The sequence below is a fragment of the Campylobacter sp. 107 genome (genome assembly GCF_002383835.1).
Lineage (GTDB): Bacteria > Campylobacterota > Campylobacteria > Campylobacterales > Campylobacteraceae > Campylobacter_D > Campylobacter_D jejuni.
In genome coordinates this window covers 57,672-114,935 of sequence record NZ_NXBA01000027.1, presented here as the reverse complement: position 1 = coordinate 114,935, position 57,264 = coordinate 57,672, and the positions used below count along the sequence as shown (strand labels likewise).

Annotated in this window: 61 protein-coding genes and 1 pseudogene (2 of these 62 running past the window's edge); 36 read left to right on the top strand and 26 right to left on the bottom strand. The window is 30.5% G+C overall.

Translation table 11 applies throughout. The features are described 5' to 3' along the window. Window positions 1-1,249: the 3' portion of an adenosylmethionine--8-amino-7-oxononanoate transaminase gene (locus BGS40_RS04970; protein WP_002873471.1), read on the top strand. 35 nt of this gene lie to the left of the window's left edge; the window shows 1,249 of its 1,284 coding nt (coding positions 36-1,284); its start codon lies off the left edge, out of view; its stop codon occupies window positions 1,247-1,249. Here BGS40_RS04970 and BGS40_RS04965 read toward each other — a convergent pair. From BGS40_RS04965 to BGS40_RS04955, 3 genes are read right to left on the bottom strand one after another with little or no spacing between them, the layout of a single operon-like run. Then, entirely contained in the window at window positions 1,236-1,841 is a 606-nt protein-coding gene (locus BGS40_RS04965) for a dethiobiotin synthase (protein WP_002816248.1), read from the bottom strand. The two genes, BGS40_RS04970 and BGS40_RS04965, sit on opposite strands and share 14 nt — an antisense overlap. Before the next feature lie 9 nt (window positions 1,842-1,850). After that, window positions 1,851-2,165, bottom strand: coding sequence for a DMT family transporter (locus BGS40_RS04960; RefSeq protein ID WP_096738455.1), 315 nt, complete (start codon window positions 2,163-2,165; stop codon window positions 1,851-1,853). Continuing rightward, window positions 2,165-2,494 (bottom strand): DMT family transporter, encoded by a 330-nt coding sequence (locus BGS40_RS04955; protein ID WP_087692087.1) that lies wholly within the window; start codon window positions 2,492-2,494, stop codon window positions 2,165-2,167. Before BGS40_RS04955 ends, BGS40_RS04960 begins: the two co-directional genes overlap by 1 nt. A gap of 133 nt (window positions 2,495-2,627) precedes the next feature. Between BGS40_RS04955 and BGS40_RS04950 the strand changes: the two genes are divergently transcribed. From BGS40_RS04950 to BGS40_RS04870, 17 genes are all read left to right on the top strand, one after another. Continuing rightward, window positions 2,628-3,164, top strand: a complete 537-nt coding sequence (locus tag BGS40_RS04950) for a 50S ribosomal protein L25/general stress protein Ctc (RefSeq protein WP_002791314.1) — start codon at window positions 2,628-2,630, stop codon at window positions 3,162-3,164. Continuing rightward, the gene (gene pth / locus BGS40_RS04945) at window positions 3,161-3,706 is read left to right on the top strand and encodes an aminoacyl-tRNA hydrolase (protein WP_002857525.1); all 546 of its coding nucleotides are present in this window, start codon (window positions 3,161-3,163) and stop codon (window positions 3,704-3,706) included. The genes BGS40_RS04950 and pth overlap by 4 nt, the downstream gene beginning before the upstream one ends. A 1-nt stretch (window position 3,707) precedes the next feature. Next, a complete protein-coding gene (locus BGS40_RS04940) occupies window positions 3,708-4,766 on the top strand; it encodes an LptF/LptG family permease (protein ID WP_087695668.1) in 1,059 nt (352 codons plus the stop codon). Window positions 4,767-4,809: 43 nt separating this feature from the next. Further along, on the top strand, window positions 4,810-6,018 hold the full coding sequence (gene lysA, locus BGS40_RS04935) for a diaminopimelate decarboxylase (RefSeq protein ID WP_002872416.1): 1,209 nt from the start codon (window positions 4,810-4,812) through the stop codon (window positions 6,016-6,018). Between the two features lies 1 nt (window position 6,019). Continuing rightward, window positions 6,020-6,787 (top strand): HAD-IIA family hydrolase, encoded by a 768-nt coding sequence (locus tag BGS40_RS04930; protein ID WP_002872417.1) that lies wholly within the window; start codon window positions 6,020-6,022, stop codon window positions 6,785-6,787. Next, window positions 6,775-7,848 carry a prephenate dehydratase gene (pheA, locus tag BGS40_RS04925; protein WP_002858741.1) on the top strand — a complete coding sequence of 358 codons (1,074 nt, stop codon included), beginning with the start codon at window positions 6,775-6,777 and terminating at the stop codon, window positions 7,846-7,848. Before BGS40_RS04930 ends, pheA begins: the two co-directional genes overlap by 13 nt. Beyond that, a complete protein-coding gene (hisC, locus tag BGS40_RS04920) occupies window positions 7,838-8,932 on the top strand; it encodes a histidinol-phosphate transaminase (protein WP_052797856.1) in 1,095 nt (364 codons plus the stop codon). The genes pheA and hisC overlap by 11 nt, the downstream gene beginning before the upstream one ends. A 51-nt stretch (window positions 8,933-8,983) precedes the next feature. Then, the gene (gene fliF, locus BGS40_RS04915; protein ID WP_002859425.1) at window positions 8,984-10,666 is read left to right on the top strand and encodes a flagellar basal-body MS-ring/collar protein FliF; all 1,683 of its coding nucleotides are present in this window, start codon (window positions 8,984-8,986) and stop codon (window positions 10,664-10,666) included. Next, the gene (gene fliG, locus BGS40_RS04910) at window positions 10,666-11,694 is read left to right on the top strand and encodes a flagellar motor switch protein FliG (protein ID WP_002854670.1); all 1,029 of its coding nucleotides are present in this window, start codon (window positions 10,666-10,668) and stop codon (window positions 11,692-11,694) included. The genes fliF and fliG overlap by 1 nt, the downstream gene beginning before the upstream one ends. Before the next feature lie 7 nt (window positions 11,695-11,701). After that, window positions 11,702-12,532, top strand: coding sequence for a flagellar assembly protein FliH (gene fliH, locus BGS40_RS04905; protein ID WP_002858748.1), 831 nt, complete (start codon window positions 11,702-11,704; stop codon window positions 12,530-12,532). Next, complete coding sequence (gene dxs / locus BGS40_RS04900; protein WP_096738454.1) at window positions 12,525-14,372, top strand: 1-deoxy-D-xylulose-5-phosphate synthase; 1,848 nt, start codon at window positions 12,525-12,527, stop codon at window positions 14,370-14,372. Before fliH ends, dxs begins: the two co-directional genes overlap by 8 nt. Before the next feature lie 85 nt (window positions 14,373-14,457). Next, window positions 14,458-14,868 carry a peroxide-responsive transcriptional repressor PerR gene (gene perR / locus BGS40_RS04895; protein WP_002876900.1) on the top strand — a complete coding sequence of 137 codons (411 nt, stop codon included), beginning with the start codon at window positions 14,458-14,460 and terminating at the stop codon, window positions 14,866-14,868. A gap of 45 nt (window positions 14,869-14,913) precedes the next feature. Next, window positions 14,914-16,110, top strand: a complete 1,197-nt coding sequence (locus BGS40_RS04890) for a hypothetical protein (RefSeq protein WP_096738453.1) — start codon at window positions 14,914-14,916, stop codon at window positions 16,108-16,110. A gap of 2 nt (window positions 16,111-16,112) precedes the next feature. Continuing rightward, window positions 16,113-16,820 carry a bifunctional demethylmenaquinone methyltransferase/2-methoxy-6-polyprenyl-1,4-benzoquinol methylase UbiE gene (ubiE, locus tag BGS40_RS04885; protein ID WP_002859428.1) on the top strand — a complete coding sequence of 236 codons (708 nt, stop codon included), beginning with the start codon at window positions 16,113-16,115 and terminating at the stop codon, window positions 16,818-16,820. Continuing rightward, window positions 16,817-17,980 (top strand): exodeoxyribonuclease VII large subunit, encoded by a 1,164-nt coding sequence (xseA, locus tag BGS40_RS04880; protein WP_057096003.1) that lies wholly within the window; start codon window positions 16,817-16,819, stop codon window positions 17,978-17,980. The genes ubiE and xseA overlap by 4 nt, the downstream gene beginning before the upstream one ends. Before the next feature lie 9 nt (window positions 17,981-17,989). Further along, complete coding sequence (serC, locus tag BGS40_RS04875; RefSeq protein WP_052782119.1) at window positions 17,990-19,066, top strand: phosphoserine transaminase; 1,077 nt, start codon at window positions 17,990-17,992, stop codon at window positions 19,064-19,066. After that, window positions 19,063-19,413, top strand: a complete 351-nt coding sequence (locus BGS40_RS04870) for a RidA family protein (protein ID WP_002872424.1) — start codon at window positions 19,063-19,065, stop codon at window positions 19,411-19,413. Before serC ends, BGS40_RS04870 begins: the two co-directional genes overlap by 4 nt. On the opposite strand, the gene BGS40_RS04865 is transcribed toward BGS40_RS04870, so the two are convergent. The 6 genes from BGS40_RS04865 to BGS40_RS04840 form a co-directional block, all read right to left on the bottom strand. Then, the gene (locus tag BGS40_RS04865; RefSeq protein WP_087695665.1) at window positions 19,410-20,384 is read right to left on the bottom strand and encodes a beta-ketoacyl-ACP synthase III; all 975 of its coding nucleotides are present in this window, start codon (window positions 20,382-20,384) and stop codon (window positions 19,410-19,412) included. The genes BGS40_RS04870 and BGS40_RS04865 overlap by 4 nt on opposite strands. Beyond that, a complete protein-coding gene (gene plsX / locus BGS40_RS04860) occupies window positions 20,377-21,363 on the bottom strand; it encodes a phosphate acyltransferase PlsX (protein ID WP_052782121.1) in 987 nt (328 codons plus the stop codon). The genes BGS40_RS04865 and plsX overlap by 8 nt, the downstream gene beginning before the upstream one ends. 5 nt (window positions 21,364-21,368) lie before the next feature. After that, window positions 21,369-21,515: a 50S ribosomal protein L32 gene (gene rpmF, locus BGS40_RS04855; protein ID WP_002858674.1), complete on the bottom strand. Its 147-nt coding sequence runs from the start codon at window positions 21,513-21,515 to the stop codon at window positions 21,369-21,371. A gap of 27 nt (window positions 21,516-21,542) precedes the next feature. Beyond that, window positions 21,543-21,893, bottom strand: a complete 351-nt coding sequence (locus tag BGS40_RS04850; RefSeq protein WP_052782122.1) for a hypothetical protein — start codon at window positions 21,891-21,893, stop codon at window positions 21,543-21,545. Next, window positions 21,894-22,307 (bottom strand): nucleoside-diphosphate kinase, encoded by a 414-nt coding sequence (ndk, locus tag BGS40_RS04845; RefSeq protein WP_002936946.1) that lies wholly within the window; start codon window positions 22,305-22,307, stop codon window positions 21,894-21,896. Window positions 22,308-22,419: 112 nt separating this feature from the next. Continuing rightward, entirely contained in the window at window positions 22,420-22,704 is a 285-nt protein-coding gene (locus tag BGS40_RS04840; RefSeq protein ID WP_002854354.1) for a DUF362 domain-containing protein, read from the bottom strand. A gap of 206 nt (window positions 22,705-22,910) precedes the next feature. Between BGS40_RS04840 and BGS40_RS04835 the strand changes: the two genes are divergently transcribed. Continuing rightward, window positions 22,911-23,507, top strand: coding sequence for a peroxiredoxin (locus BGS40_RS04835; protein ID WP_002854219.1), 597 nt, complete (start codon window positions 22,911-22,913; stop codon window positions 23,505-23,507). A gap of 118 nt (window positions 23,508-23,625) precedes the next feature. Next, window positions 23,626-24,714 (top strand): flagellar biosynthesis protein FlhB, encoded by a 1,089-nt coding sequence (flhB, locus tag BGS40_RS04830; protein WP_002857279.1) that lies wholly within the window; start codon window positions 23,626-23,628, stop codon window positions 24,712-24,714. A 5-nt stretch (window positions 24,715-24,719) separates the two neighbouring features. On the opposite strand, the gene motB is transcribed toward flhB, so the two are convergent. From motB to polA, 3 genes are read right to left on the bottom strand one after another with little or no spacing between them, the layout of a single operon-like run. Continuing rightward, window positions 24,720-25,463, bottom strand: coding sequence for a flagellar motor protein MotB (motB, locus tag BGS40_RS04825; RefSeq protein WP_002861111.1), 744 nt, complete (start codon window positions 25,461-25,463; stop codon window positions 24,720-24,722). Window positions 25,464-25,465: 2 nt separating this feature from the next. After that, complete coding sequence (gene motA, locus BGS40_RS04820; protein ID WP_002858693.1) at window positions 25,466-26,242, bottom strand: flagellar motor stator protein MotA; 777 nt, start codon at window positions 26,240-26,242, stop codon at window positions 25,466-25,468. Between the two features lie 15 nt (window positions 26,243-26,257). After that, entirely contained in the window at window positions 26,258-28,897 is a 2,640-nt protein-coding gene (gene polA, locus BGS40_RS04815; RefSeq protein ID WP_002868167.1) for a DNA polymerase I, read from the bottom strand. Between the two features lie 163 nt (window positions 28,898-29,060). Here polA and BGS40_RS04810 point away from each other — a divergent pair. Continuing rightward, a pseudogene (locus BGS40_RS04810) lies at window positions 29,061-30,419 on the top strand (MFS transporter). Further along, window positions 30,416-31,423 carry a nucleoside hydrolase gene (locus BGS40_RS04805; RefSeq protein WP_096738452.1) on the top strand — a complete coding sequence of 336 codons (1,008 nt, stop codon included), beginning with the start codon at window positions 30,416-30,418 and terminating at the stop codon, window positions 31,421-31,423. Before BGS40_RS04810 ends, BGS40_RS04805 begins: the two are co-directional and overlap by 4 nt. On the opposite strand, the gene BGS40_RS04800 is transcribed toward BGS40_RS04805, so the two are convergent. From BGS40_RS04800 to BGS40_RS04775, 6 genes are all read right to left on the bottom strand, one after another. Continuing rightward, a complete protein-coding gene (locus tag BGS40_RS04800) occupies window positions 31,379-31,822 on the bottom strand; it encodes a YqaA family protein (RefSeq protein ID WP_096738451.1) in 444 nt (147 codons plus the stop codon). The genes BGS40_RS04805 and BGS40_RS04800 overlap by 45 nt on opposite strands. Then, window positions 31,822-32,418 (bottom strand): hypothetical protein, encoded by a 597-nt coding sequence (locus BGS40_RS04795; protein ID WP_002860300.1) that lies wholly within the window; start codon window positions 32,416-32,418, stop codon window positions 31,822-31,824. The genes BGS40_RS04800 and BGS40_RS04795 overlap by 1 nt, the downstream gene beginning before the upstream one ends. After that, entirely contained in the window at window positions 32,399-33,112 is a 714-nt protein-coding gene (locus tag BGS40_RS04790; protein ID WP_096738450.1) for a hypothetical protein, read from the bottom strand. Before BGS40_RS04790 ends, BGS40_RS04795 begins: the two co-directional genes overlap by 20 nt. Window positions 33,113-33,131: 19 nt before the next feature. Then, complete coding sequence (locus tag BGS40_RS04785; RefSeq protein WP_002870756.1) at window positions 33,132-33,683, bottom strand: hypothetical protein; 552 nt, start codon at window positions 33,681-33,683, stop codon at window positions 33,132-33,134. A gap of 1 nt (window position 33,684) precedes the next feature. Beyond that, window positions 33,685-36,507 (bottom strand): excinuclease ABC subunit UvrA, encoded by a 2,823-nt coding sequence (gene uvrA / locus BGS40_RS04780; RefSeq protein WP_096738449.1) that lies wholly within the window; start codon window positions 36,505-36,507, stop codon window positions 33,685-33,687. Window positions 36,508-36,579: 72 nt separating this feature from the next. Continuing rightward, window positions 36,580-37,365 carry a sulfite exporter TauE/SafE family protein gene (locus tag BGS40_RS04775; RefSeq protein ID WP_002854334.1) on the bottom strand — a complete coding sequence of 262 codons (786 nt, stop codon included), beginning with the start codon at window positions 37,363-37,365 and terminating at the stop codon, window positions 36,580-36,582. Window positions 37,366-37,487: 122 nt separating this feature from the next. Here BGS40_RS04775 and BGS40_RS04770 point away from each other — a divergent pair, with 122 nt between their 5' ends. The 9 genes from BGS40_RS04770 to BGS40_RS04730 all read left to right on the top strand — a co-directional run bounded on the left by BGS40_RS04770 (window position 37,488) and on the right by BGS40_RS04730 (window position 44,736). Then, window positions 37,488-37,577: a hypothetical protein gene (locus BGS40_RS04770; protein ID WP_042635777.1), complete on the top strand. Its 90-nt coding sequence runs from the start codon at window positions 37,488-37,490 to the stop codon at window positions 37,575-37,577. Between the two features lie 202 nt (window positions 37,578-37,779). Further along, entirely contained in the window at window positions 37,780-39,030 is a 1,251-nt protein-coding gene (locus BGS40_RS04765) for an anthranilate synthase component I family protein (RefSeq protein ID WP_052782128.1), read from the top strand. Next, the gene (trpD, locus tag BGS40_RS04760) at window positions 39,027-40,628 is read left to right on the top strand and encodes an anthranilate phosphoribosyltransferase (protein ID WP_087695890.1); all 1,602 of its coding nucleotides are present in this window, start codon (window positions 39,027-39,029) and stop codon (window positions 40,626-40,628) included. Before BGS40_RS04765 ends, trpD begins: the two co-directional genes overlap by 4 nt. Then, window positions 40,615-41,214, top strand: coding sequence for a phosphoribosylanthranilate isomerase (locus BGS40_RS04755; RefSeq protein ID WP_002858740.1), 600 nt, complete (start codon window positions 40,615-40,617; stop codon window positions 41,212-41,214). Before trpD ends, BGS40_RS04755 begins: the two co-directional genes overlap by 14 nt. Continuing rightward, window positions 41,211-42,389 carry a tryptophan synthase subunit beta gene (trpB, locus tag BGS40_RS04750; protein ID WP_002892839.1) on the top strand — a complete coding sequence of 393 codons (1,179 nt, stop codon included), beginning with the start codon at window positions 41,211-41,213 and terminating at the stop codon, window positions 42,387-42,389. The genes BGS40_RS04755 and trpB overlap by 4 nt, the downstream gene beginning before the upstream one ends. Next, entirely contained in the window at window positions 42,382-43,131 is a 750-nt protein-coding gene (trpA, locus tag BGS40_RS04745) for a tryptophan synthase subunit alpha (RefSeq protein WP_096738448.1), read from the top strand. The genes trpB and trpA overlap by 8 nt, the downstream gene beginning before the upstream one ends. Before the next feature lie 70 nt (window positions 43,132-43,201). Then, the gene (locus BGS40_RS04740) at window positions 43,202-43,624 is read left to right on the top strand and encodes a chemotaxis protein CheX (RefSeq protein ID WP_002892835.1); all 423 of its coding nucleotides are present in this window, start codon (window positions 43,202-43,204) and stop codon (window positions 43,622-43,624) included. Beyond that, on the top strand, window positions 43,624-43,932 hold the full coding sequence (gene fliN, locus BGS40_RS04735) for a flagellar motor switch protein FliN (protein WP_002824739.1): 309 nt from the start codon (window positions 43,624-43,626) through the stop codon (window positions 43,930-43,932). The genes BGS40_RS04740 and fliN overlap by 1 nt, the downstream gene beginning before the upstream one ends. Beyond that, entirely contained in the window at window positions 43,933-44,736 is an 804-nt protein-coding gene (locus BGS40_RS04730; protein WP_087695887.1) for a hypothetical protein, read from the top strand. Here BGS40_RS04730 and BGS40_RS04725 read toward each other — a convergent pair. From BGS40_RS04725 to plsY, 5 genes are all read right to left on the bottom strand, one after another. Next, window positions 44,733-46,193 carry a Ppx/GppA phosphatase family protein gene (locus BGS40_RS04725; protein WP_052793945.1) on the bottom strand — a complete coding sequence of 487 codons (1,461 nt, stop codon included), beginning with the start codon at window positions 46,191-46,193 and terminating at the stop codon, window positions 44,733-44,735. The two genes, BGS40_RS04730 and BGS40_RS04725, sit on opposite strands and share 4 nt — an antisense overlap. Further along, window positions 46,193-46,438, bottom strand: coding sequence for a YfhL family 4Fe-4S dicluster ferredoxin (locus tag BGS40_RS04720; protein ID WP_002854647.1), 246 nt, complete (start codon window positions 46,436-46,438; stop codon window positions 46,193-46,195). The genes BGS40_RS04725 and BGS40_RS04720 overlap by 1 nt, the downstream gene beginning before the upstream one ends. Window positions 46,439-46,550: 112 nt before the next feature. After that, on the bottom strand, window positions 46,551-47,222 hold the full coding sequence (gene hsrA / locus BGS40_RS04715; protein ID WP_002872433.1) for a homeostatic response regulator transcription factor HsrA: 672 nt from the start codon (window positions 47,220-47,222) through the stop codon (window positions 46,551-46,553). Between the two features lie 79 nt (window positions 47,223-47,301). Beyond that, window positions 47,302-47,619, bottom strand: a complete 318-nt coding sequence (locus tag BGS40_RS04710) for a dihydroneopterin aldolase (protein WP_052782136.1) — start codon at window positions 47,617-47,619, stop codon at window positions 47,302-47,304. Next, window positions 47,604-48,212, bottom strand: coding sequence for a glycerol-3-phosphate 1-O-acyltransferase PlsY (gene plsY / locus BGS40_RS04705; RefSeq protein WP_052782137.1), 609 nt, complete (start codon window positions 48,210-48,212; stop codon window positions 47,604-47,606). Before plsY ends, BGS40_RS04710 begins: the two co-directional genes overlap by 16 nt. Before the next feature lie 200 nt (window positions 48,213-48,412). On the opposite strand from plsY, the gene BGS40_RS04700 reads away from it, so the two are divergent. From BGS40_RS04700 to hemJ, 4 genes are all read left to right on the top strand, one after another. Continuing rightward, complete coding sequence (locus tag BGS40_RS04700; RefSeq protein ID WP_096738447.1) at window positions 48,413-49,438, top strand: cytochrome-c peroxidase; 1,026 nt, start codon at window positions 48,413-48,415, stop codon at window positions 49,436-49,438. Window positions 49,439-49,531: 93 nt separating this feature from the next. Next, window positions 49,532-50,869 carry a phosphoglucosamine mutase gene (gene glmM / locus BGS40_RS04695; RefSeq protein WP_044261050.1) on the top strand — a complete coding sequence of 446 codons (1,338 nt, stop codon included), beginning with the start codon at window positions 49,532-49,534 and terminating at the stop codon, window positions 50,867-50,869. Beyond that, window positions 50,862-51,332, top strand: a complete 471-nt coding sequence (gene lspA, locus BGS40_RS04690; protein WP_002858678.1) for a signal peptidase II — start codon at window positions 50,862-50,864, stop codon at window positions 51,330-51,332. The genes glmM and lspA overlap by 8 nt, the downstream gene beginning before the upstream one ends. Then, window positions 51,316-51,768: a protoporphyrinogen oxidase HemJ gene (hemJ, locus tag BGS40_RS04685; protein ID WP_044261049.1), complete on the top strand. Its 453-nt coding sequence runs from the start codon at window positions 51,316-51,318 to the stop codon at window positions 51,766-51,768. Before lspA ends, hemJ begins: the two co-directional genes overlap by 17 nt. Here hemJ and BGS40_RS04680 read toward each other — a convergent pair. After that, window positions 51,765-53,111: a coproporphyrinogen III oxidase family protein gene (locus BGS40_RS04680; RefSeq protein WP_087692100.1), complete on the bottom strand. Its 1,347-nt coding sequence runs from the start codon at window positions 53,109-53,111 to the stop codon at window positions 51,765-51,767. The genes hemJ and BGS40_RS04680 overlap by 4 nt on opposite strands. Window positions 53,112-53,238: 127 nt before the next feature. Here BGS40_RS04680 and cmeU point away from each other — a divergent pair, with 127 nt between their 5' ends. After that, complete coding sequence (gene cmeU / locus BGS40_RS04675; protein WP_044261046.1) at window positions 53,239-53,490, top strand: CmeU family protein; 252 nt, start codon at window positions 53,239-53,241, stop codon at window positions 53,488-53,490. A gap of 22 nt (window positions 53,491-53,512) precedes the next feature. On the opposite strand, the gene cmeC is transcribed toward cmeU, so the two are convergent. After that, on the bottom strand, window positions 53,513-54,991 hold the full coding sequence (gene cmeC / locus BGS40_RS04670; protein ID WP_087692102.1) for a multidrug efflux transporter outer membrane subunit CmeC: 1,479 nt from the start codon (window positions 54,989-54,991) through the stop codon (window positions 53,513-53,515). After that, window positions 54,984-57,264 carry the 3' portion of a multidrug efflux RND transporter permease subunit CmeB gene (gene cmeB / locus BGS40_RS04665; protein WP_096738446.1) on the bottom strand. The gene runs 842 nt beyond the window's last position, so the window shows 2,281 of its 3,123 coding nt (coding positions 843-3,123); its start codon lies off the right edge, out of view; it ends in the stop codon at window positions 54,984-54,986. The genes cmeC and cmeB overlap by 8 nt, the downstream gene beginning before the upstream one ends.

The window sequence follows — 57,264 nt, the reverse complement described above, 5'->3', positions numbered from 1 at the left end:
ACATATTTGGCACCCTTGCACACAAATGAAAGATCACGAAACCCTACCTTTAATTCCTATAAAAAAAGCAAAAGGTGTATGGCTTTATGATTTTGATGATAAAGCTTATATGGATTGTGTGAGTTCTTGGTGGGTCAATCTTTTTGGTCATTGTAATGAAAAAATCACAAATGCCATTAAAAAACAAGTTGATAAGCTAGAGCATGTGATCTTAGCAGGCTTTACACATGAGCCCATCATCAAGCTTTCTGCAAGACTTTGCGAAAAAGTAGGCAGGAATTTTAATAAATGTTTTTATGCAGATAATGGCTCAAGTGCTATTGAAGTAGCACTTAAGATGAGTTTTCATTATCATTTAAATAAGGGAGTGAAAAAAAGTAAATTTTTATCTTTAAGCAATTCTTATCATGGTGAAACCTTAGGAGCCTTAAGTGTGGGCGATGTAGCGCTTTATAAAGATACTTATAAAGCCTTGCTTTTAGAGTGTTTAAGCACGCCTGTGCCACAAGGCAAAGACTACACTAAAGAGCTTGAAATTTTAAAAGATATTTTAGAAAAAAATGCAAGTGAAATTTGTGCTTTTATACTTGAACCCTTGGTGCAATGTGCAGGAAATATGCATATGTATGAAGCAGGGTTTATTGATGAGGCCATAAAGCTTTGCCATAAATTTGGAGTGCAAGTGATTTTTGATGAAATTGCAGTGGGCTTTGGACGCACAGGAACTTTGTTTGCCTTACATCAATGCAAACAAAGCCCCGATTTTATCTGCCTTTCAAAAGGGATAACGGGTGGATTTATGCCACTTTCTGTAGTGCTTACAAGAGATGAAATTTATAATGCTTTTTATGATACTTATGAAAGCCAAAAGGCTTTTTTACATTCTCATAGCTATACGGGAAATACCTTAGCTTGCGCGGCAGCAAATGCGGTTTTAGATATCTTTGAGGATGAAAATATTTTAGTAAAAAATCAAATTTTAAGCGAGTTTATCAAAAAAGAATTTTCAAGACTTGAAAAATTTGACTTTTTGGGTAATTTTAGAACTTGCGGGATGATCAGTGCTTTTGATATTTTAAGCACCAAGTATAAACGCGTAGGACTTTTTGTATTTCAAAAAGCCTTAGAAAAAGGTTTGCTTTTAAGACCTTTAGCAAATACGATTTATTTTATGCCCCCTTACATCATCACAAAAGAACAAATCGTTTATGTGCTAGAGAGTTTAGAGCAGATTTTTAAGGAATTTTAAGTTGTAAAATTTCTTGCATTTGCTCTTTAAAATCTTTATTTAAAATGCTATTTTCATCAAAAAAATCAAGATTGATTATAGGAATTTTTGCATAATTTTTTATAAAATCATCTTGTAAGATATCTTTTTTACCCATCATTACAAGGGCTAAAAGATTGATATTTCTTTGCTTTAAAGCTTCAATGCTAAGCAAGATATGATTAATACTTCCAAGATAGTATTTTGCTACCAAAATCGTAGGGTGTTTGAAAATATTCACAAAATCAATCATAGTGTAATTTTCATCCATAGGAGAAAAAAGCCCACCCGCAAGCTCAATAAGTAGGTTTTTGCTTTTTGGTAAAATGATATCTAAGGCTTTATAATCAAGCTTTTCTTTGATTTTTCCAAGATGAGGAGAAGCTGGAGTTTGCAAAAAAATACCTTCTTTAAAAATCTTTGTTTTTGGGCTAAATTTTGCAATAAACTCGCTATCTGTTGGAGTTCCTGCTTGAATGAGTTTAAAATAATCATAGTTAAAATTCGCACAAAAAGCTGCGCTAAAATGTGTTTTTCCTACATCAGTATGTATTCCACTTACATAAATTTGCACAAAAAATCCTCAAGAAAGAAATTTTAAACCCGCTGTACAAGTAATAATCACAGCGATTAAAAAAAGTTTCAAAAAACTTTTACTTTCTTTATAAAAAAGTACACCTACTATAACCCCACCTGCGGTTCCAGCTCCTGTCCATATAGAATAAGCCACGCTCATAGCGATATTTTGCATACTAAGACTTAAAAAGCTAAATGATAAAGCAAAACAAGCAGCTAAAGCTAAAAGATAAAATTTGTTTTTAGTAATGACGAGTTGTTTCATCACTATCACGCCTATGATTTCAAAAATAGTGGCTAAAAATAAAAAGATCCATTCCATTATTTAGCTTCCTTGCTGATTAATTTAAGCCCGATAATGCTTAAAAGTAAAATAGCAATTAAAACAATTTTAGTCACCGAAACTTCGATATCAAAAAGAAATATTTCATTTAAAACCACTCCGACAGTCCCAATACCTACAAAAACACTATAAGCAATGCTTACTTCAAGCTTTTCGCACGCTTTTAAAAAAAGAGTAAAAGAGATACAAACTCCAATAATAGTTAGTATATATTGCCAAAGTTCTGTAGAATACTTAAGTCCGCCTACCCAAAAACATTCTATAAGCCCACCAAAAATAACCATAAACCACGCGATATTGGTATTCATTATGCTCCTCCTTAATATTTTTTGCGCGGCAATTATAGCCAAAACAAAGTAAATAAAAAACTATCATAAATTTACTTTTCCATAAGCCAAAATTAGATATAATCAAAGCTCATTTTTTAAGAAAGGATAAAAGATGTTAGAAGGCATCGTTAGAGAGAGTATCGGTAGAAAAGCTGCTAAAGCTTTAAAAAGAGATGGTTATCTAATCGCAAACATCTATGGAAAAGGATTAGAAAACATTAATGCCGCTTTTAAAGTAAATGAGTTTATTAAGGAAGTTCGTAAAAAAACTACTTTAATTTTTGATGTAAAAGTAGGTTCTCAAACTTTAAGCGTTGTAGTTGTAGATTATCAAAAAGATCCTGTAACTGCAGAACTTAAACATGTGGATTTAAAAGTTGCACAAAAAGGTGTGATTTCTAAATACATGGTTCCAGTTAAAATCACAGGAACAGCTATAGGTCTTAAAAATAAAGGTGTTTTAATCCAATCAAAAAGAAGATTAAAAGTAAAATGTGCAGCTGAAAATTTACCAAATTTCTTCGAACTTGATGTAAGTAAACTTGATGTGGGTGATGCTTTACTTGTTCGTGATATTGTAGTTCCTGCGGGAGTAACTATGATTGATGCTGATAGAGTAGCGGTTGTAGGTGTAGAAAAAGCTAGATGATTTTAGTCGTAGGGCTTGGCAATATAGGCGTAGAGTATGAAAATACCCGTCATAATGTCGGTTTTATGCTAATTGACTTACTTTTAAAAGAAAGCAATTTTACAAATCTTACAAACTCTAAATTTAAAGGAGAGCTTTTTAAAATAGGTTCTTCTTTACTTCTTCTTAAACCTAGTACTTATATGAATAATTCAGGACTTAGCGTAAAAGCAGTGAATGATTTTTATAAATGCGAAAGAATGATAGTTATCCATGATGATATAGATATAAATTTAGGAGCCTTGCGCTTTAAAAAAGGCGGTTCAAGTGGTGGACATAATGGGCTTAAAAGCATAGATACTTTATGTGGAAATGACTATGAAAGAGTGCGTATAGGAGTGGGAAAGGGTGAAAATGTGATTTCCCATGTTTTAGGTAAATTTAAATCCGAAGAAGAAATAACTTTAAGCAAAGTTTTAGAGCATACAAAAAAAGCTTTGCTTGAGCTTATTGAAAATGATGATTTGTCTGCTATATCATCCAAATACAGCCTAAAGGCTTAAGATGTGGATATTTTTTCGTTTTATTTCAGGGATTTATTTAAAAAATTTTTTTATTATATTTTTTTCTTTACTTGGTTTTTATTGCGGTATTGATTTGCTCTTAAATTTTAAAGATCTACCAAAAGCTGCAAATCTTGATTTGCTTTATGTTATGTTTTTATCTTTTTCGGCAGTGCCTTATGTATTACCCATTTCTTTGATTTTTGCTTTGGTAGTTTCTTTGATTTCTATGATCAGAGCAAATGAATTTGTAAGTCTTTATGCGTTAGGACTGAGTAGAAATTATGTTATTTTATTTCCTTTTTTATGGGCTTTATTTTTTTGTTGTATTTATATAGGATTGAATTTTACTTCTTTTGCTTATGCAAATGATTATAAGAGAAATATTTTAAAAAATGGCACTATTATGAATCAAAGTGGAGAAGTGTTTTTGAAATTTAACAATAATTTTGTTTATATTTCAAAGATAAACAATGGACAAAATAGTGCTCAAAATATAAAAATTTTTAATATTAATGATTTAAATTTAAACTCTTTTGTAAGTGCTAAAAATGCCCATTTTGAAGGTGAAAGCTGGATTTTGCGAGATGGTAATATTACATTATTACCTAAAAATTATGAACTTGCTAATGATGGTTTAAAGATACAAGACTTCTCCGAGCTTAAATCACTTGAGGGTTTTAAACCAAAGATTATAGAAGGGGTTGCTAGTAATAGTGATTATTCAATATCTGATGCACTTGAAAGTTTTGAGCTTTTTAAGGCGCAAAATGTCAATACAGATACTCTTAAAATCAATCTTTATAAATTTGTTTTTACTCCTTTTTTTGCACCATTTTTAATGCTTATTATGTATTATTTTTTTCCTGTAATAGCAAGATTTTTTAATCTTGCTATTGTAACTTTTGTAGCTTTTGTAGTGACTTTGATGATTTGGGGAGTCTTGTTTTTGCTTACTAGATTAAGTGAAAATAGTGTGATTGCAAGTGAAATTGGCATTGTAGTGCCTATTATAATTTTGGGTTGTTTAAGTGCTTATATGTATTATAAGCATCGATAAATTAAGTTTTGTGTAGTAAAATTATAAAAATTAAAGGTTAAATATGGATTATAAACAATTAAAACAAGAATTTAATACCCCTTTTTATATTTACAATTTTGATTTCATAAAAGAGCGTTTTTTAAATCTCAAAGAGGCTTTTAAGGCTAGAAAATCTCAAATTTTTTACGCTGTAAAAGCCAATTCAAATTTAAGTTTGTTGCAAATGCTTGCAAATTTAGATAGTGGATTTGATTGTGTGAGTATAGGCGAGGTAAAGCGTGCCTTAAAAGCAGGAGCAAAAGCTTATAAGATTATTTTTAGTGGAGTAGGAAAAACCAAAGAAGAGTTAAGACAAGCTTTAGAATATGATATTTTATATATTAACCTTGAAAGCGAAGCTGAAATGATGCTTTTAGAAAGTGTGGCTAAAGAACTTAATCTAAAGGCAAGAATTAGTATTCGTGTTAATCCAAATGTTGATGCAAAAACTCATCCTTATATTTCTACAGGATTAAATGAAAATAAATTTGGTGTCGAAATTGATATAGCAAGAAAAATGTATCTTTATGCAAAAAATTCATCTTTTTTAGAGCCCGTTGGAGTGCATTTTCATATAGGTTCGCAACTTTTAGATATTTCTCCCATTCATGAAGCAGCAGGCATCGTTGCAAAACTTGTAAGAGAGTTAAAAGCCTTGCAAATCGATCTTAAATTTTTTGATATAGGCGGTGGTTTGGGTGTGGCTTATGAAAAAGATGAGTGTGAATCTGATCTTTATGATTATGCGCAAGGTATATTAGCACAACTTCATGGGCTTGATTTAACTATAGGAATGGAGCCTGGAAGGTATCTAGTTGCTAAAAGTGGAGAATTTGTTTGTTCAGTGCTTTATGAAAAACAAAATAAAACCAAGCGTTTTGTTGTAGTAGATGGAGCGATGAATGATCTTATACGCCCAAGTTTATACGAGGCTTATCATGAAATAATCTTACCTTATAATCAAGGCGAAGAGAGTTTATGTGATGTTGTAGGTGGAATTTGTGAGAGTGGGGACTTTTTTGCTAAAGCAAGGTCTTTGCCTAGCACTCAAAGTGGTGATATAATGGTTATTAAAAATACTGGAGCTTATGGTTTTAGCATGAGTAGTAATTACAATACTCGTAATAAAGTTTGCGAATTAGCCCTTGAAGAAGGACAGGTAAGATTGATCCGTCAAAGAGAAAATTTTGAAGATCAAATCGCTTTAGAAGAGAAATTTTTAAAGGCTTAAAATGTTTTTTTTAGATGTTCAAGGGACTTTAATTTCTGATCATGATAAATCTTTAATCCATGGTGCTAAAGAACTGATCGATTTTTTAAATGCAAAAAATCTTCCTTATCTTATCATCACTAACAATACAAAAAAACTTGATTTTTTAGAAAAATTACAGCAAAAAGGATTGGCCATAAAAGAAAATGCTTATATTGATCCTTTCAGCGTTTTAAAACACCTTTTAAGACCTTGTAAAGTTGCGGCTTTTGGTGCAGATGAGTTTGTAAAAAGTCTTGAAAATCTTGGTTTTGAGCTCGATTTTGTAAATCCTAGTGCTGTGCTTGTGGCTAGTTATGATGATTTTAAATTTAAAGATTTTGCCACTATGATAGAATTGGCTAGAAGAGAAGTTAGATTTATAGCTATGCACGAAACTAGTATTTATAAAAAAGATGGTAGGCCTTATCCTGGTGTAGGTAGCATTATGGCTATGCTTAAAAATGCTATTGATTTTGAATACGAGATTGTGGGTAAGCCTAGCATTGCTTTTTATAAAGAAGCTTTAAATTTAATAAGAAGACAAAATTCAAAAATCGATTTTGAAGATATTAAAATCATTAGTGATGATTTTAGGGGTGACTTGCTTAAGGCAAAAGAACTTGGCATGAAAACCTTGCTAGTTTTAAGCGGCAAGATAAGCGACACAAAAGGGCTTGATACGGATTTGCTTGATGGAGTTTATCCTAGTGTTTTTGAGTTTTTAAAGGATCTAAAATGCCAAATTTAGAAGAATTTAGAAATAAAATCGATGCGGTTGATGATAAAATTTTAGATCTTTTAAATGAAAGAATGACTTATGTTAAAAGTATAGGTGAGCTTAAGCAAAGTAGTGGGGGAAGTATTTATCGTCCTGAGCGTGAAAGAGCCATTATCAATCGTTTAAAAAATGCAAATTTAGGACTTTTAGATCAAAATGCCATAGAGGCAATTTATCAAGAAATTTTTGCAGTTTCAAGAAATTTAGAAATGCCTCAAACTATAGCTTATTTAGGGCCTGAAGGAACTTATACACATCAAGCAGCAAGAAGTCGTTTTGGTGCGATGAGTCGTTATATAGCCTTGGCCAATATCGAAGATGTTTTTAAAGAGTTAAGCAACAAAGAAGCAAAATACGGTGTTGTACCTATAGAAAATAATACCGAAGGTGCGGTGGGCATTACTTTAGATTGTCTAGGTAAGTATAATGAGCTTAAAATTTTTGGCGAAATTTATATGGATATTCATCATTCTTTTGTAGGAATTAATGAAAATTTAAAAGAAATCAAACGCATTTATTCGCATCCGCAAGGTTATAATCAATGTCGTAAATTTTTAGAAAGTCATGAACTTAGTGCTATAGAATTTGTTCCTTCAAAATCTACAGCTAATGCAGCTTACCTAGCTTCGCAAGATAAATATGCGGCAGCAATTTGTTCTAGAATAGCGGCTAAGCTTTATAATGTGCCTGTACTTTTTGATAAAATAGAAGATAATGCAGCCAATAAAACAAGATTTTTAATTTTAAGCGATATTAAAAATCCTAAAATGCCAAATTGTAAAACTTCTATTTTAGCACACACAGCACATAAACCTGGGGGACTTAGCTTTTTATTAGAGCAGTTTAAAAAAGAAAATATCAATCTTACTAAGCTTGAATCTCGCCCTGTAAAATCAAAAGAATTTTTACACAGTTTTTATATAGATTTTGAAGGGCATATTGATGATGAAAATGTAAAAAAAGCCTTAAAAGATATACAAGAGATTGTTTGGCTTGGATCTTATTTATCAGGAGAAAAAGATGAAATTTAATGAATTTTTAAATAATTTAAGCAATTATGAACCCGGCAAAGATATAGAAGTTATTGCTAAAGAATATGGCGTTAAAGAAGTGATAAAATTAGCAAGCAATGAAAATCCTTTTGGCACGCCACCAAAAGCTATAGAATGTTTAAGACAAAATGCAAACAAAGCCCATCTTTACCCTGATGATAGTATGATAGAACTTAAAAGCACATTGGCTCAAAAATACAAAGTTCAAAATGAAAATATCATTATCGGTGCAGGCAGTGATCAAGTGATTGAATTTGCTATACATTCTAAGTTAAATTCTAAAAATGCTTTTTTGCAAGCTGGAGTTACCTTTGCTATGTATGAAATTTATGCCAAACAATGTGGTGCAAAGTGTTATAAAACTCAAAGTATTACTCATAATTTAGATGAGTTTAAAAAACTTTATGAAACGCACAAAGATGAAATTAAACTTATTTTTTTATGCTTACCAAACAATCCTTTAGGCGAGTGTTTGGATGCAAGTGAGGCGACCGAGTTTATTAAAAGTGTAAATGAGGATTGTTTAGTTGTGATTGATGCAGCTTATAATGAATTTGCAAGTTTTAAAGATAGCAAAAAACATTTAGAACCTTGTGAATTGATTAAAGAATTTGACAATGTACTTTATTTGGGAACTTTTTCTAAACTTTATGGATTAGGAGGCTTACGCATTGGTTATGGCATAGCTAATGCTAATATTATTAGTGCATTTTACAAGCTTCGTGCTCCTTTTAATGTGAGCAATCTTGCTTTAAAAGCAGCAGTTGCAGCAATGGATGATGATGAATTTACTGAAAAAACTTTAGAGAATAATTTTTCTCAAATGGAGCTTTATAAAGAATTTGCTAAAAAACATAATATCAAAATTATCGATAGTTATACAAATTTCATCACTTATTTTTTTGATGAAAAAAATAGTACAGATTTGTCTGAAAAATTGCTTAAAAAGGGTATAATAATAAGAAATTTAAAAAGCTATGGTTTAAATGCTATACGCATTACTATAGGAACATCTTATGAAAATGAAAAATTTTTTACAGAATTTGATAAGATTTTAAGATAGATAAATCAAATAAAAATATGTAAAATTCGCTAAACTAAGGGATGAGAATTAATGGATTTTAAAAATATGCTTCATCAAATTGGGCAACTTTATCAAAATTTAACTCGCAAGCAGCGTATAGTGATTGCTGCATCTATTATAGTTGTGGTTGGGTTTTTGGTTTTTTTAGCTTTATTTCGTGGAAGTGGTAGCAATGCAAATAATGGATATGCAGTTTTAGTTGAAAATGTAAGCCCAAGTTCTTCTGCTGCAATTGTAGCTAAACTTGAACAAAATAATATTCCCTATAAATTAGAAAGTGAAAATAAAATTTTAGTTCCACAAGATCAGGTTTATCGTCAAAGAATGTTTATTGCAAGCGAAGGTCTTATAAAAGATAGTCGCGTGGGTTTTGAAGCTTTTGATACTCAAGCTTTTGGAGCTACAAATGAAGAGCAAAAGGTAAAATACCAAAGAGCCATAGAAGGCGAACTTGCAAGAACTATTGAGACTTTAGAACCTATTCGTAGCGCTGTTGTACACATAGCATTTCCTAAAGATAGTGTTTTTACCGAAAGGCAAATTCCGCCTACAGCTTCAGTTGTTGTTAATGTTCGCGAAGGCTTAAAGCTTACTAGAAAACAAATTGATGGTATAAAAAATATTGTTTCAGCGGCAGTTCCAAAACTTACTAAAGAAAATGTTAAGATTAGTGATCAAAGTGGTGTGCCTTTAGATGAGCAAGAAGCATATGAAGATGACTTGGTTCGTGCGCAAATTAAATTTAAAAGTGATCAAGAAAAAGCTTTAGAAGATAAGATTATAGAAAATTTAGCTCCTTTTGCAGGTGGCATGGATAAAGTAAAAGTGAGTGTAAATATAGATTTTGATTTTTCCAAGCAAGAATCTCAAAGTGAAATTTATGATCCAAATCCTATAGTGCGTAGTGAGCAAACTTTAAACGAGGAAAGAACAGGTAGAAAGGATCCAGAAATTCAGGGTGTTCCAGGTGCTGTTTCTAATATAGGTCCTGTTGAAGGACTTGACAATAAGGGTCAAATTGACACTTATAAAAAAAATCAAGTTACTACAAATAATGAACTTTCTAAAACTATCACAAATACCAAAAAACAATTTGCAACAGTTTTACGCACTTCAGCAGCTGTTACTATAGATGGAAAATATCAAGATGTGGTTGATGAAAATGGGGATGTGAAAAGCGAATATGTCCCATTGACTAAAGAAGAGCTTGCAAGTGTTGAGAGTATAGTTAAAAATACTATTAATTTTAGCGCTACTAGAGGTGATAGTGTTGTGGTGCAAAATTTACCATTTCATCGTGAGTCGATTAGAGTTGAGAGCAAAGTTAAAACTTTTTACAATCGTTTTGTTGAGCCATTTATTCCGCCGGTTAAATACTTTATTGCAGCGATTTTACTTTTTATTTTTTACAAAAAAGTTATTGCTCCATTTACTCAAAAAATGCTTGAAGATGTCGCAGCGCAAGAAGAAATGCAGCAAGGTCCAAATGCTGTTTTAGATGATGCTGAAGATGCTTTAGAGAAATTTAATGCAGCAAGGAAAAAAGTTGAAGAACAACTTGGTTTTGGGGATAACTTCAATGAAGATTCTATCCAGTATGAGGTTTTGCTTGAAAAATTGCGTGGTTTGGTAAGTGATAAAGGTGAGGAAATTGCAGCACTTTTGCAAAACTTAATTCAAAATGATAGCGAATTTGGCGAAAAGGATATGTGATGATAAAGCTAAGTGAAGAACAAAAAATGGTCTATGATGATTTATCGATGCCTGAGAAGGTAGCGATATTTCTTATACAACTTGGCGAAGATGCAACCACTTCTGTGTTTTCACATATGGAAATTGATGTAATCACAGAAATTTCACGTTATATTGCTATGGCTAAAAATGTTGATAGATCTGTAGCTACTGCAGTTTTAGAAGAATTTTACACTCTGCTTCAATCAAATCAATATATTAAAAGTGGTGGTTTGGAATATGCTAAAGAAATACTTTTTCGTACTTTTGGACCAGAGATTGCAAATAAAATTCTTGAAAAACTCACTAAAAGTATGGAGAATAATCAAAATTTTGCTTATTTGGCGCAAATTAAACCACAGCAACTTGCAGACTTTATTACCAAAGAGCACCCACAAACCATCGCTCTTATTTTGGCACACATGGATTCTATTCATGCGGCAGAAACTTTAGAGTATTTTAGCGATGAATTAAGGGCTGAGGTGGTTATAAGAATGGCAAATCTTGGTGATATTTCTCCAAGTATTATTAAAAGAGTTTCTGCAGTGCTAGAAAGCAAGCTTGAAAGTCTTACCTCTTATAAGGTTGAAGTGGGCGGCCCAAGAGCAGTAGCAGAAGTGCTTAATCGTTTGGGTCAAAAAGCAAGCAAATCAACCATTACTTATATTGAACAAAGTGATGAACGCTTAGCAGAGACTATTAAAGAGCTTATGTTTACTTTCGATGATATACAAAAACTTAGCACTCAGGCTATAAGAGAAATTTTAAAAGTAGCCGATAAGCGTGATTTAATGATAGGTTTAAAAGGTGCAAGTGAAGAGTTAAAGCAAAAATTCTTAGCCAATATGTCTACGCGTGCAAGCGAAGCTTTTCTTGAAGAAATGGGTTTTTTGGGTGCTGTGCGTGTTAAAGATGTTGAAGATGCACAAAGAAAGGTTGTTGAAGTGGTGCAAAAACTTGCAGAACAAGGTCTTGTTCAAACAGGCGATGCGGATGAAATGATAGAGTAGGTGAGAGATGGTTAATCGTAGCAATGTAATTTCTGGTGGGGCTTCTGATCAGCATGTTGTTGAAGGATATCGTTTTAAAGTTATTTCAGAATTTGATAATCATACAGGTGAAAAAAAACATACTCAAACTCCAGATGAAGAAAATACTAATATATCTTTAAATGACGAAAAACCAGTCGAAGAAAATCAAGTCATTGCCTCTACACAAGCTGTTATGGAAACTCAAATTCCAACATTTCAACCAAGCTTTGTTGAAGATTTACTTAAAAAAACAGATGAAATGTCAAGCAATATTATTAAACTTCAAATGCAAATAGAAAGCCAAGAGAATGAATTTAATAACCGCTTAAATTCAGAACTTGAAAATGCTAAAGAAAAATTTACCAAAGAGGGTTATGAGAAAGCAAAAGAAGAATTTCAAAAGGAATTGAGTGATTTTAAAGATAAGTATTTAAAAAGTATAGCCAAACTTGATAATGCTTGCGAAAATCTTGAAAATTTCATAGAAAAAAATGAGAAAGAATTAGCAGATACTGCTATAGATATCGCTAAAGAAGTAATCTTAAAAGAACTTGAACTAAATTCAAGTAAGATAGCTTATGCTTTGGCTAAAGATTTAATCGGTGAGCTTAAGGGTGCTAGTGCAATTGAGCTTAAGGTTAATGCAGAGGATTATGAGTATTTAAAAGAGCAATTTGATCAGAATGCTCATATTAAAATAAGTCTTGATGATGCGATTAGCAAAGGAAGTGTTGTTATTATAAGTGACGCAGGCAATATAGAATCCAATCTTAACTCTCGTCTAACTAAAATTAAAAAAATGGTGAATAATGAGTAAAAAATTTGCCCATACTCAAGAAGAGTTAGAAAAGCTAAGTTTAAAAGAATTAGAAAATTTAGCAGCATCTATGCGTGAAAAAATCATACAAGTTGTGAGTAAAAATGGTGGGCATTTAAGTTCAAATTTGGGTGCTGTAGAACTTAGTATAGCAATGCATTTGGTTTTTGATGCAAAAAAAGATCCTTTTATTTTTGATGTGTCGCATCAGTCTTATACACACAAGCTTTTAAGCGGAAAAGAAGAAATATTTGATACTTTAAGACAAATCAATGGTTTAAGTGGTTATACAAAACCTAGCGAGGGAGATTATTTTGTAGCAGGGCATTCTAGTACCTCTATTTCTTTGGCAGTAGGTGCTTGTAAGGCTATTGCTTTAAAGGGTGAAAAGCGTATTCCTGTTGCTTTGATTGGAGATGGTGCTTTAAGTGCGGGTATGGCTTATGAGGCTTTAAATGAATTGGGTGATTCTAAATTTCCTTGCGTAATACTTTTAAATGATAATGAAATGAGTATTTCAAAACCAATTGGAGCAATTTCAAAGTATCTTTCTCAGGCTATGGCAACGCAGTTTTATCAAAGTTTTAAAAAGCGTATTGCTAAAATGTTGGATATATTACCTGATAGTGCTACTTATATGGCTAAGCGTTTTGAAGAGAGTTTTAAACTTATTACTCCTGGGCTTTTGTTTGAAGAATTAGGGCTTGAATATATAGGGCCTATTGATGGACATAATTTAGGTGAAATTATTTCTGCATTAAAACAAGCAAAAGCTATGCAAAAGCCTTGTGTGATACATACTCAAACCATAAAGGGTAAAGGCTATGCTTTAGCCGAAGGAAAACATGCTAAATGGCACGGGGTGGGAGCTTTTGATATAGATAGTGGAGAGAGTGTTAAAAAAAGTGACACTAAAAAATCTGCTACTGAAATTTTTTCTAAGAATTTGCTTGATTTAGCCTCAAAATATGAAAATATTGTTGGGGTTACGGCGGCTATGCCAAGTGGAACAGGTCTTGATAAGCTTATAGAAAAATATCCAAATCGTTTTTGGGATGTGGCTATTGCAGAACAGCATGCAGTAACTTCTATGGCCGCTATGGCAAAAGAAGGATTTAAACCTTTTATTGCAATATATAGCACCTTTTTACAGCGTGCTTATGATCAAGTGATCCATGATTGTGCGATTATGAATTTAAATGTGGTTTTTGCTATGGATAGGGCAGGGATAGTAGGCGAAGATGGGGAGACGCATCAAGGTGTTTTTGATCTTAGTTTTTTAGCTCCTTTGCCAAATTTCACTCTTTTAGCCCCAAGAGATGAACAAATGATGCAAAATATAATGGAGTATACTTATTTACATCAAGGACCTATTGCTTTTCGTTATCCTAGAGGGAGTTTTATTTTGGATAAAGAATTTAATTCTTGTGAGATAAAACTTGGCAAGGCACAATGGCTTGTAAAAAATAGTAGTGAAATTGCTTTTTTAGGTTATGGACAAGGTGTAGCAAAAGCGTGGCAAGTCTTAAGAGCCTTGCAAGAAATGAATAATAATGCTAATTTGATCGATTTAATTTTTGCTAAACCTTTAGATGAAGAGCTTTTGTGTGAGCTTGCTGAAAAAAGTAAAATTTGGTTTATTTTTAGTGAAAATGTTAAAATTGGTGGTATAGAAAGTTTAATTAATAATTTTTTACAAAAATATGATTTGCATGTAAAAGTTGTTAGCTTTGAATATGAAGACAAATTTATTGAACATGGAAAAACAAGTGAGGTGGAAAAAAATCTAGAAAAAGATGTCAATAGTTTGTTGATGAAAGTTTTAAAATTTTATCATTAAATAATAAAAAATATTATTTAATATAAACTTCTTTTAATAAAAATTTTATTATTATTTTTACTTAAAAAAGCAAGGAATAAATAAAATGGAATTACTACAAATGCTTAAAAAACATGAGTTAAAAGCTACTCCGCAAAGACTATGTGTTTTAAAAATTTTAAAAAGACATGAGCATCCTAATATTGATGAATTATATACAGAAATTAAAAAAGAATACCCTTCAATATCTTTAGCGACGGTTTATAAAAATCTTAATACTTTACAAGAACAAGGTTTAGTTGTTGAAATCAATGTTTTAAATCAAAAAACTTGTTACGATATCTATGAAGAAGAACATATTCATGTTGTTTGTACCAAATGTGGTGGTATAGAGGATTTAAGTTTTAAAGATGCTAAGCTTTATGAATATCAAGAGCATTTAGAAAAAAAGATAGGCAATCTCGTCAATCATCTGTCTGTTTGTGCTTATGTTGATAGTTGCAAAAAGTGTCATTAAGCAAAATAAGGTTAAAATAACCCATATATTTTAAGGGTTATTTTAATGGTTTATGAAATTCAAAAAAACTTTTTACTATCTGATTACACTCTTTTAGAGAATTTAAAAAAAGATAATATACCTTTTCGAAATTCTAAATTTGAAACTTTTTATACTCAAATAACTTCAAATCATAGTGTTAAATTTCAAAGTTTTTGCAATGAATTTTATAAAATTACAAAATTTAATAATTCAATTTTAGAACAGAATCAAGAAGAGAAAATTTCTAAAAAAAGATTTGAAAAAGCTCGAAAAAAGATTATAGGAAAGAGCATTAAAAAAGAGCGCTTCGAATTTAAATTTTGCTCTTTAAAAAGTTATATTGATATTTATGAAGAGCCTAAAATTTGTATTTTAAAAATATTTTTTCCAACTTTGGATAGTTCCAATGAATTTAAAATTCCTAAAGATTTTAAAATTCAAAAAGAATTACATCATGATTTAAATTCTAAACATATCGTTTTATATGGTTTTGAATATCAAAATTTTGATATAGAGAAATATTTTAAAATTATAGAAAAAAATCAGAATTTTAGCTTGGATTTTCCAAATTATATTAATGCTTATGATGGATTTAGAATTTTTTTATTTTATTTATTTAAAAAATTAAAATTTTATTGGACTTTATCTTTAGAGAGAAAAGATAAGCAAAGTTTATGTGAATTTTTATTTTATTCAAGAAGCTTGTATATAGTTTTATCAAGTATGAATACTATTTTAGATAAAAATTTGAGTAATATTTTGGCTTTAAAGTTTAAAGATATAACGAAAAAAACTCAAGATATTTTAGCAAGTGAAAATTCAAATCAAGATTTATTACTATTTTTAAGCGATGAAAAAATCCAAGATTTGTTTAATGATTTTGATTTTTTCATAAAGGAAAATTCTTTTTATGAAGGTGATTGCAAAGATAGGTTTTTTAAACAACTTGTTGCGTTAGAACTTAGAAAAAAAATTATTTTATTTAGAAAAAATATACTAAAAAATTTTGATTTAGAGCTTTTTGAAAATAGTTTTTTTGAATTGGCAATATTTTTAGAATATTTTTATCGTTTTTTAGAGATAAAAAATTTAAACAAACTTTATGAAAAATATTGCAAAGATAGGGATAAAAATATTTTTTCCAAAATAATCAATAATAAAAATAAATTTTGTAAATTGCTTAAAAAATCAAGTAAAAATTTGAAAATTTACAAAGGATAAAAATGCAAAAACAAGAAAAAATTATAGAAATGTTTAATCAAATTGCACCTACTTATGATAAGGCGAATAGAATTTTAAGCTTTGGAGCCGATGTGGCGTGGCGTAAAAAAGCTTGCCAAAGAGTGATGAGTTTGTATTTAAAAAAAGATTTAAAAATCGCTGATATTGCCTGTGGCACAGGGGATATGATAGAGATTTGGCAAGAGAGTGCTTTAAAAATGGAAAAAAATATTCTAAATATTAAAGGTATTGATCCAAGTAGTGGCATGCTAAATGTTGCAAAAGAAAAATTTCCAAATGTCGAATTTATAGAAGCAGGGGCGCAAAATTTACCTTTAGAAAGTCAAAGTTTAGATATTTTAAGCATTAGTTATGGCATTCGCAATGTTGTAGAAAGACAAAAAGCCTTAAGTGAATTTGCTAGAGTACTTCAAAAAGATGGTATTTTGGTAGTTTTGGAATTTACAAAAAGAGAAAAGGGTGGATTTATAGCAGCTTGTAGAGATTTTTATCTTAAAAATATTTTACCAAGTATAGGTGGGATAATCAGTAAAAATAAAAGTGCTTATGAGTATTTGCCAAACTCTATTGAAGGATTTTTAAGTAAGGAAGAGTTCATCTTAGAACTTAAAAATGCTGGTTTTGAAATACTTGATTATAAAAGTTTTAGCTTTGGCGTGAGTTCAATGTTTATAGCAAAAAAACTATGACACCAACAGAATTAAATCTTAAAGCAAAGGCTTTATTAGAAACACATTTTGATGATATAGTTTTAAGTGGAGAAATTTCAAAAATTACTTTGCATGGTTCAGGGCATTGGTATTTTGATTTAAAAGATGAAAGATCAAGCATTGCTTGTGCTATGTTTAAAGGAGCTAATTTAAAAGTCGGATTTAAACCAGCTGTGGGGAATTTTTTAGAGCTTTGTGGAAGTGTAAGTTTATATCCTGAAAGTGGTCGTTATCAATTTATCGCTACTAGTATGAAAAAAGCAGGTTTTGGGGATTTGGAAGCACAGTTTTTGGCTTTAAAAGAGCGTTTGCAACAAGAAGGACTTTTTGATCCACGCTTTAAAAAATCTTTGCCAAAATTTCCTAAAAAAGTAGGCATTATCACTTCAAAAACTTCTGCTGCTTTGCAAGATATGTTAAAACTTATTCATCAAAAAGAATATTTTTTGGCAAAAATTTATATTTTTGATGCTTTAACTCAAGGAAATAATGCTCCTTTTTCTCTTATACAAGCTTTAAAAAAAGCCGATGATATGGATTTAGATGTTCTTATTATAGCACGTGGTGGAGGAAGCAGGGAAGATCTTTTTTGTTTTAATGATGAAAATTTAGCAAGAGAGATTTTTAAAGCAAAAACTCCTATTATTTCAGCCATAGGACATGAGATTGATTATGTTATTAGTGATTTTGTTGCAGATTTTAGAGCTCCAACGCCTTCAGCTGCTATAGATACTTTGTTTTATTCTAAGTTGGATATAGAGCAAAGTTTGGATTTAATGGAAGAAAAATTAATGCAACTTTGGAATCATAAAATACAAAATTATGAAAATTTACTTTTAAATTTAAGCAAATTTTTCAAATTTAATTCTTTGCCAAAAATAATAGATGAAAAAATAAAACAAAGCTATAATATAGAAAAGCAATTAAATCATCTATTGGCAAATCAAATGCGTTATAATGAATTAAAATTAGATAAATTGCAAAATGCTTATTTGCAACATGAGAATTTTTTTAATAAAAGCAAAAAGTTTATTTGTATCAGAAAAAATGGTAAAATAGCAAATTTAGAAGATCTTAAGAGTGATGATATCGTTATTTTAAGTTCTCAAACTTCTCAAAAAGAAGCAAAAATTTTATAAGGATAGATTATGAGAAAAATCAATTTCAGTGCAGGGCCATCGACTTTACCTTTAGAAATTTTAGAGCAAGCTCAAAAAGAACTCTGTGATTATCAGGGTAGGGGTTATTCTATAATGGAAATTTCTCACCGCACAAAAGTATTTGAAGAAGTGCATTTTGGAGCACAAGAGAAAGCTAAAAAACTTTACGGGTTAAATGATGATTATGAAGTATTATTTTTACAAGGTGGAGCAAGTTTACAATTTGCTATGATTCCTATGAATTTAGCTTTAAATGGGGTTTGTGAATATGCAAATACAGGAGTTTGGACAAAAAAAGCGATTAAAGAAGCGCAAATTTTAGGTGTCAATGTTAAAACCGTAGCAAGTAGCGAGGAAAGTAATTTCGATCATATTCCTAGAGTGGAATTTAGTGATAATGCTGATTATGCTTATATTTGTTCTAATAATACTATTTACGGCACTCAATATCAAAATTATCCTAAAACTAAAGCTCCTTTGATTGTGGATGCATCGAGTGATTTTTTTTCTAGAAAAGTAGATTTTTCAAATATTGCTCTTTTTTATGGCGGAGTACAAAAAAATGCTGGAATTTCGGGTTTAAGTTGTATTTTTATCCGTAAAGATATGTTAGAAAGATCTAAAAATAAACAAATTCCTAGTATGTTAAATTATTTGACTCATGCTGAGAATCAGTCCTTGTTTAACACGCCTCCAACCTTTGCTATTTATATGTTTAATCTTGAAATGGATTGGCTTTTAAATCAAGGCGGACTTGATAAAGTACATGAGAAAAATTCTCAAAAAGCTGCTATGCTTTATGAGTGTATTGATTTAAGTAATGGATTTTATAAAGGACATGCAGATAAAAAGGATAGATCTTTAATGAATGTGAGTTTTAATATTGCTAAAAATAAAGATTTAGAGCCTCTTTTTGTAAAGGAAGCCGAAGAAGCTGGAATGATAGGACTTAAAGGACATAGAATTTTAGGAGGAATTCGTGCAAGTATTTATAATGCGCTTAATTTGGATCAGGTAAAAACCTTGTGTGAATTTATGAAAGAATTTCAAGGAAAATATGCATGATAAAGCGTTTTGATGAGTGCGATAGAATGTCGCAAATTATTGTTTTTGATAAATATTTTAAGACTGCAGGACAAGTGGCTTTTGAACCTAGCGGAGATATTAAAAAACAAACCAAAGAAGCACTTGCAGAACTTGATGCTTTGTTTGAAAAAATAGGTGCAAGCAAAGGAGATTTGATTCAAATTCAAATCTGGTTAGCTAATATACAAGATTTTGATGCAATGAATGAAATTTATGATGCTTGGATTAAAAATTATCCTAAACCTGTTAGAGCTTGTGTAGGAAGTGCTTTAGCAGAGGGTTATTTGGTAGAAATTCAAGCTTTTGGAAAGCTAAGAGAGAATTAAAAATTCTCTCCTCCAAATTTTAAAAGCGCAGATCCCCAAGTAAAACCACCGCCAAAAGCATCTAGTAAGATCAGATTTCCTTTTTTAAGTCGACCTTCTTCATAGGCATCATTCATTGCCATAGGTATAGAAGCAGCTGAAGTATTGCCATATTTTTGTACAGTGATCACACATTTTTCGTTGCTTAGATTGAGTTTTTCTTGGACGGCTTTAATGATACGTAGATTAGCCTGATGAGGAATAAAAAGATCAATTTCTTGTGCTAAAATGTTATTTTTAGCTAAAATTTCTACAACATCATTACTAAGCGTGTTTACTGCTATTTTAAAAACTTCATTGCCTTTCATTTGCATAGAAAGTGTTTGACATAGGTTTGATTTTTGCGATCTTTGAGTCATTAAAAGATCTCCATAATTACCATTGCTTGCAGTATGTACATCAAGGATATGATTTTCATTGTCCAAACTTACAACTCCAGCACCTGCACCATCTCCAAAGAGTATGCAAATGCTTCTGTCATTGTAATCCATAATTGAACTTGTTTTTTCAGCTCCTATGATTAAAACATTTTTTTTCAAACCACTTTCTACTAAGGCTTTAGCTTGTTCAAGCAAATAGATAAAACCAGAACAAGCTGCTGAAATATCAAAAGCACTAATATTTACGAGTCCTAAATTTGAAGCAATTTTACAAGCTGTTGAAGGCATAGTAAAATAATCAGGACTTAAAGTGGCTACGAGAATAGCATCAATATCTTCAGGTTTTAAATTTGCTCTTTCTATGGCTTTTAATGCAGCTTTTGTGCCCAAATCACTGGTATTTTCATTTTCATCGGCAATGCGTCTTTCTTTAATACCTGTGCGTCTAGTGATCCATTCATCGGTGGTATCTACCATTTTTTCAAGATCAGCATTGCTTAAAATTTTTTCTGGAATATAAGAAGCTATGCTTTTAAGACCGGCTTTAAGCATTGTATTTCCCAAGTTCATTTTCTATAAGTTCATTGATATGAGATTGGCTAAAATTTATAGCTTGAAAAATTGCATTTTTAATAGCTCTAGAATCGCTTTTTCCATGACTTATGATCACGCAGCCATTAACTCCAAGAAGGGGTGCTCCGCCATATTCTTGCCAATCTGTGTGTTTTTTTAATTTTTTAAAAGATGGTTTCATAAGTAAAGCACCTATTTTAGAAATAAAAGATTGTTTTACTTCGTTTTTTAGAAGTTGAAAAATAGCTGTTGCTACACCTTCGCAAGCCTTTAAAATAACATTTCCATCAAAACCATCACAGACTAAAACATCTATTTCGCCATTGAAAATATCTCTACCTTCAGCATTACCTATAAAATTTGGAATTTTTTTCATAAGCTGATGACTTTCTTTGGTAAGTTCATTGCCTTTGCATTCTTCTTCACCATTAGAAAGTAAAGCAAGGCGTGGTTTTCGAATTTGCATGATTTCTCTAGCATAAACTTCACCCATTATGGCAAATTGAAATAAATTTTCAGCTTTACAATCTGTATTAGCTCCAACATCCAAAAGTAAAGTTCTGTTAACGATATTTGGCATTAAAGTGGCAATAGCGGGTCTTGAAATACCTTTAAGTCTTCCAAGCTTTAAGGTAGCCAAAGACATACTTGCTCCACTATGACCCGCTGAAACTACAGCATCTACTTTTTTTTCTTTTAATAAATTAATAGCTTTGTATATGGTTGTTTCTTTATTTTTTAAAGCATCTGTGGCATTTCCATTCATCGAAAAAATTTCACTAGCTTCTTCGTATTGTATATATTGTTCTAATTTTTTTGGTATTAAAGGTTTTAGAATTTTAGAATTTCCCACTAAGATAGCGTTAAAAGGTTTTGTTTCTAGTGCCTTTAAAACGCCTTCTATAATGGGTTTTTCTCCAAAATCACCACCCATTGCATCAATGGCAATGTTAATCATTGATTTTAATATTCCTTAGTTGTTGGATTCGCACGGTGAGGCATTTTGTAGCTTCCATCTTTGTCTTTTATAGGCATAGGAAGACTAACTTTATAGTGAGTTCTGCGTTTAGCTGCACGAGTTTTGCTCACTCTTCTCTTTGGTACTGCCATTTTTTCTCCTTTATAAAATTTAATTAATTATTTGCAATTTATGCAATAAAAATAATCACTCAAATAAGCTTCAAGCTCGCTGATAGCAACTTCTATTAAATCAATATGTCCATCGAAAAATTCTATAGTATTGCTCAATTCGTTTGCTTCATCTTTAAAAATACCATCACTTGCAAAAAGTTCTAAATTTTCTTTAATTTCAAGTTCTAACTCAGTTCCACAACTATCACAAGGTCTATAGATAAAACCTTGCATAATAGCATTTATTTTAACAAGCTTAGGATTTATTTTTACTAAATTTCCCTCAAAAATAATATTTTCAAGATTAAGTTTAAAAGGATATTCCTTTGTATTAATCTTAGAAAAAGGGATTTTCATTTAGCAAATTTCATTTGGTTTAAAGAAAAATTCAATTTCTATTTTTGCATTTTCTAAGCTATCGCTTCCATGAACAGCATTAGCGTCAATACTCTCAGCAAAATCAGCCCTAATTGTTCCTGCTTTAGCTTCTTTAGGATTTGTTGCTCCCATTAAATCTCTATTTTTCAATACAGCACCTTCTCCTTCTAGTATAGAAACAACAACAGGACCGCTAATCATAAATTCAACCAAGTCTTTAAAAAAAGGTCTTTCTTTGTGAATAGCATAAAAATTTTCAGCTTGTTCTTTGCTAAGTTGAATTTTTTTCATTGCAGCGATTCTTAATCCATTGCTTTCAAAACGATCTAAAATTTTTCCTATAACACCTTTTTTAACAGCATCAGGTTTAATTATAGATAAAGTTTTTTCCATCTTTATAATAACTCCTTATTTTAATAAAGCTTAAAATTATACTTGAATTTGTTTAAAGAAAGTTAAATTAAATTAAAAAGCTAGGAATCTCTAGCTTTTTAATTTTTTAAAATTATGCAAAAACTGGAGTGTCCCCACTTCTCATATCAGCACCAATATTATCACGACTTGGTTGTCCTGATTCTACAGCACTCCAAACTATACATCCATCTGTTGGACAAGCACTAGCACAAGCTGGTTGATCATTATGTCCTACGCATTCAACGCATTTGTTTGCATAAACATAATATCTATCTTCACCTTCTGGATTGTTAGCATCATCAACGATAGCACTCACTGGACACTCATCAATACAAGAACCACAAGCAATACATATATCTGTAATTTTTACAGCCATTTTTTCTCCTTTTTAATATTAAGATTTAAAAGATTTTAGCATAAAATTCTTAAATAAGGTAAATTTTTGATTATCAAAAATTTACCTTATTTGATAATAATTATAACTTTCTTAAATTTTTAATATTATCTTAGATATTTAAAAAAAAATAAAGATTTAAACGATATAATTTCGTTATCAATAAAATTTATTATTTAGGAGAAAATATGATAGTTACTAAAAAAGCTTTAGATTTTACTGCTCCAGCGGTATTAGGAAACAATGAAATTGTTCAAGATTTTAATCTTTATAAAAACATAGGTCCAAAAGGAGCGGTAGTATTCTTTTATCCAAAAGATTTTACTTTTGTTTGTCCTTCGGAAATTATAGCTTTTGACAAAAGATATCAAGAATTTAAAAACCGTGGCATTGAAGTAATTGGAATTTCAGGAGATAATGAATTTTCACATTTTGCTTGGAAAAATACTCCGGTAAATCAAGGTGGTATTGGTCAGGTTAAATTTCCGCTTGTTGCTGACTTAACTAAGCAGATTGCTAGAAATTTTGATGTACTTTATGCAGAAGCAGTTGCCCTTCGTGGTTCGTTCTTGCTTGATGCTGATGGAACAGTTCGCCATGCTGTGGTTAATGATTTACCACTAGGTAGAAATATAGATGAAATGTTGAGAATGGTTGATACTATGCTTTTTACAAACGAGCATGGTGAAGTTTGTCCTGCAGGCTGGAATAAGGGTGATGAAGGTATGAAAGCTAACCCTAAAGGCGTGGCTGAATATCTTGGTAAAAACGAAGCTAAACTTTAATTTCTTAGTATAAAGCCTCTTTACGAGGCTTTTTCTTTATTTTTATTCTTTAATTGAAATTCATAAATTTTCTACTATAATTTTACATACATATTAAAATTTTTACTTAGGCTAAAATATGGCAGGCGAAGATCAAGAAAAAACAGAAGAACCCACGTCCAAAAAGATAGAAGATGCGCGTAAAGAAGGTAATGTTCCAAAGTCTCAAGATGCGGCAGCTATTGTAACTTTGATAATTGGAGTAACTATAACTTTATTTATGATGAGTTTTATGGGCGAGAGAATTGTAAATTTATATAGATACTATCAAAGTTTTATTGGTGTTGAATTTGATTTGCGTATTATTCAAGCCATTATGATTAAAAGCATTTTTGAGGTTTTAATTATTCTTGCACCTATTGTTTTAAGTATTATGATTGCTGGGGTTTTGGGAAATATTATGCAATTTGGTTTTATTTTTACAACCAAACCTATTATGCCAAATTTAGGAAAAATCAATCCTTTGAAAGGTTTAAAAAACCTTTTTTCATTGAAAAAAATTGTTGAAAGTATAAAAATTATTTTAAAAGTGGGTATTGTTTTTACTATAGCTTTTATAGTTTTGCTTAAATTTATGCAAGAGCTTCCAAGAGTTGAGCTTTATACTATGGTTGCACAGCTTACTTGGCTAAGAGATAGGGCTATTGTTTTAGCAGCTATTGTTATAGTTGCTTTTTTAATTATTGCTGTTTTAGATGTTTTTTTGGTGCGTTTTCAGTATTTTAAAGGTTTGCGTATGAGCAAACAAGAAATAAAAGATGAATATAAACAAATGGAAGGAGATCCTCAGGTTAAAGGTAGAATTCGTAGACTTCAAATGGAAGCTGCCCGTCGCCGCATGGTTCAAGATGTTGCAGGTGCGGATGTAGTGATTACAAATCCAACTCATTATGCCGTAGCTATTCGTTATGATACAAGTAAAGAACAAGCTCCTAGAGTTGTTGCCAAAGGAGTGGATTTTCTCGCACTTCGTATAAAACAAGTAGCCTATGAAAATAATGTTGTAGTTTATGAAAATCCTCCTTTAGCAAGGGAGCTTTATAAAGCTTGCGATGTTAATGATCTCATTCCTAGGGAAATGTTTAAAGCTGTAGCTGAGGTGCTAGGATTTGTTTATAATACAAATAATAAGAGTCGTTTAGCTGGTCAAGTAAAAAAAGGAAACTAAAACTTTTAAGGTGTTTTAGTTCCAATTTTATTGATAAGTTCAAGAACTGATTTTTGAGTGCTTGTATCTGCCGTATCGACTTTAAAATATATTTCTACTCTATTATTTTCTAGAGCTTGTGGATTTCCATTGATGGGATTATTAAGCCCGTAGCTTTTAATGCTAATATTTTTCAAATTTGCTCCACCTTCTATAAAATATTTTAATACATTTTCCGCTCTTTGGTAGGCGAGTTCATAACTTCTTATAATAGAGTCGCTATTGTCTGTATAGCCTCTAATTTCTATTTTTGCTTGAGGTGGCAAATATGTTGTTAGCTCAGCCATACGTTTTAAATAATCTTGTATATCAGCTGAAACGATTTGAGCACTACCTCTTTCAAATTCAACTTTAGATGGAAGGTTAAGAGCAACCTGATTATCGCTTTGATCTAGAGCTGCTTGAAGACGTTTGATAGTTTCTTGCTGTGTCATAGTCATTTGTTTTAACGATTTGAGTTCATCGCTTTCTTCTTTTGCTGCGCCTTTATATTTTTCTTGGGTTTTACTCTCTTCTTTGACTGTTTGAGTAGAGGTGTAATCAAAGATTTTAACAAATTCAGTTTTTAAAGCCTCTACTTTAGCAGGATTTGTTTTAGAAATTGCCCAAAGAGCAATAAAAAGTGCCAAAAGCAAACTTAGAAAGTCTGCATAAGGCACAGCCCATTTTTCACCTGCTGGACATTCTGGGCATTTATGTTTTTTAGCCATTTTTAACCTTTGTCAAATTGTGAAATTCTTGGATCATCGTGACTTAAGAAGTTAAAAAGTTTAGCTTCTAAATCTCTAGGATTGGCACCTTCTGCAATTCCTTTTATAGCTTCAGTAATAACAATTTGCTCTTTTACAAGATCCATTCCATTAGCTTTTAATTTTTTCCCCCAAGGAGCAAAAAGTGCATAAGCGCCAAAAATTCCCGTAACTGTAGCTGTGAAAGCACCTGAAATACCTGCTGCCATTGCTTGAGGATTGTCTAGTAATTTAAGAGCTAAAATAAGTCCAAAAACCGCTCCAACAAGCCCCATGGTAGGACAAGTCTCTCCAAATACTATCCAATATTCTGCACATTCTTTATAATGCTCTTCAAGTTGTTCAGTTTGTATTTCCATGCTTTCATGAATTTCTTCAAAGCTTTTACCATCTACAAGCATCATCATAGCATTTTTTAAAAATTCATTTTCAATCTCACTGGTTCTTGATTCTAACGCTAAAAGACCATCTCGTCTTGCAATAATAGCAAATTCTATTAACTGGGCTATCCTTTCGGGTAAATTTACTCCAGAACCTTTAAAAACAACTTTGAGTTCTTTGTAGGCTGCTTTTACAATTTTTTTATGCGTAGAAGTCATTGCGCAAAATGCAGCTGTTGGCATAACTATGAGAAAGGAAGAAAGATGCACAACATGCAAAGGATTGCCTCCCTCTAGTATATCTCCTACCGAAATACTAGTAACTGCAAGCACCATTCCTAATATGGTTGAAAGATCCATTAATTATCTCCTTGATTATTTTAAATCGCCCCAATTTTTGGCGATACTTGAACTTGTTTTTAATTTTACTTTTAATTTTACTATATTTTCCATAATATCTCTAGTTTTTTTTACAAAATTTTCACACAAATCGTCTTTTACTTCAAAAATTAATTCATCGTGAATTTGCAAAATAAGCTTTTTGTCTTCATTTAATTCTTTATTGATTTCTAGCATTGCAAGTTTGATTACATCAGCCGCTGAGCCTTGTAAGATTGAATTAATGCTTTCTCTTTCATACATGGCAATTTGCATAGGTTTTGCGTTTTCAAAATCAAAATAACGCTTACGACCGCTTAAAGTAGTGATAAAGCCATTTTGTTTAGCTTCATTTTTAACTGTTTCAAAATATTTTTTAATACTAGTAAAATTTTCAAAATATTTTTCTATGTAAGATTTGGCTAAATGAGCTTCTATTTTTAAATTTTGACTTAAAGTTTTATAGCCCATGCCATAAATAAGTCCAAAATTTATACTTTTTGCAACACTTCTGGTTTCATAATTGCTTTCTCCAAAAATCATTATAGCTGTTCTTGCATGTATATCTTCATCGTTGGCAAAAGCATTTAAAAGTTTTTCATCTTCGCTAAAATGTGCAAGCATTCTCAGTTCGATTTGAGAATAATCAAGAGAGATAAAACTAAATCCATCTTTAGCTACAAAGCAAGATTTATAATCTTTTGCGTATTGTCCGTGTGCAGGAATATTTTGCAAATTTGGATCCTTAGATGAAAGGCGTCCTGTAGCGGTTCCAGTTTGTAAAAAACTTGAATAAATGCGTGAATTTTTATCTTTTAATGCTAGTTTTAACAAAGGTTCGCAATAAGTGGAATAAAGCTTGGCAAGTTCCCTATAATCTAAAATTTTGGTAATCGCAGGATGTTTATCTAAAAGTGCATTTAAAACTTTTTCATCGGTAGAATATCCTGTTTTACCTTTTTTTCCACTTGGGAGTTTGAGTTTTTCAAAAAGTATATCACCTACTTGTTTAGGTGAATTTAGGTTGAATCTATCCTCACAAAGAGTATAAATTTCTTCACTTAAATTTTTGATTTCATTTTCAAATTTTTTCATAAGGATTTCAAGTGCATTTGTATCAAGCTTTATGCCATTTTCTTCCATCATCATAATGATTTTAATGAAATCAAATTCACAGTTTTTAGCAAGTTCTAATAAAGGAGTTTCAAGATTTTTTAAAAAATAAAGATAAAATCTTAAAGTGATATAAGCATCTTCTGCAGCGTATTTACAAGCTTTTTCAAGTTCTACACTTGCAAAATTTTCTCCTTTTTTAACAAGGCTTTCAAAATGCAAGGTTTCGTAATTAAAAAGTCTTAAGGCTAAATCATCCATATTTACTCTTGAAGAAGGATTTTTAAGCCATGCCAAAATCATTGTATCTGCGTATTTTTGAGGTAAATTTAATCCAAAATTGTTTTGAATGATTTTAAAATCATATTTGAGATTGTGCCCTATAACAAAATGATTAAAGATTACTTCTATAGCTTTTTTGGCACTTTGCAATGAGATTTGCTCACCTACTCCAAGATAATTATGAGTTAAAGGCACGTAAAAGGCTTCATTTTCATTCATGCAAAAACTAAAACCAACAATTTTTGCTTCTTTAGTATCAAGTCCTGTGGTTTCGGTATCAAAAGCAATAATACTTTCTTTATCAAGGGTATTTAAAATTTCAAAAAGTTTGTTTTCATCTTGTACTAAAGTGGCTTTAAAACCTAAATTTTTATCTTTATTATCAGGATTTTGACGCAGTTTTTTAAGCAAAGTATTAAGTTCGTAATGTTCTAAAATTTCAAGTATTTTTAAAAGAGGTTCTTCATCAGGATAAGTGGCTTTTTCTATGAGATTTTGTACTTCTAAATTGTCATACAAAGAAGCTAATTTTTTGCTTAAAAATGCATTTTCCTTACCCTCTAAAAGCAAGTTACGACTTCTTTCGTTACGTACTAGGGTTAAATTTTCATAAATTCCCTCTATGCTACCAAACTCATCAAGCAAGGTTTTAGCTCCTTTTACACCTATACCTTTAACGCCTGGAATATTATCAGAACTATCCCCACAAAGAGCTAAAAAATCTCTGATTTGATTAGGTTTTACTCCGTATTTTTCTAAACACGCTGCTTCATCATAGTCGTTTTTAGAAATAGGACTGTAAATGCTTGTTTTACCATCTTTTATGAGTTGATAAAGATCTTTATCTTGAGTGATAATGCGTACAAAAATATCCCTATCTTCACAAGTTTTTACAAAAGAAGCGATGATATCATCGGCTTCATAACCTTCTTGAGAAACGCTTATAAAACCCATTTTTTCTATCATCTTTATGCAAATTGGAATTTGTTCTAGAAGTTCAGGCGGTGGTGGAGTGCGATTTTGTTTATAGTTTGGATCAATTTCACTACGAAAAGTTTTTCCTTTGGAATCTAATGCAAAAACAATATAATCACTTTTATATTCATTTTTTAAGCTATAAATAAAATTTGCAAAACCGCTAATCATTCCACTAGCTTGTCCTTGTGAATTTTTAAAACCTTTTAATGCGTAGTAAAGTCTGAAAAAAAATCCAAAAGTATCAATAATAGTTAAAGTTTTCATAATAATTTCTTCTTTTGATAAAATATATTTTTTGGTTATATTATTTCAAAATTTTGCTTAAAATGTCTCGAAATTTAAAGATATTTAAGCGAAAATACTTCAATTTTTAGTCATAATATCGAGTAGAGTAAAAATTTTATATGAATAACGTAAGGAAAATGTAATGACAAATCAGCAAATCGATGGAATTGCAGATAAGAATTTTAACACACCTGAAGGTAGAAAAGTTTTTAAAAAGGCAGTTTTTTCTTGCTGGTTGGGAACTGCTATGGAATATGCAGATTTTGCACTTTATGGTTTAGCAGCTGCAACAATTTTTTCAGAAGTATTTTTTCCTGAGCAAACTCCAGTAATTGCACTTTTGCTTAGTTTTGTAACTTATGGCATAGGTTTTATTGCAAGACCTATTGGGGCTTTGTTTTTTGGTCATTTAGGTGATAAACACGGAAGAAAAAATGTTATGATGGCTACAATAGCTTTAATGGGAATTTCAACTACTCTGATAGGTTTTATCCCAAGTTATGCAGTGATTGGTGTTTGGGCGCCTATTTGTTTGGTTGCATTGCGTTTTATGCAGGGTTTTGGCGCAGGAGCTGAACTTTCAGGTGGAACAGTTATGCTAGGAGAATATGCTCCTAGCAAGAGAAGAGGGCTTGTTTCTTCTGTGATTGCTTTAGGATCAAATAGTGGAACTTTGCTTGCGTCTTTTGTATGGCTTTTGATGGTACAAATGGATGAAGCAAGTTTTAAAGAATGGGGCTGGAGAGTTCCTTTTATGGGAAGTATTTTAATCGCTCTTTTTGCTGTATATATTCGTTTTCATGTCAAAGAAACCCCTGTTTTTGAAAAGCAAAAAAATGAAATGATGAAATTGCGTCTTAAACGAAAAGCATATGAAAAAAGATGAAAGAAGTTTTTGGCAAAGAAGTCGTGCTTTTTGGACTATGGTGGGCTTAAGAATAGGCGAAAATGGACCTTCTTATCTTGCGCAAGGTTTTATTGTAGGTTATGTGACTAAAATTTTACTTTTAGACAAATCAGTAGCTACTACAGCGGTAATGATAGCTTCATTGGTAGGGTTTTTAGTTATTCCTTTGGCGGGTTATTTAAGTGATAAATTTGGAGATGTATTACTTATAGAATGTTTTGTTTGCTTTTAATGATTTATGCTTTTCCTGCTTTTATGCTTTTAGATAGTAAAAATGAAATTATTGTGATTTTAACTATTATTGTAGGTATGTCTTTAGCATCTTTAGGGATTTTTGGTGTGCAAGCGGCTTGGGGTGTGGAGCTTTTTGGGGTAAAAAACCGTTATACAAAAATGGCTTTTGCTAAGGAGCTAGGTTCTATTCTTTCAGGAGGAACAGCGCCTATGGTGGCTTCTGCTTTGCTTGCATATTATGGCGCTTGGTGGCCTATCGCGACATATTTTGTATTAACTGCAGGTATAGGTTTTGTGACTACATTTTTTGCGCCAGAAACTAGAGGTAGAGATTTAAATAAAATAGAAGATGCGATATGAGACTTATCTTAGACACGGACATAGGCAATGCTATTGCAGGAGCAAATACTGATGATGGTTTAGCACTTGCTTTGATTTTGTCATCTAAAGAAATCAAACTTGAAATGCTAAGCACAGTTTGCGGTAATGTTCCAAGCCTTGTTGCCTATAGTGTAGCTAAGGGTTTATTTAAACGTTTAAATTTAAATATCCCCGTTTATTTGGGAGCGAATGAAGCCCTAAAAGAACCAAGTAAAGCTTGGCGTCAAAGACTTGATGAAAGTGTTAAAAATTTTAAACTTGAATATCTTTGGGAAAATATAAAAAGTCCTGAAATTTTAGAAAATATAAATCCTGATGCGATTTTTAAAATGGGTGAGTTGGTGAGTAAAAATCCTAAAGAAATTTCTATTTGTGCGATAGGACCTTTGACAAATATCGCTATGACTATGAAAATTTTTAAAGATTTTGATATAAATCTTAAAGAGCTTTTTATTATGGGCGGCAGTTTTGATATGCCTTATTACACTAAAGATACAAATTTTGGTTTTGATCCTGAGGCGGCTAGTATAGTGCTAAATTCAAGAGCTAAAATTACACTCATACCTTATAATGCAACCATGCAGACTTTATTAACACACGAGGATTTAAAAGAGTTGCAAGGTAAGAATATTTTATGTGATTTTATCGTTGAAACTTTAGGTGTTTGGATTGATTATACCTCTAAAACACGTGGTACAAAGGGAACTTGGAAACATGATGCTTTAACGATAGCTTACGCATTAGATTCTAGTATTGCAGATTTTGATGAGTGTTATGCTGATGTTATTTGCGATAGTTCTTTGGCAAGAGGTATGAGTTGGCGTTGTTTTAAAGAACCAAAAATGAGTATGGGGGTGGATTTAAGCACTAAAAATTGTGTTAAAATTCTAAAAAATGTAGACAATGCAAAGCTTTTAAAACTTATAAAAGAGAGGTTTTTAAAAGGAGTTTGCTATGAAAATTATGAAAGCATAACGACTTAATTTTCCAAGTAAGATAAAAAATATAGTTTTTAAAAAAGAATATTTCGCAAAACCAAGTCCCAAGGCAAAAAGATCTCCTACTAAAGGTAAAAAAGTAAAAAAAGCAAATATACTTCCAAATTTAGCAAAATTAGCATTGAAATTTTCTAATTTTTTCAAGGATTTGCTAAAGTATTTTTCTAAAATTTTTTCTTTTCCAAAATACGCTAAAGCATAAGTACTTAAACTTCCTAAGGTATTACCCAAAGTGGCTACGATAAGTACCAAATTCGGAGTAAAATCAAGTTTTATAAAGCCTAAAACAAAGGCTTCACTTGCTAAGGGTAATAGTGTGCTTGAAAGAAAACACACCATGAAAAGCCCCAAATAGCTAATATCACTATATAAAAAATCAAACATTAAAACTCTTTTTTACGCATTAAAATAAACAAAATAAAAAGATGGATAGGAAATAAAAAAGATTTGATAATTTCAAAATACAAATTTAAAATTCCAAGATCTAATCTTAAAAAAATAGCACCTACAATGATAAAAATAAAATAAATTTTGAAAAGATGGCTTTGAAAAAATTTATCTAAAAGAAATATATAAATAAAAGAAAGAATAAAAGCTAAATAAATGAAAAATTGCCATAAGTTAGCGTTTTCTAGATGAAAATACATATCAATACAACAAACAAACATTATATAAATAAAACAAAAAGCCAAAGGAAATATCAATTTTTCTTTTCTAAAAATAAAAAAATAAAATAAATGTATAAAACAAAATAAAATTAGCAGTAAAAAAGTTAAAATAGAATTTAAAAAACGCAAATTTTCTCTTAGATGATAAAGCTTTTGATCGGCTAAATTTAGCATTTGAAGGTTTTGCGGTGGTAATTCATAAAGGCTATAATCAATGGTTAAATAGTGATTAAAAACAAAAACTAAGGTGATTTGACTTAGGCTTAAAAAGATAACAAATAAAATACTATAGTTAAATATTTTCTTTTTCATTGGATAAAAGCTTTAAATTTGGGATAAATTTGATATTTTGGTTTTTACTAAGTGCGAAAGCAAATAGGGCGTAATAAATGACAAACAATAAGCTTGTAAAGAAAAAAAATATAAACAAAGTTATGACTAAAGCAAGTGAAGGCTTGCTATGAATTAAAAAAAGCATAAATATAAAAACAATTATCAAAATCATACTTTTAAAAATAAAACATAAGAGAAAATAAATTTGATTTTCACATAAAGCTCTTAGTGTTTTAAAAAATATAAAAGTACAAAAAATGGCTACTATAAGACATAAAAAAGAAAAGCTATATAGAGCAATACGCGATATCTGACTGAGAGGATAAGAAGCACTCATAATAAGAATTAAGTTAAACAAAGCGATAAATTGAGTGCTTGCACCTATAAAAAAACTTATCAACAAAACTTTACTTTTACTTGTAAAATAAAGCTCTAAAATCATAATTAAATAAGAAATTAAAAAAAACACACAAAAAATTATAGTTAAAATGTTAGTGATAGAATCAAAATTATACAATTTTAAATCATAGATGAAATCAAGAACAATAGGTAAAAAATAAAAACAAATTGAAAGTAAAAAACTTACAAAAACTATCCAAGCAAGCTTTTTAGCACTTTTAAAATGATTTTGTCTTTGAATTTCAAACATTTGATGAAAGTTTAAATTTGACACTTTTCTTCTTTAAAATATTTCAATCTAGCTTTTTTAAAATTTTATACCTTTCAAAGGCATAAGCAAAACTCAAAAAATGCAAAGTAAGAAAAAGAAATAAAAGGCTTGATTTATAGACAAATATAAAAGATAAAAATGCCAAAAGCATGCACAAAAATGCAAATAAAAAAGACATTTTCACCTCTTTAAAAAGCAAAGCAAGGGTAAGTGAAAATAAAAAATAAAAAACGAAAAATAAAGCTAAAAGCCCTAAAAATAAAATTTTATTTTCCAAAAGAAAAAAAGATGCACCAAGGTTTATAATGGCAAGCAAAAAATAAATTAAAATCTTATTAGAAGAAAATAAAAAATGAATTCTGACCACCATAAAAATAAAAGCAAGAACTATGTAAATACAAGAAAAGAAGCATAAAAATATACCGCCAATATAAAGAATTTCGTTCCCAGCTTCATATGAACTTGTCACCCCTTCATAAGAAAAAAAGTAATAAAAATTATATAAAGCACAGAAAAATATATAAACACTTAATCTTTTAATCTTAAAAAATGCAATTTTTTGTTCGTGTGTCATTTCAACTCCTTGCGTTTTTAAGCTCTAGATCTAAATAATATCCTGTATAGGATTTTGTTTTCTTATGCTCTTTAGCGACTTTTTCCACGCTTCCTGTGCTTATAACTTTTCCACCTTTAACTCCGCCTTCAGGCCCCATATCGATGATATAATCAGCATTTTTAATCACATCTAAATTATGTTCTATCACAAAAACCGAATTTTTAAGATCAACCAAATGTTGTAAAACTAAGATGAGTTTATTGACATCTTCAAAATGCAGTCCTGTTGTAGGTTCATCAAGTATATAAAGCGTTTTTCCTGTATCGCTACGGCTTAGTTCTTTAGCAAGTTTGATTCTTTGTGCTTCACCTCCACTTAAGGTGGTGGCATTTTGTCCTAGAGTTAGATAATCTAAACCCACTTTTACTAGAGTATCTAATTTTTGTTTGATTTTAGGAACGGCTGTAAAAAATTCACTCGCTTCTAAAACACTCATATTTAAAATTTCACTGATGTTTTTGCCTTTATATTTGATTTCTAGCGTGGCATCATTGTAGCGTTTGCCCCCGCAAGTATCACAAACTACCATAACATCAGGTAAAAAATGCATTTCTATTTTGATTTCTCCATCTCCGCTACATTTCTCACATCTTCCACCCTTGACATTAAAAGAAAAGCGTCCGGCTTTATAACCACGCATTTTGGCTTCTTTAGTGGCAGCAAAAAGATTTCTGATTTCATCCATAGCACCTGTATAGGTGGCAGGATTTGAACGTGGTGTGCGCCCAATTGGGCTTTGATCAAGATAAATGACTTTATCAAGTTTTTCAAGTCCTTCTATTTGTACTCCGCCAAGTTTTTTAACTTTTTTCGCACGGTTTAATTCCTCTTGTGCAAAAGGAAGTAGGGTTTGAAGTATCAAAGAGCTTTTTCCAGAACCTGAAACTCCTGTTATAGCGACTAAATTTTGCAAAGGAAATTTTACGCTTAAATCTTGGATATTGTTGATATTTACATTTTTAAGCTCAAGCCATTCTTTCTGTGTTCTGTTTTGAAGTTGTGAAATTTGTTTTTTACCATTCATATAAAGTGCAGTTTCGCTTTTGCTTTTTAAAAGTTCTTTATAAGTTCCACTAAATACAACCTCACCCCCAAATTTTCCTGCTTTTGGACCAATATCTACAATAAAATCTGCTTCTTCTATGGTCATTTTATCATGCTCTACGACAATTAGGGTATTGCCCTTTTGTTGTAAATTTCTTAAAGTTTTAATCAGTTTTGCAGTATCTCTTTCATGAAGTCCTATGCTAGGCTCATCTAAGACATACATCACTCCGCTTAAACCACTGCCAATTTGTGAAGCTATGCGGATTCTTTGTGCTTCACCCCCACTAATCGTTCTTGCATCGCGCCCTAAAGAAAGATAACCTAGCCCCACATCATACAAGAAAAACAATCTTTCGTTGATTTCTTTTAGGATAGGTTTAGAAATAAGTTTTTGTTGCTCGCTTAAATAAGAAAAATTTTTCTCATCTGCAAAAAAGGCCGTGCTATCTTCTATGCTCATATCTAAAATTTCACCCAAGCCTTTTTTGGCTACTTTCACGGCTAAACTTTCGGGTTTTAAACGATGCCCACCGCAGTCTTTACAAATTTTTTCACTCATATATTCGGCTAAATCTTTTTCATCTTTTAGCATTTCATAAGCCATTTTAACCACGCCTTCAAAAGTGCGTTTTAGGCGATTTCTTTTCCAAAGAAATTCTATAGTTTTGGCATTACCATACAATACAAGACGTTTTTGTACTTCGTTTAATTGCATAAAAGGTATTTTGATAGGAATTTCATTTTGTTCGCAAAAGGCGATTAGGAATTTATAATAATAACTTTTATTAAAACCATACATGATTTTAACAGCACCGTTTTCGAGACTTAAATTTTCATCGACGATTTTTTTCATATCTAAAGTATAACGAATTCCAAGTCCATCGCAAGCTTCACATGCTCCTTTTGGAGAATTAAAAGAAAAGCTTAAAGGTTCAAGTGGAACAAAAGAAATTTTACAATCAAAACAAGCTGAATGCTCGCTAAAATGATAGTGTTTATTAAGGTTTATTTCCTCATGATTTAAAACTTCTATTTCTATTTCTCCAAAGCTTTCCTGTAAACCTTTTTCTATATCGCTTGCAAGACGAGAAAGTAAATCTTCTTGAATTTCAAGTCTATCTATGACAAGTTTAATGGTGTGTTTTTTGGTTTTGGCTAGTTCAATTTCTTCATCCAGTCTTACTAAAACTCCATCAATTTGAGCTCTTACATAACCTTTATTGCGTAAATTTTCAAGCAAATCTGCATAAGTTCCTTTTTTTTCTCGTATGAGTGGGGCGTAGATGATGATTTTTGCACCTTTTGGAAATTTTAAAATTTCACTGACTATATCACTTACACTCATAGATGAAATTTTTTGTCCGCATTGATGACAATGTTGAATGCCAACTCTTGCGTATAAAAGTCTTAGATAATCATAAATTTCAGTGATGGTTCCTACAGTAGAGCGTGGATTTTTAGAAGTAGTTTTTTGATCTATGGCAATGGCTGGAGTTAAACCTTCGATTTTATCGACATCAGGTTTGCCTACCTTATCTAAAAATTGTCTGGCGTAAGCACTTAAACTTTCTATATAACGGCGTTGTCCTTCAGCATAAAGAGTTCCAAAAGCAAGGGTTGATTTTCCACTTCCACTCAGTCCTGTAAAAACAATGAGTTTGTTTTTGGGAATTTCAAGGTGGATATTTTTTAGGTTATTTTCTCTTGCGCCAATGATTTTTATGGTATCGTTCATAGTCTTTCCTAAACATTAAATAAATTTAAGATTTTAGCATAATAATATTAAAAGAACTTGGATAAATCCAAATTAAAAATTTATAAGATTTAGCTTATTAAGTAAAGAGTGGGTGGTTCCAAGTATTGATAAGGCATATACGCAAAGTAAAATTTTTCTATGAGCTGAAATATGCATTTTTTCTATGATTTTAATTCCTATAAAAACTCCAACCATAGAAGCTATACCTACTAGTATTCCTTTATGAATAACTTCAGAGTCTATAACTCCAGAATTTGAAAAAGATATAATACCAGAGACTGAAGCAAAAATAACAAAAAACAAGGATAAGGAAACAACTTTTTTGCTATCATAGCCTAAAAAATAAGCTAAAATCGGAGCAATTAAAAGTCCGCCACCAATTCCCAAAGAAATAGCAAAAATACCAGTAAAAGCTCCAGCAATAAATAAAATGACATTCTTTACCCAAACGCTTCTTTGATTTTGCACAATGTTTTCTTTAATTCCAAAAGCATATTTGATAAAAAATATACAACTTACCGCCAAAAATACGCTAGTAAGAGCTACATCACTTAAAGCTTTTAAAAGCATTCCGCTAAAGCTTGCCCCTATGAGCCCTCCAAAACCTATCATAATACCATCTTTAAGATTTAGATTTTTTTTCTTATAATTAATATAAGAGCCAAAAACTGCTGCAAAAATCATTTGTAATACTGAAATTCCGATAGCATGGTGAGCACTTGCTCCAAGTGCGAACATAGAAGGAACGATAATCATACCTCCACCAATGCCAAAAAGTCCAGAAGCAATACCTGAAATGATTCCTATGATTAGATAAGGTAAATCTGTGATTTCCATAGCTTTTCCTAAAAAATACTAAATATTTCAAATACGGAATAATTTTATCTTATTAAGCTAAGTATTATCTTAGTTTTTTATAACAATAGAATATTTTTTTGATAACTTTAAGCATCGTAAAAATGTTTCAAAATATTATAAAATATAAAGATTTTATAATATTTATTTTGAATTTAAAGCAAAATTTATATTTATTGATTAAAATTAATTAAGACTTTAAAAATTTTCATAAAAGTCTTAATTTTTGAAATATTTTATAAGAAAGGTAAAAGATGAGTGAAAATGATTTTTTTAGTAATTCTTTGATTTTAAAACTTACACACACTCTTCGCTCTTGGCGTTTCTAAACTTCTTTTTATCTAAATTTTTTCTTTAATATTATTTTAATTTATTTTTTTTAAAAAAAGGTTTATTATGTTTGTTAAAAATGTAAATTTTTATTATAGACAAATCCTTGAAAAATTTGAAAATTCTTATTTTGCAGAGGATTTGACCAAGGTAATTATAGGGATTGATTGTGATTATTTAGATGCTAATGAATTATCCTTTAGTGAGTTTAAGGCAAAATATTATGAAGCTTTAAGCAAGAATAAAATTTGCGACTTTGCTGGATTTTTTGGAGTTTTTAGTGCAAATTTTGTATCTTTGTTTGAAAAAATTCCACTTTCTTCTAAGAAAAATTATGATTTTCCTTTATTTTTATTTGCCAATGCTAAAGCTTATTTGATTTATGAGAAAAATAGTAAGATGTTTTTTAAATTTGGCGCTTCAAAATATTTTGAATATTTAAAAGATGATATTGAGCCAATAAAAACAAAGCAAAAAAATGCTTTTGAAATTTTAAACTCTTTAGAAGATGAAGAAAATGATTTTTTAAAAATGTGCGAAAAAGCCAAAGAATATCTTTTAAGTGGAGATATTTTTCAAGTGGTCTTAAGTAAGCAACTTTGCATCAAGCATCAAGTAAATGTTTTTGACTATTATGAGAGTTTAAGTACTTTAAATCCAAGCGCTTATATGTTTTATTTTCCAAGTAAATATGGTGTTGTTTTGGGTTCTTCTCCAGAGTTTTTATTAAAAATTAAAAAAAGAGAGATTTATTTAGCCCCTATTGCTGGAACTAGAAATTTGGAAAATAACGGCGATCTTTTGGCTTTAGAAAAAGATCTTTTAAGTGATGAAAAAGAACTTAGTGAACATAAGATGCTTGTAGATTTAGCAAGAAATGATGCTTCTAAATTTGGCACTCAAACAAGAGTGGAAAATCTTTTTTCTATTATTAAAAATAAATTTGTAATGCACATAGTGAGTGAAGTGTATGCCAATATGAAAGAAGATGCGAGTATTTTCGATGTGATTGAAGCAGTTTTTCCAGCGGGAACTTTAAGCGGAGCTCCTAAAATAAGAGCTTTAGAGATCGTTAGTGAGCTTGAAGATTGCGATCGTGGAGTTTATGGTGGTGCGGTAGGATTTTTAAATTTCAATGAAGATATAACTTTAGCGATTTTAATCCGTTGCGCTTTTTTTACTCAAGATAAGGCTTATTTGGCAAGTGGAGCAGGTATTGTTTTGCAAAGTGAGAGTCAAAAAGAATATGCAGAAATTTGTGCTAAACGCAAGGCACTTTTGGTAGCTTTTGAAAATTTAAAAAAGGAAAATCAATGATACTTTTAATTGATAATTATGATTCTTTTGTTTTTAATGTTAAAAGCATGTTGGAGCAACTCAGCAATGATGAAATTTTAGTAAGAAGAAATGATGAAATTTCTCTGAGTGAAATTAAAAATTTAAATCCTACTCATATTATTTTAAGTCCTGGTCCAAAGCATCCAAGTCAAAGTGGGATTTGTCTTGAAATTTTTAAAGCAAGGCTTAATATCCCTGTTTTGGGCATTTGTTTAGGACATCAAGCTTTAGCTTTAGCTTTTGATTCTTTAGTGGTTAAAATGCAAGAGCCTATGCATGCAAAAAATTCTTTGATAAAACAATGCAAGGAAAATGAATTATTTTCTAATTTGCCTTCAAATTTTAGTGTAATGCGTTATCATTCTTTAGAGGTTAAACAGCTTAGTGATGAGCTTGAAATTTTAGCCCTTGATGAAAAGGGTGTGATTATGGCTTTGGGGCATAAAAATTTACCTTATTATGGTGTGCAATTTCACCCTGAAAGCTATTTTAGTGAATATGGCTTACAACTTTTTTCTAATTTTTTAAAACAAGATATAAAAAAACCACAAAAACAAGAAAATCCTTTAAGTTTTTATTTGCAAAAAATGAGTGAAAATCATTTTTTACAAAGCGATGATTTTGAGCAAATTTGTAAGATTGTTATGTCTAAAGATTATGAAATTTTGCAAGTGGCGGCTTTGTTGATTTTAATCACTGAAAAGTCCTTAAATGAAAAATCTTTAAGTGCTTTTGTAAGACAAATTTTAAGATATTCTCAAACTTTTAGCGATGAGAGTGAGATGATTGATATTTGTGGAACAGGTGGAGATGGTTTTAAAAGTATCAATGTTTCTACGACTAGTGCTTTTATTTTAGCAGCTTTAGGAGTAAAAGTAGCTAAACACGGAAATCGCGCCATTTCAAGTTCTAGTGGAAGTACAGATGTGTTAGAAGCTTTAAATATAGTTACTCCAAATACTTTAGAATCAGCTTTAAAACAACTAAACAATCAAGGGCTTAGTTTTTTGCATGCTCCATTTTTTCATCCTTTGGTAGGAGAACTTAAAGAGGTCAGATCAAGACTTGGAGTAAGAACGGTTTTTAATGTTTTAGGTCCTTTATTGCACCCTAATTTAAAGTTAAAATATCAACTTATGGGAAATTATCACGCACCTGTGCATAGGCTTTTGATAGAGGTTTTAAAAAATTTAGGACGCAAAAAAGCTTTAGTGGTAAGAGGAAATGATGGTATGGATGAGCTTAGTATTTGTGATGAAAGTAAAATTTATGAGCTTTGTGAAGGAGAAATTTTAGAGTATTCTATCTGTCCTGAACAATTTGGTTTTAAAAGAGCTTTTCATAGTGAAATCATAGGATCTAGTGCATATGACAACGCTAAAGATTTAAAAGATATTTTAAGCGGTAGAATGCAAGGGGCAAAATTTGATTTAGTAGTTTTAAATGCTATGTTTGCACTTTATACAGCCAATAAAGCAAGTTCGCCTTTAGTGGCTAAAGATATGATTTTAGAAGCCATTTATTCAGGTAAGGTTATAGAATATTTCAAGGAGTATCAAGCTTATGCTAAAGCTTAAAATTTGTGGTATTAAAGATGAAAAAAATGCCAAAGATTTAGCTTTTTTAAATATTGATTTTTTTGGACTTATTTTTGCTAAAAGTCCAAGAAGAGTGAGTTTAGAACAAGCAAGAAATTTAAGTGCAATTTTTCATGAAAAAGATAAAAAAGTTGTCGGTGTTTTTGTAGATGAAAATTTGGAGCAAATTTTAAGATGTATTAAAGAAGCTAAGCTTGATGGGATACAAATTTATCGCACTATTACCAAAGAAGAATTTGAAATTTTAAAGGTGCAAAATGTTTTTGTTTGGCAGGTGATTAGTGTGGAAAATAGTTTAGATTTAAAAAGTGAAATTTTTGCTAATTTAGTACTTTTTGATGCTAAGGGAATTTTAAAGGGCGGTAATGGAATAAGTTTTGATTGGACTTTATTAGGTTCTTATACTAAAGATTTTATATTAGCCGGAGGCATAGGTTTGGATAATGTTCATAAGGCTGTAAAAACGGGAGCTAAAATTTTAGATCTTAATTCAAAACTTGAAGATGAAAAAGGCTTAAAAGATATCAACAAAATAAAACAAATTTTAAAGGAGTTGAAAAAATGAAAAAAGCGTATTATGGGGATTTTGGTGGGCAGTTTTTGCCTGAAAGTGCAATGTTTGCTTTAAATGAGCTAGAAGGTGCTTTTTTGAAATTTTCCAAAGATAAACTCTTTAAAAAAGAATTAAACAATCTTTTAAAAACTTATGTAGGGCGTCCTACTCCACTTTATTTTGCTAGAAATTTAAGCAAAAAATATCAGCATGAAATTTATTTAAAACGCGAGGATTTAAATCATACTGGAGCACATAAAATCAATAATGCCATCGCTCAAGCCCTTTTAGCAAAAAAAATGGGAAAGAAAAAAATCATAGCAGAAACAGGAGCAGGTCAACACGGGCTTGCAACAGCCACTGCAGCAGCACTTTTAGGACTTGAATGTGAAATTTACATGGGAGCAACTGATGTACAAAGACAGGCTTTAAATGTTTATAAAATGGAGCTTTTGGGTGCTAAAATTCATGCAGTACAAGGTGGGCTTAAAACTCTAAAAGAAGCTACTACTGCGGCTATTCAAGCTTGGGTTGGAGATATTAAAAATATTTTTTATGTGGTTGGAAGTGCAGTAGGTCCTTATCCTTATCCTAAAATGGTAACGCATTTTCAAAGCATTATAGGAAAAGAATGCAAAATGCAACTTCAAAAACTCAATAAACAAGTAGATTATATTATCGCAGCTGTTGGGGGTGGAAGCAATGCAGCAGGAATATTTTATGATTTTATCAAAGATGAAAATGTTAAACTTATAGGTATTGAAGCAGGGGGGCTTGGCATTGATACGCCTTATCATGCAGCGACTTTAAATAAGGGGAAAACCGGCATTATTCACGGTATGAAAACCAAGGTTTTACAAGATGATTTAGGCAATATCTTACCTGTACATAGTGTTTCTGCAGGGCTTGATTATCCAGGAATTGGCCCTTTGCATGCTTTTTTATTTGAAAGCAAAAGAGCGCAATATCATGCTATAAGTGATGAAGAATGTATACAAGCTTTAAAATTACTTTGTAAAGAAGAAGGTATTATTGCAGCGATTGAAAGTTCTCATGCTTTAGCATTTTTAGAAAAACTTTGTCCAACTTTAAAAAAGAAAAGCGTGATAGTAGTAAATCTTTCAGGCAGGGGAGATAAAGATATGCAAATGATTAGAGATTATAAAAAAGGGGTGATTTATGGTTGATTTTAGAAAATTTTATAAAGAAAATGCAAATGTGGCTTATACGGTTTTAGGTTATCCAAATCTTCAAACAAGTGAAGCTTTTTTGAAAAGATTAGATCAAAGCCCTATTGATATTTTAGAACTTGGTGTTGCTTATAGTGATCCTATTGCCGATGGTGAGATTATTGCAGATGCGGCAAAAATAGCTCTTGATGAAGGCGCGGATATTCATAATGTTTTTGAGCTTTTAGCTAGGGTAAAAACTAAAAAAGCTTTGGTTTTTATGGTTTATTATAATTTAATTTTTTCTTATGGTTTGGAAAAATTTGTGAAAGAAGCAAAATCTTTAGGGATTCGTGCTTTGATTGTACCTGAATTAAGTTTTGAAGAAAGTGGTGATTTAGTTAAAGAGTGTGAAAGATATAATATAGTTTTAATTACACTTGTAAGTGTTACAACCCCTAAAGAAAGGGTTAAAAAGTTAGTAAAACATGCTAAGGGCTTTATTTATTTATTAGCAAGTATAGGTATTACAGGTACAAAAAGTGTCGAAGAAGCAATCTTGCAAGATAAAGTAAAAGAAATCAGATCTTTTACGAATTTGCCTATTTTTGTAGGTTTTGGTATTCAAAATAATCAAGATGTAAAAAGAATGAGAAAAGTTGCTGATGGAGTGATTGTGGGAACTAGCATAGTAAAGTGTTTTAAAAAAGGAAATTTGGATATAATAATGAAAGATATTGAAGAAATTTTCAAAAAATAAAATTTTAAAACATATTTTTATTTTATATTTACTATAATTTTAAATTAAGTTTTTTATAAAGGTGGTAGCTATGTTAAAGATTCTTGAGTATTCCATCACTCATTTTTGCGAGCATATCTTAAGACTTCGCATTGAAGCAGCTCAAGATATAAGTGGTGAACTTTATGGAGCGAGTATTCCTATCATGGGGAAAAGCGAAGGAGAATGTAATTTTTATTTATTTTTTCCAAAAGAATTTTTAAAAAAAATTGCAGAAATTTTAATTAATGATGAAAAATTTAAAGAAGATGACTGGTGCGATTTAACTAAAGAATGTACCAATCAGATTATAGGTTATGCTAAAAATTTGTTAAATGATGCTAAGGGTGATGACGAGTATAAACTCGGAATTCCGGAATATTTAGGAAAAGTTGATTTTTCTGAAATAGTTCTAGATGAAGCTTTAACTTATAAATTTGAAAATTGTTATTTTAGAATAGGATATTGTAAATAATGAGCGATGATATAGAGTTTAACATTCATCATGGGCTTTTACAATCTTATGAAGATATCTTAGATATTACAGTAGATTTTGTAAGCGAGCTTGGAACTACAAATATGAGTGTAGCGGAGCTTTTAAAACTTGAAGTAGGCTCGGTTATTGATCTTGAAAAGCCTGCTGGAGAAAGCGTTGAGCTTTATATCAATAAAAGAATTTTTGGCAAAGGCGAGGTTATGGTTTATGAAAAAAATCTCGCTATAAGAATTAATGAAATTTTGGATTCTAAGACTGTGCTTCAATACTTTAAAAAAGAAATTTAAATGAGATTGCTAGTATTATTTTTTTTAATTTTACCTTTATATAGTGTTGAGTTGATTAGTTATAATATCTACGATAGAAATGACCGAGTGGATTTAATGCTTTCTTTTGATAATGCTTATAATGGCAAGATTTCTCAAAAAAAAGAAAAAAATTTAACTCTTTTAACTTTTAGTGATTTAACGTATTCTAAAGATGAATTAAAAGAACTTAACTCTCAACTTGTAGATAAAATTAGTATTAGTTCTAAAAATAATAATACCTATATTATGCTACAAAACAAACAAAATATTAATTTAGAACTTAGCTCTATCAATGATAAATTTGGAGTAAGGATACGAGCTATAGAGCAAGGGAAAGCAAATATCGAATCTGTAGTATCACCTACAACTACTGCGAATAATTCTCAAGAATTAATGCCTAAACCAAAAAGTACAAGTTTAGAAGGGTATGATTATACAAATTATATCTTAGTAATGCTGATTTTAGTTATTTTGTTAATAGTGCTTTGGTGGTTTAAAAAGACTATGGTTTATAAAAATAACAATGTTTCTAGAGATTTTACCATGATTTTCCAAAGATTTTTAGATAAAAATAATCAACTTGTTGTTTTTGATCACGCTAATAAACGTTATACAATGATAATAGGTAATTCCAATGTGCTTTTAGAAAGTGTTGAAATTCCAGAGGAACAAACAATAAAACATACAGAAAAAACAGAGAAAAATTTTGATTCTTTTTTTGAAGAGAATAAAAAAAGAATTCAAAATCTTATAGAGCAGCGTCAAAAAGGTAAAAAATCTTAAATTTTTTGATTGATTGCTAATGCTATGGTAGCTGGTTTTGCAATTTTTTTGAGCTCATCTTTGGGTAAATTAAGAATTTTGTTTTCTTGATATATATAAAGAGTATTGTTTGTAAAAGCAAAATCAATCTTATCTGCATTTGTGCTTAAAGTTTTAGCTAGGCACAAAATAAAATTAAGCCATGAAATGGTATGAATATTGGGTAAAAGTTGTTTATAGGGTTCAAGATTATAAGGGTTAACTTTTTTTCCATTAAGCTTAATAATGCTAGCAATTAAAGCTTTTTCTTTATGTGAAAATCCATAATTTAATCCACCTAGTACAAAATGAGCAGAGTGTTCATTAGCAAAATAGAAATTTAAATATTCTCCAATATGGCATAATTTAGCAGCATTTAGTAAAGTATGCTTATAGTTATCGTTAAGTTTATGAAGATTTTTAAGGGTTGTAAAAATTTGCAGAGCAAAATGTGGAGTTTTATTTTTTTGTTTTGATTGTAAAAATTTATCTTGTAAACATTTTAAACTAGGATTAAAATTTGGTGGAAAAGTGATTTTAGGACGAAGTAAATCTTGCAAATAAACTCCTTCTCTGATTCCAACCCCACTCGTGATAACTTGTTTGGCTTTTATTTTTTCCGCAATCTTTAAAAAAATAAATATACCCTCTTTAATGGTATCAAAACGATCCTTTTTTATGCCAAAATTGATTAAAGAGTCTAAGTTTGAATTAAAAATTTTTAAAATATGCCCTTTTTCTTCATCTAGCATATAGCGAAAATCATGTAAATTTTTCAGTGGATAAGAATTTTTTTGCATGATGGAATTAGATATTGCTCTTAAGCTTCCACCTATTGCAATAAGGTTTTGATTACAAAATTCTTTAGGAATTTGTTCTAAAATTGGTTTTACAAATTCTTCTAAAGAATCCATTTTTCCAGTATCATAGAACAATTCTTTTAGCCTAACAGTGCCAATATCAAGAGATATGCAAGAAATAATTCTATTATTTTTTATTAAACATAATTCACTAGAACCACCACCTATGTCTAAAGTGGTTCCATCCTTAAAAGGACTTAATAAATTTAAAGCCGCAAGACCACCTAAGTAACTTTCGCTTTTTCCATCTATACAGCGTATATTTAAAGACAGATTATCTTTGATTCTTTTAATGAAATTTTTTGAATTTGGGGCATCTCTTAAGGCTGATGTGCCTACTATAAATATTTTTTTGCACTTATGCTTTAAAGCGCATTGTTTAAAAAAAGCTAAGGCATCTTCGGCTCTTTGCATGGCTTCTTCTTGGAGAATTTTGCCATTATTATAAGCATTTTCTCCAAGTCTTACTTTGCGTTTGTATTCGCAAGTTGTATAAAAACCATATCTAGAAGTTTTTTCAAAAATCACCATTCTAATGGAGTTTGAGCCAAGATCAACAACGGCTGTTTTTTTTGCCATTAAAATTCTCTATCTCTATGTTTGAGTTTTAATTCTTCTATAGTTTCTACATTATCAGGATCAGGAATGATACATTCATATGGGCAAGCAACAATACAGGCAGGCTCTGAAAAATCATTAACGCACTCTGAACAAAGATCAGGGTCTATTACATAAATTGGACTATTTTCATAAATAGCTTCATCGGGACATTCTTCTCTGCAAGCATCACAACATACGCAGTCTTTTGTAATTAAAAGAGACATCATAACCTTTCAAAAATTTAAAAAATAATTTTAGTTTATACAATAACCAAACTTAAATAAAATATAAAAATAGAAATAAAGATAAATTTTTTGCACCGAAGGTGCAAAATTGTTAAGATTTTTTAGGGAAGCAGAAACGGTATCCTCTACGACGAACTGTTTCTATGGTAGATATATTTAATGGTTTATCCATTTTTTGACGAATTTGATTGATAGCTACTTCTATAACATTTGGAGTTACTAGCTCGGGTTCTTCCCATATGGCATCTAAAAGTTGTTCTTTGGATACAATTTGATCTGAATGTCTTGCTAAGTGCGTTAAAACTTCAAAAGGTTTTCCTTTAAGTTCTATATCTTGACCTTTATAAGTAATTTTTTCCTCATCTGGATCAATAACTAAGTCTTCAATTTTAATAACATTGGTTCCACCAAGTCTCAGTCTTGCTTCAATTCTTGCGAGTAGAATATCAAAATCTAAAGGTTTTTTAACAAAATCATCAGCTCCAGATTTCAAAGCTTTGATTTCTGTTTCTTTGTCTGTTTTTGAAGACATAATCATAACTGAAGTTCTTGGGGATTTATGTTTAATGGTATTGACAAGTTCTGCTCCATCTCCATCAGGTAAAGTCCAGTTTGCTAAAACTAAATCATAATGTCTAATGCCGATAAAGTATTCTCCATCTTTAAAATTTTCAGAAGAATCGGTTTGATAACCAAATTCATTAAGATTGTCTATAATTGTTTTATTTAGGCTAATCTCATCTTCTATAACTAAAATTCTCATTTGTTCTATCCTTATATAAGAAAAATTTAAAGAATTATATCATAGCTTAAGTAAATGTTTAGATATCTTTAAAAAAAAATTAATATTTTTTTTTCAATTTAACCCCAACTGTAGCATTTTTTATTATATGGGGTTTGAAAATTTTTATGTTAAGATTGGTTAAATTAGGAAAATCTTTTTTTAAATTTAAGCTTACAAAGTCTAAAGACTCTTCAAGGGTGTAAAATTCTTCTTTTTTATACCATTTTTTAATTTTAGTAATTACCTCTGCATAATTTAAAAATTCATTTGCTTTAGCTTTAAGCTTGATAATAACTTTTTGTTTTTTCCTTCTTTCGAAATCTAATATACCGATGATACACTTAAAGTGAAATTTTATTTTTATATGACTTTGCATTCTTCTTTAAAGATCAATCTTTTAATATTAGGTAGATGTTTATATACTATAATAAAAGCGATAATGAAAACGGGTGCATGTGTATGAATTTCCAAGTCATAATTAAATATAAAAGAACTTACAACAAAAGCAAGTAATGCTGCTAAAGAAGCTAACGAAGATATTTTAAAAATTTTTCCTATAACTACCCATACAATAAATGCTGTAAGCACCTCCAATGGAAGCAAAACTATCATAGCACCTGCTCCTGTTGCTATGCCTTTCCCTCCTTCAAATAACAAGTAAATTGAAAAACAGTGTCCAAAAATAGCCAAAACTGCCACGCTCCAAAGCAAAGCTTGATCATAATGAAGAAATTTCAAGGTTAATAAAGGAATAGCTGCTTTTGCAAAATCTAAAATTATTGTAGCAATGGCAAGTTTTTTTGCTAGTTTGGGATTTTTTTCTTTTACTACTCTTAAAACATTGGTTGCTCCTATACTTTTTGAACCTTCTTTTTTGATATCAGTTTTAGCAAAAAATTTAGCTAGAATCAGTCCAAAAGGGATTGAACTTAAAAGATATATAAAAGCGTAAATTATTAAATTTTCCATAATATCCTTTTCAAATCATCTTAAAATTTTAAGATTTATAACCAAAAATTATATCTTATGAAAATAAATAAACAAAAAAATAATTTTTAAGATAAAAATAGTATTAATTAATTGTAAATATTTTTTAATAATATTTATCTTTATTTAAGCTCTAAATGATTATTATTTTATTTTAATTTATCTTTAATAGGAGTTTATAAATGAAAGTAAAAGCATTGCTAATCGCATCCTTAGTTGCTTTTTCAAGCTTAAATGCTGCAAGTCTTATAGATGAAGCTAAAAATTCAGGTCTTGTTGCCTTGCCAAAAGATCAAAAAGGTGTTGATGAAATTTTAAAACAAAATGGAGTAAAGGCTAGTGAATTTACTCTTGAAAAAGCAGAGCTTGGCAAAAAGCTTTATTTTGAACCACGCCTTTCAAAAAGTGGTATCATTTCTTGTAATACCTGTCACAATGTAGGACTTGGTGGAACAGATGGGGTTAGTACTGCAATAGGTCATAAATGGACAGCAAATCCCCATCATTTAAATTCACCAACAGTTTATAATGCGGTTTTAAATAATACTCAATTTTGGGATGGTCGTGCAGGAACATTAGCCGATCAAGCTAAAGGTCCAATCCAAGCTGATCCTGAAATGGCAACTCCTGCTAAACTTGCAGTAGAAAAAATTTCATCTTTGCCTGAATATGTGAGTGAGTTTAAAAAAATCTATGGTAAAAGCGGTGTAAATTTTGACAATATTGCTGATGCAATTGCAAATTTTGAAAGAACTTTGATCACTCCATCTCGTTTTGATAAATTTTTAGAAGGTGATGAAAAAGCTTTAACAAAAGAAGAACAAAAAGGCTTAAAGCTTTTTATAGATAAAGGTTGTGTAGCTTGTCATAATGGCGTGAATTTAGGTGGCAATATGCAAGCGTTTGAAGTTGCTGGTAAATATAAATTTGCAAATTTAGGCGATTTTAAAGGTGATGCAAATGGTATGGTAAAAACTCCAACTTTAAGAAATGTTGCTGAAACTGCTCCATATTTTCATAATGGCGCTATTTGGAATCTAAAAGATGCTATTAAGGAAATGGGTAGTGTGCAACTTGGCATTAAAATTTCTGATAAAGAAGCAAAAAGTATTGAAACTTTCTTAAAATCTTTAACAGGAACAAAACCAGCAATTGTTTATCCACAACTTCCTGTTTCTACTGAAAAAACTCCTAAACCTGAACTATAAGGTTCCAAACAAGCTCTATTTTTAGAGCTTGTTTAAATTTCTTTATCTTAGCTTTGTTATAATTGTCTTTAAATTTTGCTAGAAAGGTTTGCAATGAAACTTTTTGGAACTGATGGAGTTCGTGGAAAAGCAGGTGAATTTTTAGATAGTTTTTTGGCTATGCGTTTAGCAATGGCTGCGGGTATTTATTTTAAAGATAAAAGTATTACTAATAATATCTTAGTAGGAAAAGATACAAGAAGAAGTGGCTATATGATAGAAAATGCTATTGTTTCAGGGCTTACTTCTATAGGATATAATGTTATACAAATTGGTCCTATGCCAACTCCTGCGATTGCATTCTTAACTGAAGATATGCGTTGTGACGCAGGGATTATGATTTCAGCTTCTCACAATCCTTATTATGATAACGGTATTAAATTTTTTGATGCTCATGGAAATAAACTCAGTGAAGATATAGAGAAAAAAATAGAAGAAATTTATTTTGATGATAAGCTTATACAAGCCTCTAAGGTAGATATGGAAAAAATTGGTCAAGCAAAAAGAATTGATGATGTTATAGGAAGATATATTGTTTCTATTAAAAATTCTTTTCCAAAAGATCTTACTTTAAAGTCTTTGCGTGTTGTTTTAGATGTGGCTCATGGGGCAGCTTATAAGGTAGCACCTACTGTTTTTAAGGAATTAGGTGCTGAAGTTATAGTAATGAGTGATAAACCTAATGGACTTAATATCAATGAAAATTGTGGAGCTTTACATCCTGTAAACTTAGCTGCTGAGGTAAAGCGTTTGCGTGCAGATGTGGGCTTTGCTTTTGATGGTGATGCAGATCGTTTGGTGGTTGTAGATGAAAAAGGCGAAGTGGCTAATGGGGATAGTTTATTGGGCGTATTGGCACTTTATCTTAAAGAACAAGGTAAATTACAATCAAGTGTTGTGGCTACTATAATGAGTAATGGTGCTTTAAAAGAGTTTTTAAATAAACATGGTATAGAACTTGATACTTGTAATGTTGGCGATAAATATGTGCTTGAAAAACTAAAAGCCAATGGTGGAAATTTTGGTGGAGAACAAAGTGGGCATATTATTTTTAGCGATTATGCAAAAACTGGAGATGGTTTGATAGCTGCCTTGCAATTTAGTGCTTTAATGCTTTCTAAGAAAAAATCTGCAAGTTCTATTTTGGGTCAAGTTAAACCTTATCCTCAGCTTTTAACCAATCTTAAAATTGCAGAAAAAAAAGATTTAGATAAAATTAAAGGTTTAAAAGAATTAAAAAAAGATTTAGAAAATAAAAATATTAATACCTTATTTCGCTATTCTGGAACAGAAAATTTGATAAGACTTTTACTAGAAGCCAGAGATATTAAGCTCTTAGAAAAAGAAATGAAAAATGTTGTGGAGTTTTTTAAGAAAGCTTTAAATGGCTAAAACTTTTAAATTTATTTTTTATTTTTGGGGTGCCTTTGTTTTGGTTTTTGCCCTTGATCAATGGGTAAAATCCTTAACTTTAGCAGGATTTAGATGGCAGAGTGAATACTTAGATTTAACTTATGCTCTAAATACAGGCGTAGCTTTTTCAATGTTGAGTTTTTTAGAACATAATTTAAAATATTTACATCTTGCTTTAATTGGCGTGCTTTTTATTTATCTTTTTTGGCAAAGAACACTTTTAAAAACTCATAGCATAGCTTTTGGAATGATGCTTGGTGCCGGCGTTTCAAATTTATTGGATCGTTTTATACATGGAGGTGTAGTGGATATGTTTTTTTGGCATAAATGGTTTAATTTTGCTATTTTTAATGTTGCAGATGTCATGATAAATATAAGTGTGGCTTTGATTTTAATACAAGAAATATTTAAAAAAAGGAAAAAAGATGACAGAATGGATTAATGATTATTATTTTTGGATTAAATGGGTGCATTATTTGGCATTTGTTTCTTGGATGGCGGGTCTTTTTTATTTACCTCGTCTTTTTGTGTATCATGCTGAACATAAAGACAATAAAGGTTTTGTCAAGGTTGTAAAAATTCAAGAAAGAAAGCTTTATTATTATATACAAACTCCTGCAATGATTGTGACTTTAATCACAGGAAGTTTAATGTTGCATGCTCATAAGGAAGTTTTAATGGTAGGTGCGGGTTTTATGCATGTTAAACTTACCTGTGTTACACTTTTGATTATTTTTCATATACATAATTATTATTGTTTAAAAGCTTTAGCAAATGATACTTCTACTAAAAGTGGAAAATATTTTAGAATTTATAATGAATTTCCAACTATAATGTTTATTATCATCGCTTTAATGATGGTTGTTCGTCCCTTTTAGTTTGTCTCCGCTTTAAATTCCATACTAGCGGAGTTAAGCGGATCAATATTTTCTTTCATGATATCGATATAATCTTTATTTTTAAGACGCTTATCATCTCTAAATACTGCGCGCACAAGATCCATTCCTGTGTAAAAATCTTTCATTAAAACCACAAAAAGATATTGACCAAATTCAGTTGCGATTAAAGCATTTTGATCTTTTATGATGGCACCACTTGTTTTAAGTCCTAAAAGTTCTATGAAAAGTTCTTTTTCGAGATTGCAATTTAGAGTTTTATTAAATTTATCAATTTCTATTTTCCCTGAAAAAATTTCAGTTAAAAAGACATATTTGATAATTTCTTTTTTATCAAAACAAGCTTTGGCTATATTAGCATTTTGTTTTTCTTGTATAAATTTAGCATAATCATTTAGATTAAATGCATTGATTAAAAGCTCCCCATCTAAAAAGCTAAAAGCCCCGCTGCCTACTCCTAGGTATTCATGATGAGAACTGACATATTCGTCATTAAGCTTGTTTTTTTCTAAAGAAAAACTCCAACCATTGTTTTGGGTATAGTCTTTAAAAAATTCTCGTATGATTTGATAATAAGCAAATTCATTATCTTTAATGCTCACTCCTAGACTTTTAGCGATGTTATCTTTGGTAAGATTTGATTTCATTAAAGGATAGGTTGTGATTTGTTGCGGGGCTAAATTTTTAGCAATTTCTAAGTCATTTAAAAGTTGTTTTTCGTTTTGTCCTGGAAGATTGAAAATAAGATCTATACTAAAAATAGGTAAAATTCCTAAAGCTTTTGAAATTTTTTCTTGAAGTTCTTTAGATGAACCAAATTTATTATATCTTGCCACTTTTTTCAAAGTTTCATCATCAAAACTTTGAATTCCGCAACTTAAACGATCAATTATACCTTTAAACATAGAAAGCTTATTTGGATCAATATGATTTGGATCGCTTTCGCATGAAATTTCTTTTATATTAAATAACTTTTTACAAAGTTCTAAGGTTTTTAATAATTCCTCTTCATCAATCAGTGTTGTACCACCACCCACATACATGGAGGTAAAATCAAAACCTTTATTTTTCATGATTTTAATTTCTTCTCTAAGATTTTGAAAATATACTTTGGCTAAATTTTCATCATAATAATATTTATGAAAGCTACAATAAGGACAAAAAGTATGGCAAAAAGGTACATGGGCATAAAGCATATAGTTTTTGTCTTGTTTTGGAATTTTTTCTTCGGGTTGTTTTAAAAGTTCGACATTGAAACCTTTTTGGAGGGATTTTTCCATCATAGTATGAGAGTATTTTAAAGCTAAATTTTGAAATAAATTCATAAGTGGCCTATATATTAAAATATTTAAGATATAACTTTATCAATTTTTAGCTAAAATAGGAGTAAATTTTTTATTTCTTAAATAAAAAATGGGATTAAGTTTTTAAATTATTTAAAAAGGATATAAAATGGATAAAGCCAAAATTGTTCAAAATTTAAATGCTTTGTTTAAACAAAGAGCAGAGTTTTACTCTTATTTTGATGAAAATATTGCCAAAATCAATGATACTGAAGTATTTGATTTTAAGAATGCTAAAAATTTAAATCCAGAAGAGGTATATAAGCAATTTTATCATTTTGATTATGCTATAAGAAAATTATTGCCTGCTATTTACAAGGTTTATGAAATTACAGATGCAGATTTAGATAAAGATTTTTAATTTATTTAGAGAATAGAACGAACTATTCTCTAAAAGATATATCTAAATTTTTTGATTCTTCTTTTATATTTTTACTCGTGTCTTCATTTTGTTCAAATCCTCCACCAAATGCTTTGATTACATCTACTATGGAATTGGCATAAGAATATTTAATATTATTAAAAGCAACCGCAGCATTAAGCCAATTTTGACGTGCCTCTAAATAATCTTGCAAAGACATTTCTCCTATATCATAGCGTTCTTTAGCAATTTCATAGATTCTTTTGTAAGATTGTTCGCTTGCTTGTGCATTATCGTATTGTAAGCGTATAGTTTTTCTAGCTACTAAAGCATAGCGAATTTCTCCAAAAGCAGTAATCAAAGTATTTTGATAATTTACAAAAGCTTCATCTTTATTAAGCTTGGCTAAATTTACATTTTGGTAAATTTCACCCCAATGAAAAATAGGCAGAGTAAAGTTTCCACCTATATTCCAAGTCTTAGAACCTCCTTTAACCAAGGTATCTAAATCCCCGCTTTCAAATCCCAATAATCCTGTTAAAGAAAGGCTAGGTAAGAAAGCCGTGCGAGCTACTCCAACAAGATAATTTTGCTGAGTTAATTTTTCTAAAGAAGAGCCAATATCTGGACGTTGAAGCAAGATGGTACTTGAAATTCCAGTTGGAATGTCAAATTCTTTAAGATTAAAAACTTGATAGCTTTGATTTTTGTAAAGTATGTCATTTAAATCATTTGAAGTTAAAATTTTTAAAGCTTTAAGGTAATTTTCTTTATTTAACTTTGCTTCATTATATTGCAAAGCCATACTTTCTAAGTTGGCTCTTGCTTGGGCAAGTTCATATTCACCTACAGCACCAACTTGAAATTTTTCATCATTAATCCTATAAATTTCTTTTGCAGATTCATAGGCTTTTTTAAGAGCATTTTCATTTTCATAAGCATTTACAAGATTAAAATAAGTTTGAACTGTATTTGAAATAACAGAAAGTCTTGCAGCTTCATAATCATACTCACTTGCTTTAAAGCCTGATTTTGAGGCGCGATATGTATCGCGATATTTTCCCCAAATATCGATTTCATAGCTTAAATTAAGTCCCATTTTAAAATCATTACCGTAACTTACTTCCCCAGTTCGATTGCTTGGAGCATTTATAGCTGTTTTTGCACGACTTCCGCTTGCGCTACCATCAAATTTTGGCAACAAACTGCTAAAATCTATACCTAATTGAGCAGCAGCTTGTTCCATGTGTATGAAAGCAAGTTTTAAATCATTATTATTTTTAAGTGCTAAATCAACCACTTTATTTAAATTTTCATCATCAAAGTCTTTCCACCAATTTTTTGTGATAGAGCTATTGTTTTCTTTTTCCCAGGATAAGGCTCCAAGCTTATTATCAATGCTATAGTTTGCTTCGGGAATATTTAAATTTGGACTTAAAGAGCAAGCTGAAATCAAAAGAGTAAAACTTGCTATAGCGCTAATTGAAATTATTTTATTCATGAATCTTACCTCTTTTTTTATCTAGCCATTCATTAAAATTTTCTAAAAGATAGAAAAATAAAGGCACAAAGAATATCGCTAAAGTTGATGCTGCGATCATTCCACCAATAAGCCCTGTTCCTAAAGAGTGTCTTGAAGCACTTCCTGCTCCTGTTGCGAAAATCATTGGCAAGACTCCAAAAGTAAATGCCAAAGAAGTCATTATAATAGGACGAAAACGAAGTTTTGCTGCTGCAACAGCTGCTTCAAAAACTCCTTTACCTTTTTTAAAGCGCTCTTCCATTGCAAATTCTACGATTAAGATAGCATTTTTAGCTGAAAGTCCAATCAAGAGCAAAAGTCCTGTTTGAAAATATATATCATTGCTAAATCCTCTTAAATATACCAATAAAAATGATCCAAATACCGCAAAAGGCACAGCTGTTACAACTGCTAAAGGTATAAGCCATCTTTCATATTGGGCAGCTAGGATTAAAAAGACAAATACCATGCCTAAAGCAAAAGCATAGCTTGCTGTTCCTTTACTAGAAACTTCTTGATAAGCTGATCCACTCCAAGCTATCGAATAATCATCTCCTAAAGTTTCTTTTGCTACTTGAGCAATCGCTTCTATAGCTTGGCCTGAAGTATAACCTGGTGCGGGTTGACCTTGAACTTGTGCTGCTGGGAAAAGGTTGAATCGTTTTACATCATCAGGCCCTGAACTTCTTTGTAAAGTTAAGAAAGAATCAAGTGGTATCATTTTTCCATCATTTGATCTTACAAAAATATTTTTTAACGCATCTTGTGTATTTCTAAAATCACCTTTTGCACGGATATTTACTTGGAAATTTTTACCTAGCATAGAAAAATCATTAACATAATAAGTGCCTATAGTTGCATTCATCGTGTTAAAAACATCTTGCATGTTAAGATTGTAGTGTTTTAATTTATCTCTATCAATTATAAGCTTGTATTGAGGGAAAGTTGTATCAAGGGTTGTTCTTACTCTTGATAGCTCTTTTCTTTGGTTGGCCACAGCAACAAGTTTATTTACATCTTTTTGTATTTCATCATAGCTTTTTCCGCTTTTGTTTTGAACATACATTTCAAAACCGCCTGTGATACTTAATCCAGGTATAGGAGGTAAGCCTATAAATACACTTGAAGCATTGCGATCAAAAGCAAATTTTTTATTAAGTTCGGCTATAATTTGATCAGCGCTTACATTTCTATCTTTCCAATCTTGCAAACCTATAAACATTGCAGCGGCATTTTCTTTGAGTGAACTTGTAAAAAGATCAAATCCTATCATAGCCATTGCATCTTTAACTCCATTAGTTTTTAAAACTTCTTGGCTTATGTGATCAACCTCTGAAATTGTTCTATGGAGTGCTGAAGCTGAAGGAAGATTAATAATGCTAATCATCAAACCTTGATCTTCTTCAGGAACTAAAGAATTTGGTACTGCTTTATAGAGATAAAAAATTGCTCCAAGCATAATACAAAAAATTAAAACAAAACGAATGGTTCTTTTTAGGATATATGCTACTCCTGCGCTAAATACAGAGGTACTCCAATCAAAAAAATCATTAAATTTCTTTACAAATTTAAATGGCTCTCCTTCATTGCGTCGCAAAAAGAGTGCACATAAAGAAGGTGTTAAGGTAAGAGCAACAAAACCTGATATGGTTACAGATATAGCTAAGGTAAGAGCAAATTGTCTTTGAATTTCTCCAACAAAACCTGATATAAAAGAAACTGGTACAAAAACAGCACAAAGCACAAGAACAATTGAAATAACCGGAGAGCTAACTTCTTGCATCGCTTGGATAGCAGCATCTTTTACGCTTATTTGCTCATTTTCATGTAAAATCCTATCAATATTTTCTACAACTATAATCGCATCATCTACAACGATCCCTATGGCTAAAATTAAAGCAAAAAGCGTAAGCAAGTTAATACTAAAACCTAAAACATAAAGTCCAGCAAAAGTTCCTAACAATGAAACAGGTACAGCTATCATAGGAATAAGTGTTGCACGGAAATTCTTTAAGAACATATACATAACAATGATAACTAAAATTAGAGCTTCAACAAAAGTTTTAACAACTTCTTTGATTGATTCTATTACAAATTTTGTTGTATCGTAAGGAATTTTATATGTTAAACCTTTTGGAAAATTTTTTGAAAGTTCTTGCATTTTAGCTTGAACAAGTTCTGCTGTATGCAATGCGTTTGCCCCTGATTGAAGATTGATCATAATTGGAACTGCATCATTGCCATTTAATCGT

Coding starts and splice junctions, on each gene's coding strand:
- BGS40_RS04940 (WP_087695668.1), top strand. CDS start 3,708: ATGTGGATATTTTTTCGTTTTATTTCAGGGATTTATTTAAAAAATTTT.
- BGS40_RS04680 (WP_087692100.1), bottom strand. CDS start 53,111: ATGAATTTATTTCAAAATTTAGCTTTAAAATACTCTCATACTATGATG.
- BGS40_RS04840 (WP_002854354.1), bottom strand. CDS start 22,704: ATGGCTGTAAAAATTACAGATATATGTATTGCTTGTGGTTCTTGTATT.
- hemJ (WP_044261049.1), top strand. CDS start 51,316: ATGACAGAATGGATTAATGATTATTATTTTTGGATTAAATGGGTGCAT.
- motB (WP_002861111.1), bottom strand. CDS start 25,463: ATGGCTAAAAAACATAAATGCCCAGAATGTCCAGCAGGTGAAAAATGG.
- BGS40_RS04740 (WP_002892835.1), top strand. CDS start 43,202: ATGTTAAAGATTCTTGAGTATTCCATCACTCATTTTTGCGAGCATATC.
- fliG (WP_002854670.1), top strand. CDS start 10,666: ATGATAAAGCTAAGTGAAGAACAAAAAATGGTCTATGATGATTTATCG.
- BGS40_RS04795 (WP_002860300.1), bottom strand. CDS start 32,418: ATGAAAAAGAAAATATTTAACTATAGTATTTTATTTGTTATCTTTTTA.
- xseA (WP_057096003.1), top strand. CDS start 16,817: ATGACACCAACAGAATTAAATCTTAAAGCAAAGGCTTTATTAGAAACA.
- lysA (WP_002872416.1), top strand. CDS start 4,810: ATGGATTATAAACAATTAAAACAAGAATTTAATACCCCTTTTTATATT.
- trpD (WP_087695890.1), top strand. CDS start 39,027: ATGATACTTTTAATTGATAATTATGATTCTTTTGTTTTTAATGTTAAA.
- lspA (WP_002858678.1), top strand. CDS start 50,862: ATGGCTAAAACTTTTAAATTTATTTTTTATTTTTGGGGTGCCTTTGTT.
- trpB (WP_002892839.1), top strand. CDS start 41,211: ATGAAAAAAGCGTATTATGGGGATTTTGGTGGGCAGTTTTTGCCTGAA.
- BGS40_RS04950 (WP_002791314.1), top strand. CDS start 2,628: ATGTTAGAAGGCATCGTTAGAGAGAGTATCGGTAGAAAAGCTGCTAAA.
- hisC (WP_052797856.1), top strand. CDS start 7,838: ATGAAATTTAATGAATTTTTAAATAATTTAAGCAATTATGAACCCGGC.
- fliN (WP_002824739.1), top strand. CDS start 43,624: ATGAGCGATGATATAGAGTTTAACATTCATCATGGGCTTTTACAATCT.
- pheA (WP_002858741.1), top strand. CDS start 6,775: ATGCCAAATTTAGAAGAATTTAGAAATAAAATCGATGCGGTTGATGAT.
- cmeC (WP_087692102.1), bottom strand. CDS start 54,991: ATGAATAAAATAATTTCAATTAGCGCTATAGCAAGTTTTACTCTTTTG.
- uvrA (WP_096738449.1), bottom strand. CDS start 36,507: ATGAACGATACCATAAAAATCATTGGCGCAAGAGAAAATAACCTAAAA.
- BGS40_RS04700 (WP_096738447.1), top strand. CDS start 48,413: ATGAAAGTAAAAGCATTGCTAATCGCATCCTTAGTTGCTTTTTCAAGC.
- flhB (WP_002857279.1), top strand. CDS start 23,626: ATGGCAGGCGAAGATCAAGAAAAAACAGAAGAACCCACGTCCAAAAAG.
- BGS40_RS04865 (WP_087695665.1), bottom strand. CDS start 20,384: ATGCTTAAAGCCGGTCTTAAAAGCATAGCTTCTTATATTCCAGAAAAA.
- cmeU (WP_044261046.1), top strand. CDS start 53,239: ATGGATAAAGCCAAAATTGTTCAAAATTTAAATGCTTTGTTTAAACAA.
- BGS40_RS04835 (WP_002854219.1), top strand. CDS start 22,911: ATGATAGTTACTAAAAAAGCTTTAGATTTTACTGCTCCAGCGGTATTA.
- fliH (WP_002858748.1), top strand. CDS start 11,702: ATGGTTAATCGTAGCAATGTAATTTCTGGTGGGGCTTCTGATCAGCAT.
- polA (WP_002868167.1), bottom strand. CDS start 28,897: ATGAAAACTTTAACTATTATTGATACTTTTGGATTTTTTTTCAGACTT.
- BGS40_RS04955 (WP_087692087.1), bottom strand. CDS start 2,494: ATGAATACCAATATCGCGTGGTTTATGGTTATTTTTGGTGGGCTTATA.
- BGS40_RS04730 (WP_087695887.1), top strand. CDS start 43,933: ATGAGATTGCTAGTATTATTTTTTTTAATTTTACCTTTATATAGTGTT.
- BGS40_RS04710 (WP_052782136.1), bottom strand. CDS start 47,619: ATGCAAAGTCATATAAAAATAAAATTTCACTTTAAGTGTATCATCGGT.
- BGS40_RS04800 (WP_096738451.1), bottom strand. CDS start 31,822: ATGTTTGATTTTTTATATAGTGATATTAGCTATTTGGGGCTTTTCATG.
- pth (WP_002857525.1), top strand. CDS start 3,161: ATGATTTTAGTCGTAGGGCTTGGCAATATAGGCGTAGAGTATGAAAAT.
- BGS40_RS04725 (WP_052793945.1), bottom strand. CDS start 46,193: ATGGCAAAAAAAACAGCCGTTGTTGATCTTGGCTCAAACTCCATTAGA.
- BGS40_RS04785 (WP_002870756.1), bottom strand. CDS start 33,683: ATGACACACGAACAAAAAATTGCATTTTTTAAGATTAAAAGATTAAGT.
- perR (WP_002876900.1), top strand. CDS start 14,458: ATGGAATTACTACAAATGCTTAAAAAACATGAGTTAAAAGCTACTCCG.
- glmM (WP_044261050.1), top strand. CDS start 49,532: ATGAAACTTTTTGGAACTGATGGAGTTCGTGGAAAAGCAGGTGAATTT.
- BGS40_RS04755 (WP_002858740.1), top strand. CDS start 40,615: ATGCTAAAGCTTAAAATTTGTGGTATTAAAGATGAAAAAAATGCCAAA.
- serC (WP_052782119.1), top strand. CDS start 17,990: ATGAGAAAAATCAATTTCAGTGCAGGGCCATCGACTTTACCTTTAGAA.
- BGS40_RS04770 (WP_042635777.1), top strand. CDS start 37,488: ATGTTTCAAAATATTATAAAATATAAAGATTTTATAATATTTATTTTG.
- dxs (WP_096738454.1), top strand. CDS start 12,525: ATGAGTAAAAAATTTGCCCATACTCAAGAAGAGTTAGAAAAGCTAAGT.
- motA (WP_002858693.1), bottom strand. CDS start 26,242: ATGGATCTTTCAACCATATTAGGAATGGTGCTTGCAGTTACTAGTATT.
- ndk (WP_002936946.1), bottom strand. CDS start 22,307: ATGGAAAAAACTTTATCTATAATTAAACCTGATGCTGTTAAAAAAGGT.
- BGS40_RS04805 (WP_096738452.1), top strand. CDS start 30,416: ATGAGACTTATCTTAGACACGGACATAGGCAATGCTATTGCAGGAGCA.
- plsY (WP_052782137.1), bottom strand. CDS start 48,212: ATGGAAAATTTAATAATTTACGCTTTTATATATCTTTTAAGTTCAATC.
- rpmF (WP_002858674.1), bottom strand. CDS start 21,515: ATGGCAGTACCAAAGAGAAGAGTGAGCAAAACTCGTGCAGCTAAACGC.
- BGS40_RS04720 (WP_002854647.1), bottom strand. CDS start 46,438: ATGTCTCTTTTAATTACAAAAGACTGCGTATGTTGTGATGCTTGCAGA.
- BGS40_RS04850 (WP_052782122.1), bottom strand. CDS start 21,893: ATGAAAATCCCTTTTTCTAAGATTAATACAAAGGAATATCCTTTTAAA.
- ubiE (WP_002859428.1), top strand. CDS start 16,113: ATGCAAAAACAAGAAAAAATTATAGAAATGTTTAATCAAATTGCACCT.
- BGS40_RS04765 (WP_052782128.1), top strand. CDS start 37,780: ATGTTTGTTAAAAATGTAAATTTTTATTATAGACAAATCCTTGAAAAA.
- BGS40_RS04960 (WP_096738455.1), bottom strand. CDS start 2,165: ATGGAATGGATCTTTTTATTTTTAGCCACTATTTTTGAAATCATAGGC.
- hsrA (WP_002872433.1), bottom strand. CDS start 47,222: ATGAGAATTTTAGTTATAGAAGATGAGATTAGCCTAAATAAAACAATT.
- plsX (WP_052782121.1), bottom strand. CDS start 21,363: ATGATTAACATTGCCATTGATGCAATGGGTGGTGATTTTGGAGAAAAA.
- BGS40_RS04890 (WP_096738453.1), top strand. CDS start 14,914: ATGGTTTATGAAATTCAAAAAAACTTTTTACTATCTGATTACACTCTT.
- BGS40_RS04775 (WP_002854334.1), bottom strand. CDS start 37,365: ATGGAAATCACAGATTTACCTTATCTAATCATAGGAATCATTTCAGGT.
- BGS40_RS04930 (WP_002872417.1), top strand. CDS start 6,020: ATGTTTTTTTTAGATGTTCAAGGGACTTTAATTTCTGATCATGATAAA.
- fliF (WP_002859425.1), top strand. CDS start 8,984: ATGGATTTTAAAAATATGCTTCATCAAATTGGGCAACTTTATCAAAAT.
- trpA (WP_096738448.1), top strand. CDS start 42,382: ATGGTTGATTTTAGAAAATTTTATAAAGAAAATGCAAATGTGGCTTAT.
- BGS40_RS04870 (WP_002872424.1), top strand. CDS start 19,063: ATGATAAAGCGTTTTGATGAGTGCGATAGAATGTCGCAAATTATTGTT.